Genomic DNA, 57671 nt, shown 5'->3' on the forward strand with positions numbered 1-57671 from the left:
AAATCATATTAATTCTTTGCGCAAGCTCATCTAAGCATCGGATGACTGACCACTTCATTTCAACACAGTACTTTAACATAGCCTAAATATTAAGTTTTTTCTTAATAAAACTACATTTAGTAAGGTATTATATGATATTCTACTTCTCTTGAATATTTGAGAAGCTTGCTTATCGTTGATCCTCTAAGGATAGTCTGTAGCTTTGTTCTTTTACTTTTTCCTATAATAACCTGAGTTGCCTCAATTGATTTAATAAACTTGCTTAATTCCTTGGAAACGCTATTGCCTTTAAGCATTTTAAAACTTCCTCCAACAGAAATGGCTAACCTTCTGTATTTCTCCAGCATATCCCTGTCTTTTTCTCTAATCTCTGGAGCAAACCTATGAGTGCATTCTACTGCTACTACTACAAAATCACATTCTAGAGCCTTAGAGATCCTTGCTCCTCTTCTTATTAAATTGATAGCTTTAGGATTGGAGCTTACGCATACCACTACCTTATCTCTTCTAATTACTTTTTCTCCAAAGCACTCACTAATACTTCCATTAAGATATTTACTTGTCCCCATAGAAGCCTCAATTAATGCCATTTCTCTAAGAGCAGTAAGATTGCCTTTTCTAAAAAAATTACTTAAGGCTCTACCGATTATTTCAATATTATATATTTTCCCTCTAGCTAATCTATTTATTAATGCATCAGGAGTTAAATCTACAAATACTATTTCATCAGCAGAGTTTAATACATAATCAGGTATTGTTTCCTTAATACTTATTTCAGTTATTCTTTCAACTACATCATTCAAGCTCTCTAAATGCTGGATGTTTAAAGTGGATATTACGTTTATTCCGTACTCTAATATCTCTTCAATATCTTCATATCTTTTAATATTTTTACTATTGGGCACATTGGTATGAGCAAGCTCGTCTATTAACACATATCTAGGATTGATTTCTATAATCTTATCTTTATCCAGTTCTTCAAATATCTTATCCTTATACTCTATCTTTTTCCTTGGCACTATAAGCAAGTCTTTTATTTGTTCTTCTGTATCAATCCTTCCATGAGTTTCTAAATATCCAATAACAATATCTTCCCCTGCCTGAAGCATTTCATTAGCATCCTTTAGCATGGTATAGGTTTTTCCTACTCCTGGCGCATAGCCAAGATATATCTTAAATTTTCCTCTTTTAATACTATTGCTCATATATACCTCTAACCATAGGAAATTTATTTAAATAGCTTATATATATTATTAAACCTTATAGCTTCTTCCAAATTACCTATTCCTTCATTAACCTTACTAATAAGTTCATATATTTCTTTACTATAGGGATTTATAGATAAAGCTTTTTTTAAATTAGTAAAGGCTTCAGCATAACTACCAATATCTACTTGTTCTCTAGCAGCTGTTATATATATTTCTTCAATATTACCTGTCTCTTGGCAATTTATATCTTCTTCATTAGCCTTGTTATTGCATTCGAATTCATCTATTACAGAATTAACTCTTTCTGGTGAAAAAGGCTTTTGAAGATAGGCAAAGGCTCCAAGTTTAGTGCAGTCTATGGCGTTTTTTACCGTTGCAAAAGCTGTCATTATTATAACAGCGCAGTTTATATTTTTATCTCTTAACTCTCTTAGAACTTCAGTACCACTGATTCCAGGCATCCTTATATCTAAAAAAATAAGGTCTATTGTATCGCCTTGACTTTCTATGATTTCTAAAGCTTTTACTCCATTTTCCGCTAATACTACCTGATAATCTCTTATTTCTAAGCAAGTTCTTAACATATTTCTTATATTTTTAGTATCATCAATAATTAGAACTCTTTTCATTATTTCTCCTTTACTAACATAAAAACTAGTTATTTATTTAGACAATAAGTATTTAACTCAATATAGAAGTTTAGTATTTAAAACTTCAGTATATTAAATATAGTATTGTACTACATATTGTTTTTAAACTATATCCTCTGTATCTCTTATGGGCAGACTGAATATAAACTTACTTCCATTATCAAGCTCACTTTCACACCATATATCCCCGCCATGAGCTTTTACAATATCCTTTGCAATGGCTAGACCTAAGCCTGTACTCTCTGGCATAACTTCAAACCCTTCCACCCTAACAAATTTCTCAAATATCTTTTCAATAAATTCCTTTGGTATACCTCTACCAGTATCCTTAACATATATAAATACATTATCATCGTCTTTATACGCTCCAACAGTTATAGCTCCTTTCTCGGTGTATCTTATTGCATTTGAAATTATATTATTAAGAACCCAGGATATTTTTTCACTATCACCAACTATATCTGGAAGCTTATCTTCTATTTCATAATAAATAGATATTTTTTTACCTTCTATAAGCTTTTTAAACTTACTTATAGATTTATAAATTATCTCTAAGATATTGCAAACTTCCATATCAAAAGCAGCCTTATCTGTTTCAAGCTTGGATATTTTTAAAAGATTCATTACAAGACCATTTAATTTTTCCACATCTTCTTTTAAAGTTTCCAATATTCTATGCTGCTTTTCATTTAAAGCACCTAACTTTTTATCATTTAAAAGTCCTACTCCCATCATAAGTGAGGTAAGGGGCGTTTTAAGCTCATGAGAAACAGTACCTATAAAATCCGTCTTAATCATTTCTAAATGCTTAAGTTCACTTACATCCTTAAAAAAGACAATGGCCCCGTCAATGCTCTGATCCTTATCCTTTATCACTCTAACTGTAATATTGAAGAAATAATTTCTTTTACCTTTGCTTATCTCGATAATCTCTCCATCCTCTTCAAGATCTTCTCTTAATATCTTGAATACATAATCATATACATCCACTCTTTTAACTACCTGTAAGAAATGGGTATTTATAACATCCTCTTCTTCCATTTCAAAAAAGTCTTCAAAGGCATTGTTTATAAATTTGATTTTAAAGCTTGAGTCTAAAACTATAAGCGGATCCGATATACTTTTCATCACTGTATTGGACCTATTTTTTTCTGCCAAAAGTGTACCTTTAGTACTCGTCTCAAAATCATATAGCCGCCTAGTCATATTATTAAACTCTCTAGCAAGTACCCCTACTTCATCATCATTAATTACTGGAGCCTGTTTGTCTAAATTGCCCTCCCGTAAAGATTTAACTGTAGCAATGAGCGCGTGTATAGGATTTAAATATTTATTGGTCATTATGACTGCTAGAAAGAGTCCAAAAATAGCAGCACTTACAAATATCACAAATACACTGTCTGTAGAATACTCGGCACTTTTACTAGTAGACCCTCTTTTTCTAAACATTGCCTCTTCATTCAATGTTGACAATTTATTTAAATCAGTCTTAATCTTTGATATTTGTGAATGCACACTGCTTTCATAAAAGTTCTTGGCCTCTGAGCTATTTTTTTGCTGAAGCTCAGAAAACATCTTAGTGAAATCAACATAACTACTATTTATATCTTCTACAATGTTTTCTTCTCCCTTTTCAGTTATATTGTATCTTTCACAGTAAAACCATTTATTAAATACTGCATTATTTTCATTGAACAAAACAGCAGCTTCCTGCTTATCTCCTATCAAATATTTAAGTGCAGCTTTATCCTGCTCATCAATAGCATTATTCATGTTATTAGCAGCATTTATGCTTTTATAGTTTTCAGTAATTAATCCATCTATGGATCTTCCTAAGGAATTAATATTCGCTACAGATATAGCCCCAACAATTATTATCATAATTACAAGAGCGCTATAAACTAACATCAATTTACTTTTAATAGTTTTCAATTTGTTCACCTCAAATAAATGTTTATAATCTAAAGCCTATTCACAACTTACTTTAGATTATAACACTTACTCATTCATGCAGTATAAAATCTATAATTAATAATCTTTATAATTTTCTTTGAGCCTTTAATATATCTGCTACTTCAAGATTAAGCATCAACACATTGACTTTTTTCTCTCCAAAAACTCCTAGAGCTCTTTCTTCAGTGTGTTTCTCAATTAAATCCTCTAACTTTTCCTTTGATATACCTGAAGCTTTAGAAACAGTATCCACTTGTATTTTTGCTGATTCAGGAGTTATATCTGGATCAAGTCCTGACCCTGAGCTTGTTAATAGATCCGTAGGTATATCTTCTTTTTTTAGGCTGCTGTGACTTTTCAAAAACTCCTCCATATCCTTGGAAACTCTTTCAGCTAAAGCTGGATTAGATGGTGCTAGATTCTGTGAGCCTGAAGCTACTCCACTATATGCAACCTTTCCATCTTTATCTGGCAGCTTATCTTCTTCTTTATAAGTGTTGTAATTAACTGCTGAAACCCTTCCTCTAAAGAATCTTTCATCTGTAAAGTTTTGTCCAATTAGCTTAGATCCTACAACTTGCCCATTAACCTTAACTAAACTTCCCTCAGCTTTACTGGCAAAGAACACCTTACCAATACCTGTCAATAATAAAGGATATGCAAGTCCACATAATATGATTAAAATCAAGGTTATTCTTAGTGAAGCTTTAATAATGTTTTTCATAGTAAACCCTCCAATATTTATAAACCTAATACTTTCAGAAGTGGTGATACTATTACGTCTATAACTTTTATACCTATAAATGGTACAATTATTCCACCAACTCCATATATCAATATATTTTTAAGCAGCATTTTTTCAGTTTTCATAGGCTTATATTTTACACCCTTCATGGCTATAGGAATCAAAAGCGGAATTATTATGGCATTGAATATTAAGGCTGATAGTACAGCACTTGTAGGAGTAGAAAGAGACATTACATTTATCTTGTTCATCTGAGGAATAGCTATAGCAAAGATAGCTGGAATGATAGCAAAATATTTTGCAACATCATTTGCTATACTGAAGGTAGTAAGGGCACCTCTTGTTATAAGAAGTTGTTTACCTATTTCAACTACCTCCAGAATCTTTGTAGGATCAGAATCTAAGTCTACCATATTAGCAGCTTCTTTAGCTGATTGAGTTCCGCTATTCATAGCAAGCCCTACATCTGCTTGAGCTAAAGCTGGCGCATCATTTGTCCCATCTCCAGTCATAGCTACTATCTTTCCTTCTGCTTGCTCTTTCTTTATTACAAAGATTTTATCCTCTGGTTTACATTCTGCTATAAAATCATCTACACCTGCTTCTTTTGCTATTGTAGCTGCAGTAAGGGGATTGTCTCCAGTACACATGACGGTTTTAATTCCCATCTGACGCAATCTCTCAAAACGCTCTACTAAACCTGGCTTCACAGTATCCTTTAGATATATAACTCCTACTATATATTTGTCTACTGCAACCACTAAAGGCGTACCACCTAGTTTAGATATCTTCTCTGTAACCTCATCTAAATCACTTGGAATCTCCCCACCTTCGTCTTTAGCAAAGGCTTTTATGGCATCCGTAGCACCTTTTCTTACCTTAATACCATTTTTTATATCAATACCACTCATCCTAGTTTGAGCTGTAAATTCAATAAACTCACTGTCTATATATTCTTTTTCATCTACTACCATATTATTTTTCTTAGCTAACTCAACAATGGATCTTCCTTCTGGAGTACCATCTTTTACTGAAGAAAGCGCAGCAAATCTAGTAACTTCATCTAAGGTGTGCTTTCCAATAGGAATAAACTCTGCAGCCATCCTGTTACCAAAGGTTATTGTTCCGGTTTTGTCTAGAATCATTGTATCTACATCTCCACAAGCTTCTACAGCTTTTCCAGACATCGCTATAACATTAAACCTTGTAACCCTGTCCATACCTGCTATACCAATTGCTGAAAGTAAACCTCCAATGGTGGTTGGTATCAAACAAACTAAAAGAGCAATTAGAGTAGATATAGGTATGTTAACCTTTGAATAATTAGCCATAGGGAAAAGTGCCACTATTACTATTAGGAATATTATAGTCAAACTAACCAGCAAAGTGCTCAATGCAATTTCATTAGGACTTTTTTGCCTTGAAGCTCCTTCTACTAGACTTATCATCTTATCTAAGAATGACTCTCCTGGGGCAGCAGATATTTTCACCTTTAACCAGTCACTAACTACTTTAGTTCCTCCTGTAACAGAACTAAAATCTCCGCCGGCTTCCTTAAGTACTGGAGCTGACTCACCAGTTATTGCTGATTCATCCACTGAAGCAAGCCCTTCTATGACCACACCATCATTGGGCACCAAATCACCATTTTCAACCAATACGATGTCACCTTTCTTTAATTCGCTTGCACTAATTTCTGTTATACCTCCATTTATATCCAAAAGCTTTGCCTTTGTGTCTTTCCTTGTCTTCTTTAAAGTTTCAGCCTGTGCCTTTCCTCTGCCTTCTGCCACAGCTTCAGCAAAATTTGCAAATAGAACAGTTATCAATAATACCAGTGAAACTATTCCATTATATAATCTTATATTTTGTCCATTATCACCAAAAATCTTAGGAAATATAGTTAAAAGCAATGTCAATATAAAACCTATTTCAACTATGAACATTACTGGATTTTTTGCCATGGTTTTAGGATTTAATTTTATAAATGAATCTTTAAAAGCAGTGACTGCTATTTCCTTATTTATAAACTTTTTACCGTTTTTACTCATATCAATTACTCCTTCTTAATTGTCTACCTTCCAATAGTTAGATGCTCAGATACTGGTCCAAGGGCTAACGCTGGTAAAAATGTTAATGCACCAATTATTAGAACTACTGCCACTAGGATAACTATAAACATCTTGTTATCAGTTTTAAAAGCCGCCTCGTTTTCTGGCAGTAATTGCTTCTCAGCCAAAGAACCACCTACAGCCAAAAGTAAAATCATTGACACATATCTACCTAAAAGCATCACTATACCTGTAGTAGTGTTCCAAAATCCAGTGTTATCTAATAATCCTTCAAAGCCCGATCCATTGTTGGCAGCTGAAGAGGCATATTGGTACAATACCTGTGATAAGCCGTGATAACCAGGATTGGTTATTCCTGCAAGTCCACTATTAAGAACTAAGGATAAAGCTGAAGGAAGTAATATAATTAATGGATGAATTATTATAGCCAGTGCAATAAGCTTCATCTCCTTACCCTCAATCTTCTTTCTTAAAAACTCAGGAGTTCTACCTATCATAAGTCCACACAAAAATACCGCTAAAATAGCATACATTAGCATGTTCATAAGCCCAACACCCTTACCGCCAAAAACCACATTCAACATCATATTCCACAATGCTACCATACCTCCAATAGGTGTAAGTGAGTCATGCATATTATTTACAGATCCAGTAGTAAAAGCAGTAGTTACAGTGGTAAATAAAGAGGACTGAGCTACTCCAAATCTAACTTCCTTTCCTTCCATATTACCTAAGCTTTGGGATAGTCCTGTACTAATCAGTCCAGGATTTCCTGCCCTCTCCGCAGTATAAGCTATTGGTAAAACCAATATAAACAGCAGTGCCATTGCGGCAAATATTGTCCAACCTTGCCTCTTATTCTTTATCATAAGTCCAAAGGTATAAACTAAAGCACCTGGTAGTAACATCATGGAGAGTATTTCCACTAAATTACTAATAGCAGTTGGATTTTCAAAAGGATGAGCTGAATTAGCTCCAAAGAATCCTCCCCCATTTGTTCCTATATGCTTTATAGCCTCTAAAGCCGCAACTGGTCCTAAAGCTATATCTTGAAGCTTTCCTTCTATTGTGTGTACAGTAATGTTTGGCGATAAAGTTTGAGGAACCCCTTGCCACATAAGTATTACTGCAACTATTATTGATAAAGGTATAAAAACTCTAGTTATTATTCTTACTATATCAATAAAAAAGTTACCTACTGTCTTTTTTTCTCCTGTTAGGGCTCTAATAAAAGCTAAGGCTGCTCCAAATCCACTAGCAGCTGAGGTAAACATCATAAAAATTATTACAATCATCTGACTAAAATAGGAAAGCGATGATTCACCACTATAATCTTGAAGATTGGTATTTGTCATAAAGCTTATAGCAGTATTAAAGCTTAAGCTCTGCTCCATACCACTTATATGATTAGGATTTAATAATCCAACCCACTGAATTCTTAAAATTATATATGCTACAATTGCCATAATAGAGTTACATATTAATAATGAAATAGCATACTTTTTCCAGCTCATTTCTTCTTTGTTGATGCCACCAAGCTTAAAAAGAAAGTTATCAACCTTATTGAAGATAGGATCAACAAAAGACTTCTCACCTGTAGCTACTTTATATAAATATTTTCCCATAGGTACTATTAGCAAAATAAATAAAATCAAAGTTATTACTATTTGTAAAATATCCATTTCTGTCCTCCACACTTTATCCTAAATTTCTCATTCTTAAAATTTCTCTGGATTAAATAACGCATACCCCAGATATACAAATAATGCCATAACTAAAATCGCTAAAAATAACATGAATATTACCTCTTTTCATTTAATCTTGTAATTTCATTTCTATTGAATTATCACAAAACACCACTAGAATATTGAATAAGAAATATAAACCAATCATAGCTCCAATAAAAATAATATCTTTTATCATATTAATTCCCCCTTTAATCTTTACCTTTCTTGTAGGCTCATTATATATCTCTAATTGTTTTCAGCTGAAATCCTTGGAAAAAGGCATATAGGACTTTTTGCTAGCATTACCGGCTAACTAGCTAAACTATCTTATCCTTTCAAAGCCTTAGTTCAAGATATTTAGTTTTTTATCGCTAAATAAAAAAAGCCTATTCTTACACTAGAATTAGGCATTTTTTCAATAGTTTTGTGTTCTCTGCAAAGAATTATATAAAATTAGAGTAAGTTTACAAGGATTTGTAACGATTACTTTCAATAATAAACAACTATTAAAATATCTTTTTTGCAGATCTAGAAAAATTTTTTTTAAAAAATAAATTAAAATTTTACTTTCATGCTAAATCAATTTTCAAAACTCCTCTCGATTATGAGATGAACTTTTAAAAAATAAGTTTTAGGTTCTGTTAAAATACCCTGTTAACAGTAAGCATTATGTATAATACTTAATACTACTATTATGTAATACTCTTACGAAGCTATCTATACATTGTCTTTTTACTTGGTATATAATTACAATGTACTATATTAATATTAATTTAAATATTAAAGCTGCGAGGTGTTCATATGTTTAACTTAAATACTCACGATATGAATTGGATTTTTAAGCCAAGAACCTTTGAGATAACTGAAGATAAGGTTATTATTAAAACAGAAGCAAATACAGATTTTTGGCAAAACACTTATTACAACTTTCAACATGACAATGCTCCTGCATTACTACAGTCAACTTCTGAAAAGTTCTTCTCCTTCACTGTAAAGACCACCTTTCATAGTAAGGCTGAATATGACCAATGTGGAGTTATAATATACCAAGATAGCAATAACTGGTTTAAGGCATCTATAGAATATGAGGATGAGCATTATCAAAGACTTGGAAGCGTAGTTACCAATCAAGGCTATTCAGATTGGGCAACAACAGATATTGACGCTAATGTAAAGTCTATGTATTATAGATTAAGCCGCCGTGGCAGCGACTTTTGCATTGAAAACTCCTATGACGGAGTAACCTTTTATCAGATGAGAATATTTCATCTTTTTAAGGCAGATGAACAAATTAACTTTGGAATCTACGCCTGCAGTCCAAGTGAAGCTTCCTTCGAAGCAATATTCACTGAAATGAAAGTAACAGAGTGTATGTGGAATTAAGGCAATTATATTTCGGCGACACTTAAACTATATGGAAGCTTAAGTTATACTTGTTCGATAATGTAGGCTTCTATGGATTATCAGGCATATATAAATTAATAGTTAAGTTATGAACGCTAAACCTATATTAAAACTTAATTTAAGATAATTAATACTCTTATCCTTAACTTAACAAAAATACGGTGCTGTGATAATCACAGCACCGTATTTTTTCTTAAATTCATCAATTATATGTATCTTAGTATATCCAATACATTTTTATCAAAGGATTCACACAACCCATAACACCTTAGTTATGTCCAAAAGAATCCTCCATATCCTTATCCTCTTTTCCTTTATCGTCATAAAACTTTATGGTCAAATCCTTACATTCCCCTCTGCCAAAGTTGTATACATCTGAGTTTTCAGCCAAATTTTCATTATATGGATGTGCCACTATGAAGAATTCCTTTGGTTTTAATTCTTCTTTAATTAATTTACCATTAAAATTTATCTCTATTGTCTTAGAATTCTTATTTTTACCGAAAGCCACCACTTGTGCTTTATGACCATTGTCACTATACAATATATCAATATAATAACCGTGATCTCTATTTCTCATATCCATCTGCATTGAAGGATCCCTAACATACCTATCCCCGATAGTTTTAGACATTTCCTCAAGTTCTAAGAAATCTTTATTATCTACAAGTAAAAGCTTTTTGTCCTTAAGTTCTTTACTGGCTACAAGCTCTCCACCAAATTGATTAAAAGCATGTACATATAAGTCCTTATCAGAAAGCTTGTTTGAAAAGGTGTTATTGTAAAAAGCAATCGCACATAATACTAAAGCAGCAGCTACCATTGATGATAAGGGCTTTATTGCAAGTCTTAAAAGTTTCTTATTTTCTTTATCAGTTATCTTTTCTACTAAATTAATCAATTTAATTGCCTTCAATATTTTGATGAAAACTCTATAGCACACTAGTCCTATAACTGCACCAAAGGTATTTAGTATAACATCATCAATATCTGTAGTATTATTTACTGTGAAGTACTGACAAAACTCTATAAATATTGAAGTAATTGCGCCATAAAAAGCAATCTTTGATATTTTATTTGTCTTCTCAAATAAAATTGGCAGCATAAAACCAAATGGGATTAGTACTAAACTGTTACCAACAACATTGTATATAGCTATTCTTAATGATCCACTACCATTGAACATACGAATAGTTTCAATAACAGGTACTATGTTTATAGTACGATTAAACCTAGAGGATATCATTAACTCTCCCATCTTAAACAATGTCAAACTGAGAACTATAAGTAAATATATAAAAAATATATTCATAAGAATTTCCCTAAGATAATTTATCTTTTTATTTTTTCTCCAAAGTATTAACCTATATATAACCCAAATAATATAAGATATAAAAATAATTATTGCAGCATTAACGCTCAACATACCCATTAAAAATCCCCCTACTCCAATATACTATTTCAAATTATAACATCTTACATTAACTTGATAAATTACATTTTTGTTACACGAAAGTTCTAATTACTAACTTATAATTTAAATTTAGGCCATGTTAAAGTACTGTGCTGAATAAATCATTCGATGCTTAGATGAGCTTGCGCAAAGAATTAATATTATTTTGTCATATTACATCGATGTATCACTTCATAATGATTTTATATTTTGAAATTCTCTGCTCAGATTCTAGCAGAGTTTTGAAAATAGTTTAATGATTGAAGTGATGCAACTTTGATTAAAACTGTAAACTAACTACGTTCGAACAGTACATTTTTTTAATTCTTTCTTCTATATATATTTAAGGCATCTACTCACAATTATAGACAACTTTATATTGACTATAAATCCCAAATAGCAGAAAACACACTGTTGAAAATATAAATACAACAGTGTGTTTTAAAAATGGCCAATTTCACTCATATTTGTTATCTTCTGTAGATAACTATATTAGAGAGTTCTTATAAATTGCTTTCAGATCCTACAGCTAAATTACAATTTTACTAATATCATAATACTTAACTAAAAGTAAAGCCCTCTCCAAGCACCTCATTCACTTCGTTTATGGTAATGAAAGCTCTATCGTCTATATCTGCTATAAATTGCTTCAGCTGCTGGAACTGCTTTCTGCTAAGAATAGTTGTAATTACTTCACTTTCGCTGTTATTATACGCTCCTTTAGCATAATAAATTGTAGCGCTCCTCTCGAGAACATCCATTATATATCTCTTTATTTCTTCCCCTTCAGAGCTTATTATGGCAACTTGCTTATAAGTGTTAAGCGTGTTTATAACCTTATCTATAAGTGTACAGTTAATTATTACTCCAAGTATTGAATAAATTCCCACATTTAGTCCAAATACTGAAGTAGCAGCTACTGTAACAATAATATCTGCTGCTAAAAGTGAATTACCTATAGAAATATTAAAATACTTATTAATAATCTTTGCTATTATATCTGTTCCTCCAGTTGATGCATTTTGATTAAACACAATGCCCATACCTACACCGCAAATTAAAACTCCAAATATAAGTTGTACCAAAATATCATTATTAATCGGTTGAACTTTTGGAAATAATTCTTCAAAAATCAGTATAAGCCCTGAGATAGAAAAGCTGCAAAAAATTGTTTTTCCTCCGAAAAATGGTCCTATTATTAGGATGCCAAGTATAAATAAAACTACTTCCATAGACATCATAAGTCCACCTATAGGAAGTTTAGGAATTAAATTATTGATGATTATTGCAGCACCACTTATACCTCCAGCTGCAATTTTATTTGGTGCTAGGAAAAAATATGTTCCAACTGCTACTAATACTGATCCAATAAATAATAATATAAAGTCCTTAATTTTGTTCTTCATGTTTCCCCCTCCTTTTGTAGAGAACCAACTTCAAATATTAATTTATACATGCCACAAAATCCCTAGAAGCCTAGATTTTATAACAAGTATAAATTAAGTTTTTATAAAGGTTCCCTATAGTTTAGAACGCTCTTAAAAGCTTAACTTATGCATTTTATCAAATAAATTTAAACTAGAATGTATAAGTTAGGCTTTTGAGTTTTTGTGAATCTGCCTTTTCTAACATATGAGCTAAACACAGTAGATGAATATTACTTTCTTACTGTATATAGCTGTCATAAAGGCTCAATGTCTCTAGCTTTAGCTAGGAGAAGTTTTTTTTACTTATATGAATAGTAAAATTTTCACACTGACATTTACAGTAAAAAAAGAGCATATAAATCAAAATATAAAGGACTAGGTCCATAAATACTTTATGATTTATATGCTCTCATTACACAGAAACACACTATCTGCGAACGTCTTTTAGATATAATATAATAATATCCAAAACTTCAATTTCTGTCAATTATTAAAATTATTTTCATGCATTTAACTAGTAGCTAATCAAGCACTAACTTTATCATTTAAGTTATCATGAGGTTTTATGTTTGTTCAAAGAAAAAACTTTGAAAACTTAAAGATTAAAATTATTCTTATTTATCAACTACAGTTATTTCTCTTTTTAAACCTTCTAAGAACTGCTGTAAGATCAAAGATCTTTCTTCTGCTAATATCCTACCGGTTTCTGTATTCATAGTATCCTTAATCTTTAACAATCTAGAATAGAATAAATCCAAGGCATACTGTTTCCCATCTGGTACTCTTTCTTTGCAAAAGGGATCATTAACATTGTAAAGACTTGACTTCATGAGTCCAGCAGAACAAAAGGTTCGCATTATAGATATAGCTCCAGTTGCTTCTAATCTGTCTGCATCCTGCACAATCTTCCCTTCCAGAAATCTTGGTGTAATTCCTTTAGAAAAGGAGCATTTTTCGATAGCCTCATGTACCATTGCTATTTTTAAAGAATTATACCCTTGAAAGTTCTTCAATATACCAACGGTGAAATCAGCACTTTCTTTTGAGGATAGCGTTGATTTTCTACTATTCTTTGGATAACAGATAACATCATGAAATAAAGCCGCAGGTATAACTATATCCATATCCCCTCCTTCTTTATTACATATAATCTCAGCATTATTTAAAACTCTTAACGCATGATATATATCGTGAGAAGGATCACTGGAATCTATCTTATCTTTTGCTATAGTTATCAATGAATTCTTTATAAAATTATTCAATTTTTAATACCTCTAAATCTAATTCAATGCTTTTTCTAAAAAGCTATAAATATCAGCTTCTACTTCTATCAATTTTGATATAGGCTTACCTTGTCCATGTCCAGCGTTCTTTTCTACCTTCAATAGTATAGGGTTTACTCCAGAGGCTACTTCTTCAAGGGTAGCTACATATTTATAGGAGTGACAAGGTAAAACTCTATCATCATTATCTCCTGTAGGAACAAATACTGGTGGATAAACTATACCACTTCTTATGTTGTGAAGTGGTGAATACTTTATCATGAACTTGAAGTGTTCAGGATTATTCTCAGCATCGCCATACTCCGGAATCCAAAACCTGCCTATGGTATACTTATGATATCTTAGCATATCAAGTACTCCAACCTGGGTAATTACAGCTCCATAAAGCTCAGGTCTCTGAACCATACAAGCCCCTGTCAACAGTCCTCCATTACTACGGCCTCTTATTGCAAGCTTCTTACTGCTGGTATACTTTTCTTCAATAAGATATTCCCCACAACTGATAAAATCATCAAAACAGTTTTGTTTATTCTCTAACATACCAGCTTTATGCCACTGCTCACCGTATTCATTACCACCTCTGATATTGGCTACAGCGTATATTCCGCCTCTTTCCATCCATACTACTTCAGGTACTCTAAACTCTGGAATTCTGTTAAGATTAAAGCCACCATAAGCATAAAGTACGGTTTTATTTTCTCCATTTAGCTTAATGCCCTTTTTATAATTTAAAAACATAGGTATTCTTGTACCATCCTTTGACTTAACAAACACTTGCTTTGTTTCATAATTAGAAAAGTCCAAAGGTATTCTTGGCTCAAGAACTTTTTCCATAGTTTTATGTTCTAGGTTTACTTTGTATATTGTATTAGGTATAAAATAAGAAGCAAATAAAAAGAAAATTTCTTTTCCTTTTTCACCACAAGATATTTCAGAAATAGCTCCCATAACACCTATTTCTAAGTAAGTAGCTTCCTTGCTTTCTAAGTTAATAAGCACCGCCTTATGATAAGCATCATGCATAACTGACATAAATATATATCCATCATTATATATAGCATCTGTTATTGTATCCGTAGCGTATTCTGGCACTATTTCTATCCAATTTTCTTCTTTATAGTTTCTTATATCAATCTCAACAATTCTATTTTTAGGTGCATTATAATTAGTTAGGAAGTAAAACTTAAAACTTTTATTTCCCAGAAAATACCAAAAACCATTTTTACCTTCTACTGGACTAAAAAACTCATTTGCATCGTCTATTTCTTTCAAATAAACTAGGTTTTCTGTAGAAGTTCCTATACTCTTTTCAAGTAAAATATATTTTTTATCATATGATAAACTTACATAATTTGAATAAGGTGATCTATCACTTCCATCTATTAGCACTTCATCTTCATCTTGACTAGTTCCTAATCTATGGATACATACCATGTTATGATATGATAATTCTTCATCCTCCATAGATCCTTGCTGAGGATATCTGGAATATATAAATCTTTCATTATCCTCTAGCCAAGTTATAGATGTAAATCTGCACCATTGTATCTCTTCTTTGAGAGTAGTCATTGTACTCATATCAAGCATTTTTATTACCTGCCAGTCACTACCCTTTTGAGATATGGAATAAGCAAGTATATCTTTTTTCTCATTTACTGCAATAGCCCCAATTGAGGAAGTACTATCCTCAGAATATTCACTTGGATCTACTAAGAGAAACTTCTCTCCTTTTATATCCTTTGCTCTGTATAATCCTGGCTGATTACTATTTCCGTCATTATAGAAAAAGTAGTAATACTGACCTTTTTTTAAAGGTGCAGAGTAAGACTCATACCTCCAAAGCTCAGCTATTCTATCCTTTATAGCCTCATATCCCTCATAGGATTTAATATATTCTTCTGATTTAATGTTATGCTCATCTACAAAGGCTTTAACTTCGTCACTATGGATGTCTTCCATCCATCTATATGGATCATATATTTTCGTTCCGTGATAATTATCTACTACGCTTACCTTCTTAACCAAACTTATCGCCCCCATCTAACTGGCATGTTTTCGCTAATTCTTTTCTTCTAGTTTTTCTAAGATCTTATCGACTTTTTCTTCTATTCTCTTGGTAGAATTCAAATAGTAGCTTACTTTCTTAAATAACATTATTACAAGAAAAATTATAGCTACTAGCACTACTAGATTTATTATGGCAAATGCAACATGTGTATAATCTACCTCTAACATAATTTATCCCCCTTCAAAACTATTACATACAATATTATCATTATTATACTTCCAATACAATATAACCCAAGTATTAACCTTGAAAACCTGCTATATTTTAACACTTATTATATTATTATTAAAAAAATTGCAAAATAAATAGAATATTATTCATATAAAGTTAAGTTTTTTCTATATATACCGATAATAAAATTGAACCACTTGTTAATAGCTTTTTATTTTCATTAGAATCCCCTAAGGTTTATTGAAAGTTTAGAAGAGAGTGGTTCTCTTTTTAAGAATATATAACTATAAAAACAAATGGATAAAGGGAGAGGATACTATGGATATGATTACAGACATAGCTAATCTATCAATAACCATGAAGCAAGAAAACTTATCTCAGGAAGTTGGTACTGCACTAACAAAGAAAACAATTGACACCTCAAAGGATGACGCCCAAGCTCTCATAAAGATGATGGAGCTGAGTGCAAACCCAAATGTAGGTATTAAATTAGATGTTAAAGCATAAAAGGCTGGATTTATATCCAACCTTTTTTATTGGTGAAACTATATTATTTCAACTTAAATCAGCAATGTCATTGGCTAGGACAGCTACTCAGAGCCAACATCGAAAAAATTTATGTCGCCTACCAGAATTTCTTTACAGCCCTTTTATAATTAATTAACCTTAATTTTGAACTTCAAGTCTTCTCTTACATCAAATAGCTGTCCAAAATTGGTTGTTTTTATAGTGTAATTTTGATTCTCTTTTAGCTTTGGTAGTTCCACCACATAATGATCATCACCTAGGTCTTTAGCATCTATGCCCATCTTACCATAGTTCACATAAACCTTACTGTCTTTACCTATTACCTCAAACTGAAATACATCAAGTCCTTTAATATAACCTTCTTTTTTATAGTAAAGTAAAGTGCTGTTATCTTTTTGTTCAACCTTTTCTATGGTCATTACTCCCATCTTTTTAAAGTCCAAAATAGTTTTACCTGAGAAATTCAAAGGTTCTATGGTATCTCCAACCTCTACCCCATTATCCTTATTTAATATATAGGGGATAAAAGTCAACTCCTTTGCATCAGTATTTACATTCTTAAAATCCACTCCATAATCGAAGGTACCATCCTTATTTCCGTCGCCTCCCATACCTGAACCAAAAGCAAATCTTCCTTTATCATCATACGCAAAGATACCTAAATCTATATTATTACTTTTCACACCGCCAGTAAGGCTAAGTTCCGTATTTAGTGGAGATATAGTAAGTGAGTGTACTTTCAGATCATTAGCTAAGCTTGATAAATCTACCTCTGTATTAATTTCTTTTCTTTGCTTTAATATACTTGCTAGGCTGCCTTTAAAATTAAATTCCCAATCTCCCTTTATATTATCATCAACATTACAATACTTTAATTGTACCGTAAATTCCTTTTTATCATCTTTACTATCAATTATTTTCTTTACCTCTGAGATATTTTTTTTATCAAACCCATAGTGAATCACGCCTTTATAGGTATTTTTATCAATAGCTTTACCATTCAATCCAGCACTATTTAAAGCAGTATTATTGAATTTGGCACTGCTATTCATTATTAAGTTCATACCATCTTTTATATCTTTTTTACTTTCTATAGTATAGCCTATAGCTAACTCTAATCCATCACAGGCAACATCATTTATTGTAATGGTTACTCCATTTGATTTACTGCTTAGCTCCATATTACTTCCATACTGAGCATATATAGGTTCTATCATGTTATCTTTACTAAAAAGCTTAAATACTGAATTAACCCCAGGTATATTTTTTGCGTAAGCTGGAAAAGCCATTGTGGTTAAAGTTAGTATAGCTAGCATAAAAGTAGCAGCTAAAGCTAGCTTTTTAGGAATGCTTACTTTCTTCTTGACCTTTTTAGGTAGCTGCTGTAAGGTGTCCCCTATTATGTTATCAACCTGTACTGGAATAAAACTTTTTTCTAATTTAGCTTTTTCACTAATCATTTCATCTATAAAATTATTATTCATATTATCACCTCTACTATTTTAATAACTCATAAAGCTTACTTCTTGCTCTGGACAACCTTGATCTAACAGTGCCTTCCGGAATTGATAATATCTTAGCAATGTCCTTTTGAGCCATGTCTTCAAAGTAAAACAAAGTGGTAACAATTCTTAAATCACTATCTAATTGCTTTATAGCACTCATAAGCTCTAGTTTTGTAAGGTCATCGGTAAATCCCTCATTTATACTTACTTCTTCTATGGATATTAGTCTTTTATTTTTCTTTAATATATCCTTACACTGATTTATCACTATCCTTATAATCCAGGTTTTAAAGTACTCATCTTTCCTTAACTTACCTATACCTTCATATGCCTTTATAATTGATGCTTGAATAGCATCTTCCACATCATGGCTATTAGAAAGAAAACTAACAGCTACTCTGTAAAGACTTTGCTTATTGTTTTGTATCATTCTTATAAAGGCATCTTTGTCACCTTTCTTGGCAAGTACTATATCTGAACAATCAGAATCAACTTTTTCTATATTTGATGTGAGCTCCATTTTACGTCCTCCTGTGATTTACATTTCAATTATATACTCTTAGCTAAGCCTAGATGTACCACTTCATAACAAAACTTATATTTTCAAACTCCTCTCTGGCCACAGAGAAGCTTTGAAAATAGATTTCGGATTGAAGTGTTGCATCTTTGTATACTCATTAGACATATGAGTTACTAAAAACGTTCACGCACTTCAAAACTTTTCGTATAATTTTTTTAAAAAAGAGCATTATAATACTGTAACTAACCTATGATATACTCCTTTCAATGTTTAAAATATATCCTCAGTTTTAAACTATTACAGGACTATATCTTAATTACTCACTGTGGTCAATGCTAAAACAAAAATAATCCAAACGCTAAATTGTTATTTAGAGTTTGGATTATTTTCATTATGCAATATTATATATCTATAATACTACAAAATATGTTAAAGTAATATTCTACTTACACTTTATATCAAAGTTTCCAACGAAGTTTTCATATTTCACAGAAAAGTCATACTCTCCATCATTATCTAAACTGATTTGTTCTTTATAATCCTTGTTAGTCTGAAAATTCTTAACTACTTTACCAGTAGAATCTTCCAACACTATAGCTAAAGTGCCTTGTTTAACAGTAGAGCTACAGAAAAAATCAACTTTTTCTCCTTTTTTACCTTTGAAAGATCCTCCAGAACCACTACTACTAGCAGTAGTAATATTTCCTTTGGTAGTCACAAGATAAGAGTAATCAGAGAAAAATTCGAAATAACATACTATTAAATAGCTGCTATACATACTGTGATAATTGCCAATTTACTTCTCATTTATAATTCCTTTCACATGCTTATTGTTGTATAGATAATATGCATTTAAGATTATTTATCTAACAATATCTATATTATATTTCAATTATATTCCAAAAATCAACGTATTAATCATTTAAAATAGGATAAAACAGCACTGATACTATATATCAGTGCTGTTTTATGAAAAGTTTATATCTTATTCTTCATTAGCATGTATGTAGCCACACCAACACCAGTGGCAGTTCCCAAAAATCCTATAGTCTTAGCAGGGAATGTTCTTTTTTGCTTCTTCTCATTACTTAACATATTAATAAGAGTTGAAACTCCTACAATTTCACGTATCATTTACATTACCTCCATAAATAAAATATAGATAGATTAACCTATGGTTCATCTATCTATATTTTATCTTCAAGCAACATAAATTATCCTTTTTTAAGAAAGGAAGTGTTTATACTTATAAGTAAAATCTTCTATCAGTAACTTTATCTTCTAATATTAATGTAAATACTGTGCTGCAAGAATATTTTCTCTTTTAAAATATCTTTTTTGTCTTCTTAGGTAACAAAAGGCTTCAACCTTTTCACCTTTTATACCTAGCACTTGTATGTTTCTTCTCGTAATCTTTTTGTCTTTATCCATGTAGATAATCGTAACAGGTCTATGAAATTCTAATGCACTTTTTAATATATCCATTACTAATCACCTCAATAACATTATACTATATATGAACCGCCAATGCAAACATAAGTTCGCACAAACTTATGTTTTGTATATCATTATTAGTCATCTATTAATATTTAATTTTATCGGTGATATAAACTAAGATAAGATTAAAAGGCTTAGAAGATTGTGCTCCTAAGCCCTTTGCTTTTACCTGTTTATTACTCCTGACTTGGTCCATAGTCCCTTGTCTGTACTATATACAACATTCAACCTATTATTTCCTAAGTCCTCAAGAACAATTACATTTTCATTATTTACACTACCTATTCTATTTCCTGAGAATCTATCGTAAACATCCCTGTAACCATTTATTCTAATAGGTGCATTCAAATACCCAATATTTGAAACCACATTTCTTATATAAGTTTGTCTTGTTCCTCCAGGAACTGGGTATTCAACAAGATCTAGCTGTCTACTATAAGATACATCAATAACTTTAATCCTATCACCAACATCTACTCTTCTTCCAGTATCTATATCTCCAGTTGAAGTTCTTCCATAAAACCAATCATTCTGCACAACTGCATTAGCTCCATTTACTTGGCCCATAGGTGGGATAGGATCTACTGGAGGATTTGATCTATCAACTAATAAATCTTCTTTATACTGATCCATGTCTACATTGCCAAAGATTCCATTGACATTTCCAGAGTCACTATACTGCCATCCACTCCAGGTATCCCAGATTTCTGTATTCCAACTAGGAGTTCCTGTGGTGTAGTGTGCCAACCAAAGCTGAGTACCCTTAAGCACAGTTGTAAGATTATTCTTAGAAAAATAGCTTCCTGTATACACAATACAGTCTATTCCTGTCAGTTCCTTTACCCTATCAATAAAAGTTTTTACACAACTACTTAATAGATCTTTTCCAAGTCCTTCAGTAGTCTCTACATCACAGGCATATTTTAGGTCTACAGCATATCCTCTTGTGTTTTCAACAAAAAAGTTTGCTTGATCAATTGCATTTTCAACACTTCTAGCTCTAAAAAAGTGATAAAAACCAACTAAAACCCCTTGTGCCTTAAACCCATTGTAATGAGTAGTCATCATTACATCTCTGTAGGTAGTTCCTTCGGAAGCTTTAAGATACGCTGCTTGAATACCACTATATTTAACTCTTGAATAATCTACATTAGTCTGATAATTAGATATATCTATACCTTGATACATAATATCCCTCCTCACTAACTATATATGTGAAAAAACACTATTTTGGTCCAAAATTGCGTCATTAAGTCAATTATTTTATGTATAATATTATTTAATTAGTGAGAAAACATTATATAAATGATAAAATAGAATTTCTTAACTATTGCTTCAAATTAATATTGAGCGATATATACTCAGGAACAAGCCTAAGCTTCTTCACTTTAGTTAAATACTACTTTACATATTTCACTGTAAAAACTAGTTAACATCAATATTAGCTAGCTATTTTTGTTGTTATAATTTAATTTCACTTCGTAGAAGCCTATAATATTCAAAGGCAGTCTTTATTTCAAAGCCACAATTTTTATATAAATTGAAAGCAATTATATTGTTACTATCTACTTCTAATCGTAGGTTTCTATTCTTTTCATTAACTACAAGATTTATTATTTTTCTAAGTGCTGCCTTTCCAAGTTTTTTTCCTTGATATTCTTTTTTTATACCAAAGCCAAATAAAAACACATCCTCCTCCGAATAATTCAACGAACACATTCCTATAATCTTGTCTTTATAATTTACTAAATACATATCTCTATCTTTTGAATCAATTGTATTAGTAGCATAATTTTTAGCATCTTCATAGCCTTCTCCAAATGCATCCATTGAAGCTTCAATTATAGCATCTAAGTGTTCAAACTTTGCTTTTTCTAGAGTTATATCACTGTGTGCATCTTCTTTGTCTGATTTCTTATTATATTTTAGGAGATATTCCGTAAAATCGTACTTAGCCTCTAAAGCCTTTAAAGTTAGCTTTCCATCCTTAGCCTCACTTTCGCATACAAATAGAAAATCCTTTACATCATATTTCTCTATTTCTTTTGTAGCCTCATTTAAAAGTGTTTTAAAATAGCCTTTCTTTCTATACTCAGGATGAGTATATGCTGAAACCTCAGCCTCTGCCTTAGTTGGCATAAATAAATATATTACACTTACTAATTTTTCTCCCTCATAGACCATAAATAAATTATTTATATCTTTATTAAAATTTAAAGAGTTATCAAGAAAAATATCTCCTTTTAAGTTATCCTGTTTCTTGCAGACTGCCTCTAGCTCCTTAATTTCTTTTACCAGTTGGTCGTTTAAGTTGTTATAAGATTTAATTATCAATTCTATTCCTCCACATTTACGGATATATAACTTCGTAAAGCTAATTATTTTTAGTTCAGAATCTATATATTTATTAATATTATTTAAAGCTATTTAATCTTAGAGAGTTTTTTTACTTTAGGCCTAATGCATCACATTTCTATAGTACTTCTCTTAAATATTCTATAAAGTTCTTAATACTCGACTCTACTTCAAAGCTTGCTTGTGCTCTCTTGTCATTACCTCCGCCTTTTCCACCAAAATCCTTTAACTTTTCCTTGAATAAGTTTCCGCATTTAAAGTTAAAACTTCCATTGTGAGCTAATATAAGTTTTTTATCCTTTAGGGAGCCTAATATTAATATATACCCTTTATCTTTTAATTCATCATATAGCTTCTCTAGAAACTCAAAGCCTTCTTCCTCATATGTAGCAGTAATAAATCTTGATTCACTATTACTTAAAAGTTTATCAGCTTCTCTTTTAGCAAGATTACCATACAAGTCTGATAGCTTTCTCTTAAGCTCTGATATCTCATTCCTTTGATTATTTATCACATTACTTATCCCTGAAGCTTCCACTGAAAGACTTCTAGTAAGATTGGTGATACAAGCCTGCTTCTCTTGATAATCCTTTAAAGCCCTAAGTCCACATTTAAAATAGATCCTAGTCATTCCCTTATAGTTCTCATACTTGATTATCTTTACTATCCCTACCTCGCCAGTTCTGACAACGTGAGTTCCGCAGCAAGCACTAAAATCGGTAGTTTCTCCCATTTGAACAATTCTTATCTTTCCTTCAGCCTTTATACCTTTTCTAAGAGGTAATTTCAAAGCCTCCTCTTTAGTAAGGAAATAAGTTGATATAGGTTCATTTCTATAGATATATTTATTCACCTCATTCTCTATTTCCCTTATCATCTCTTCTGTCATATCTTTAAATAACATATCTATAGTTACGTAATCTTCTCCTAAGTGAAATCCTGCATTAACAATTTTAAAAAGTTTAAAAAATGCAGCTGATAGCAAATGTTCTCCCGAATGCTGTTGTATATGGTCAAGTCTTCTATCATAATCGACTTTACACATAACAAACTTTCCCTCTGGTTTCTCTTTAAGGACGTGGTAGATGATGTCATCTTCTTCATAGACATACTCAACTTTTATATTATCTATAGTACCTAAATCACAGGTCTGACCTCCACCTTCCGGATAAAAGGGTGTGCTCTTAAGAATTACTTCATAGCTGTCACCTTTTTCAATTATATTCTCTACTTCACATTCTGCCTCACATATATATGAATTTTTATAAAATAACTTTTCTGTCATATGATCACTCCTCGGTTTGATTGTATATTGACTTATTGCATATTCAATTTACTAAAATTATAACACAGGTTAACCAATTTACTAATTAATAACAATATATTTTACATAATTTAAATACTGTTAAAGTACAGGGTTAAAATATATCAGTTTAATACTCTTAATTAAAGATGTAATTTGATTTATACTAAATATTTTACATGCTCTTGAACATAATAAGGTTGGAGGTGTTATTATGAAAAAAACAAGAGAACCTAAAAATGATAAATTAGTGACTTCACCATCAACTTCTGGTTCCTATGGTATATCTACTTCTTCAAATTTAACTGTAGAATCCTCTGATATAGAAGGCGATGATAGCGATTCCCTAATCCCTGATTTCCATGAAGATAAAGCTTGGTCTTCCAAGACTACTTCCACAGTTTATAATGATGACCATAAATAAAGCACATAGCATTGAAGACTCCTATGTGCTTTATTTTTATAATGTCTATGCTTGATAACAATTTTGTTAAAAAGCCACTGAAGGGACCTTCTTCAGTGGGCTTTTCTTGTCCATCTGCCTTTCCAAATACATATGTAAAAAATCTAGCAAGCCCCATAATTTTATTACTTACTTCTTAACAAAAATAGCTGCCCTAAGCCTTGAATTCACTATATTTAGTTGGCACTTTTTATATAACTGTTCTTAATAGTAAAAAAGTATCTTATAAAGAATAGCTAAAAAACACTGATTCTTTATAAGATACTCTATGTACAAAGCTTTATACTTTTATTAACTATATTTACGTAGAAACTTTTTAGCAATATTTATTATTATATCAAACTTATCTGTGTTATTTACTATATGTTCAAGTAGTTCTTCATGACTTGGTTCCTTGTATCTATGAGATATTCTATTTCTAACAAGCCTTGATTTTTCTAAGAAAAGGTAGGTTCTCTCGTCTATAACATCACTTTTTCTTAAGAGTTTAAAACTATCACTTAAAGAAATACCTATCTTAAACCTTCTTATCTCTCTTAAGGCTATAGAGCAAAAGTCTTCCAATATTGTATGGAATCCAACGAAAAGCTGCCTTAAGCTTGACTTTGCAAGCTTAGTTATAAGCTGATCTTCCTTATATTTTTCTAAAACCTCTAAGCACTCATTTATATCTGCCTTACATTCTTCCAAATCTTCTATTATTTTTATTAGTCTCTCATCATTCATGATAATACATCAATTCTCCTAAAGTACATAAAATTTTCATTCTCCCGATAGGTCCTATCTACTTCATCACAAATTATGTCAAACATCTTATTATTGTCCTTTGAAAACAACACTTTTCCATTATTCAAAATATTTATCTTCACAAACAGATCTAACTTTTCACTTCTTAAATCAACAACATCAATAGGTCTATTAAGCAAATTTTCTAAAAACAGCTCTAATTCTAAAATAGTATCTAAGGATATTTTTTCCTCATTTAAAAGAGCAATATCCACATCAGATATTTCATTAAATTCGCCATGATTTAAGCTTCCGAACAGTATCAGGTTAGATATGTTATATTCATTGATAAAATTTAGTACTTCTTCAGAATTAAGCTTGTCAAGAGCATACTTTCTTTCTTCTTCACTATCCAATTTAACACCAACCTTCGGATAAACTAAATATAAAGGTATGTTGATATTATATCCCAAAGTTATATAAAATAAAAGCTAATGCAACACTTAATAATCATTAAATCAATAACATAAGCATTAACCCAGTATATTTTTATTTATTACTTCATTATAAAATATCCCCATCTTCTCTCAAAAAAACTCTTACGAAAAACAGTAGTAAGAAGGACAATAAATACAGTATCGCCGCAAAGGAAGTAGCCATTTTTATATCAGTCTGCATATATGTATATATCTGTAGTGGTATAGTTCTGGTTTTATTAACAACATTGCCAGCAAACATTAAAGTGGCGCCAAACTCTCCTATAGATCTTATATAACTAAGTATAAGTCCAGAGATTATAGCTCGTTTCAGCATAGGAATTATAATTTTATAAATTGTTTCAACCTTTCCTGCACCTAATACATAAGTTGCTTCAAAAATTTCCTTTGGAACATCGTTTATTGAATTACTAAGTACTTTCACATAGAAAGCCGAGGATACAAAAAACTGAGCAATAATTACAGCAGCTGGAGTAAACACTAAGCTAATTCCATAGCTATCTAACATCCTGCCTATAATGCCATTACTACCAAAGGTAAGTAAAAGAGCTATACCAACTGCTGCAGGTGGTAAAACTATAGGTAACTCTATCAGTATACTTAGAACCTTAGCCAAGGCTTTGTTCTTTACAAACCTCAAATAGAAAGCCATGCAAGTACCAAAGATAAAAGTTAGTATTAAAGCTATGGTAGAAGTCTCTAAGGTCAGCAGCACACTAGAAATGTTCTCTTTTATATATAATGTAGAAATTATATTATGTACGCCTGAATAATTTATCATAGTAAGTATTGGAAGAACAATAATAACTATATATACGCTTATGGCTATCACTAAGGGTATTACTAAAAGCTTATTAATGTAATTTTTTCTACTCCCCCTTTTATTGAGAGTATTTAAGTATTTTTCATCTTCTTTTACATCATATATCTTATCTTGAATCATACTTCTCCTATATAAAAATCAAATTATATTGATATACTAATACATATTAAACTTATATTTTCAAAAACTTTTCTCAGAAATCAGAGGAACTTTTAATATAGGTTTCGGTACTAATTAGTACATCTTTATTTAATATCAAATCCATATTTCTTTAATATTTCTTTTCCCTTACCTTCAACAATATAGTCAACAAATTCCTTTGCAGCATCCTTATTTTTAGAAGCCTTTAATAAAGCTATTGGATATTGAACTTTAAGTTCATTAAAGGCAGCATCTTCTATCATGTCTACCTTTTCTTTATTAGCCTCATTAACATCTGTTTTGTATACTACCCCTGCATTGGCTTCATTTAGTACAACCTTTGCAAGCACATCCTTTACATTTAGTTCACTGCTTTTTATATTATTCAATATAGCTTTATAGGTATTATCATCAATTATATTTTTATTCTTCTGACTTTCTAAAGCCTTATAAAAATAGCTTCCTATAGGTACAGTTTTCTCTCCCACTACTAGCTTTAAATTTGTTTGTGCCAAATCCTTAAAATTTTTTATACTTTTCTTACTACTTTTACTTGTGCAAATTATTAGCTTATTTTCAGCAAATATTTTACTTTCCTCTACCTTACCATCTTTTTTCAATTGATCTACATAATTTGTATTGGCCGAAGCAAATACATCTGCACCATTACTTTGATTAATTTCTTGGACCAAAGCTTGACTACCTGCATAGTTGAAGGTTACATCAATTCCTTTATCCTTCTTAATCTGATTTCCTATCTCATTAAAGCTTTCTGTTAGACTAGCAGCTGCAAATACCATTATCTTTTTTGAACTACCATCTTCGGCTTTTTTTGTAGTTTTAGTACATGCCATAAGCCCTGATGACAAAACTACTGCTAGTATTAAGATACTAGTCTTAAATTTCACTTTCATTACTTCTTCCCCTTTGCTCATAAGTACATGATTCCTTAAACCCATTTTAGAATTACTTAAGATTTATACTTATCCAACTTAATACTAAAACTTTTATTATCAAATTATCTCATCATATTCAGAGGAGCTTTTTTAATAGATTTTGGATTGAAGTGGTATATATCTATAAAACCTCTATAATATCTCCGGCTTTTATTACTCCACCTTTTATTATCTTTGTAAATATGCCCTCCGTCGGCATTATGCACTTACCAACCTTATTTTTTATAGCACAGCCCTTATGACATTCCTTACCAATTTGGGTTACTTCCTGTATAGTATCACCTATCTTCAGTCTAGTGCCTATAGGTAATTCATATAGAACTATTCCTTCAGTAGTTATGTTTTCAGCGAATTTTCCCGGTGTCAAATCAGGAACCCCAAACTTTATCATCTTCTCTATACTTTCGCTTGCAAGAAGACTCACTTGTCTATGCCAATTTCCAGCATGTCCATCACCTACAAGACCATGGTCTTCTTTAAAAACACCTTCTGCTATAGGAGTTTTTATAACACCTTTTATTTCACTTATATTAATTGATATAACTTTAGCCATACGCTCACCATTCCTGTTTTATATATTTTCTATTCCCTTACATACTCTCCACTCTTGCCACCAGTTTTCTTAATTAGCCTTACATCTGTTATTACCATATCCTTATCAACGGCCTTGCACATATCATATATAGTAAGTGCAGCAATATTTACAGCAGTTAAAGCCTCCATCTCTACACCAGTCTTACCGATAGTGGTTACTGTAGCTTCTATCTCTATTTCCTCTTCCTTCACCTCAAAACTTATATCTGAGCCAGTTAAAAGTATGTTGTGGCACATTGGTATAAGCTCCCAGGTTTTCTTTGCCCCCATTATTCCTCCAACTTGAGAGACTGAAAGCACATCCCCCTTTTTAATAAGTCCTTCTTTTATGAGTCTTATGGTTTCTTTTTTCATTTTGATCGTACCTCTTGCCACTGCAACTCTTTTTGTGTCTATCTTATCCGACACATTCACCATATGAGCTCTTCCTTCTTCATTAAAATGTGAAAACTCCATTATTATCCTCCTATAGCAGTCATTTCTCTTTCTATGTATTTACCATCTTCAAGATCATGTTCCTTTGGTTTATTCTTTACAATATCACAGAGTACTTTGGTTATGTCTTTTCCATTTCTTACTAAAGCTTTTATGTCTATTTCCTCGTCTGAATGTAAGCAAGGTTTTATCTTTCCATCTGCAGTAAGTCTTACTCTATTGCAACTGCTGCAAAACTTGCAAGAAATAGGATTGATAAGACCTACATTTCCTTTTCCATTGGGAAACTTATAGTACTTAGCTGGAGAAGAAATATCCTTTGCTTCAATCTCAACAAGTTCCGGAACCTTATTAAGTACGATTTCATTACTTAAGTATTTGTTAAGAGACCAGTTTTTCACTTGCCCTATAGGCATAAGTTCTATAAATCTCACATCAATTTCTTCATCTGTTGTAAGTTCAACAAAATCCTTTATTTCATCTTCATTAAAGCCTTTTATCAAAACAACATTAATTTTTATAGGAGTAAGCTTAGCTTTTTTTGCCTCAGCTATTCCTTCAAGCACAGCATTAAGCTCTCCTCCCTTAGTTATATCTCTATACTTATCCGAATCTAAGGTATCTAGACTTATATTTACTCTTGAAAGTCCTGCTTTCTTTAAAGCTCTTGCATATTCTTTTAAGAGAATTCCATTGGTGGTCATAGCTATTTCATCTATTCCTTTAATGGTAGATATTCCTTCTATGAGTTTTAATATATCCTTCCTCACTAGAGGCTCCCCACCAGTTATCCTCACCTTGGTCACACCTAGTTCTGCAAACTTTTCTGTAATATGCTGAATTTCTTCAAAGCTTAATATTTCATCATGACAAGCCTTTGTTATTCCTTTTTCCGGCATACAATACTTACATCTCAAATTACATAAATCTGTTACTGAAATTCTTAAATAATTTATATTACGACCAAACGAATCTAACATTTCTATCGCCTCCGGGACATGGGACGGTTCTAATGTCCCAACTAAAGTATAGTGTTTAATTTAATTATCCGCTATCTAATAACAATATAAAACCTCTCAAAAACTTCCTCTTCCTGAAATTTTTTGAGAGGTTAAATATCTTTAAAATTTCAATATAAGTATTACTTAGTGATACTTCCAAATTAAAAATATATGTGCTGTATTACTTTCTACTAAGGCTACCATCTCTAAATATATTTTTTAACAAGCTCATTGAAGCATGGAACTCATGTCCATTTAAAATGAAGTATATTCAAAGATAATTACACTAAATTTCTCTTACAAACTTTCTGATATACTTTTCCAATTCTTCTTTGGTATTAAGATTTATAAACATATCAAAATCAGGATCAAAGCTTATAACACTTTCTTCCTCTATATACAATGGATCTGATGATAGTACCAATTCCTTTAAGGCACGCCTGTCCTCTTCTAAAAGTTCAAAAGCCTTGTTTAACATGGCTTTTGAATAAAAGGCATTAAAAGGCTCAAGATACTTTTGTCTTTTAACTAAACAGCACTGTTTAGGACTTTCCATCAGTTTTTCCTTCATAAATTTAATAAAGTCGTTTCTAACAATTGGCATATCACAAGCAATAAAGTAAACATACTCACTGTTAGAGGCCTTAAGTCCCTCATAAATACCTGAGATTGGACCTCTTTCTTTATATTCATCAGAAACAAGCTTATATGAAGTATTTTTATACAATTCAGGTTTATTAGTTACTATTATTATTTCTTCAAAGCTCTTTTTTAATTTTTCAGCAATAAGTTCTATTAGATTTTCCTCTTTCAATCTTAAAAACTGTTTATCAAAACCCATTCTAGAACTTTTTCCCCCTGCAAGAATAACCGCAGTAGAGAATTTGTCCAATTTTGTTATTTTATCATAACACATAATTTTTTTCTATCCTAAACCATCGTAACTAAAGTTTTTACGCTATTTTTTCTCTTCTCTTGTATCTCTTTATCTAGATTTTCATGCTTCACAAGTTTCAGCGCAGCGGTTGGACAAGCATCTATACATGCAGGTCCATTTTCTCTACCTACACACAAATCACACTTATTAGCCACAATCTTTTCCTTTAGCTGAAAACTTCCACTAAAGTCTGTTTTAAGGCCTGACTGAAGAATGCTTTCTCCATTTTTAGACGCTGCAATCATATCAATAGCTCCAAATGGACATACTATTAAGCAGCTCTTGCATCCAATACAAGTATCCTTGTTTATAATTACTGCATTATCCTTGTTTACTATAGAACCATTAGGGCACGCATTAGCACAAGGAGCATTTTCACAATGCCTACATTGCACTGGTGCACTTACTTCTGCAGTTTTGATAACCTTCAAGCAGGGATTAAAATTAATATCATCTTTTTTTACTGTAAATATATTATTATCTGAATGTGCAACTACACAAGCTACCTCACAAGTTCTGCAACCTATACATCTTTGTGGATTTGCCATAACAAAATTATTCATAATTATTACTCCTCTCTTTTTCTTGATGAGTATTTTGTATGTAACAAATAATGAGACTTTTCTCCAAGAGGTTCTTTTAAAAACTCTTTATATAACTTCTTTATATATGGATTTTCATGGGACTTTCTTATACCTGATTCTGAGTCATGTTTATACAAAGCCTTTTTTCTAGCCTCAATTCCGTTTTTCTTTAATCTATCCAGTAAGATTTTAGGCTGACCACCACCACTAACACAACCTTCTGGACAAGTCATTACCTCTACAAAATGATAATCACATTGGCCTTTTTTTACCGCCTGAAGCAGTTCTTTGACATTGTTAAGACCAGATACCACTGCCACCTTTAGATCTAGTTGTCCAACCTTTACCTTAGCTTCTCTAATGCCTTCTCCACCTCTTATAAAATCCATCTCAAGCTTTGGAACTGAAGTATTAGTTAGAAGCTCATAACCTGTTCTTAGCGCTGCCTCCATCACTCCACCGGTGACTCCAAATATATTGCCTGCACCACTATAAACACCTAACGGTGCATCAAAGGTTTCCTCTTCCAAGCTAGCAAAGTTTATATTTTCTTCCTTTATCAGCTGAGCTAACTCTCTAGTGGTTATAACCATATCTACATCCTTGTAACCGCTATCTTTCATTTCCTCTCTATCACACTCAAACTGCTTACAGGTGCAAGGCATAACAGCTACACTTAATATGTTGCTTGGGTCAACATTGTCTACCTGAGCTCCATAGGTTTTAAATATAGTTCCAGCCATCTGTTGAGGTGACTTGCAGGTAGAAAGATGCTTTAATAGTTCTGGATATTTTACCCAAGCTGGACAGCATGAAGTAAACATAGGAAGGTTCTTATTCTCCGTTATCCTTTTTATAAGTTCACTTCCTTCTTCCATTATGGTAAGGTCTGCACCAAAATTAGTGTCATATACTCTATTAAAATTCAACAGTCTAAGAGAAGCTGCAAGCTTTCCTGGCGTTAAACTCCCAAATTCAAAACCAAACTCCTCTGCTATTGCCACTCTAACTGCAGGAGCACACTGAACAACTTTAAAGATACTTTCATCTCTTAACAATTCTCTAAGCTTTTTAACTTGTCCCATATTATATGCTGCGAATAATGGCTCCTTTATGCTACTAAGCAAATTTCTAGCTTTCTTTTTCTCTTCTATATTTTCTTCTCCTAATGTAAATGCCGAAGCGTAGGAACTACATATTTGTACACATTGACCACAACTTACACAGAGCTTTTCATCTATAGTTTGTATACTTCCTAACTTACCTTTTATGGCATCCACAGGGCATATCTCTGCACAACGTCTGCAACCTGTACATAACTCCTCGTCAATATTAATCATTGCCATGCGTAAATTTCCTTTCCAAAAACTAATTTAATTTCTTTTATAATGTAAAACTGTCAATACTGTATTAGTTTCGTAAAATAACTAACATTTAATTTTAACATTATATTTTAATGACACTTTAACTTTATAGCTTTATCCAAAGTTCTAAAGGCTTAACACTGAAGCTATATTTCTCTCTTTTCTTTCACTTTCAGCATGAAAAACCTTTAATGCATTTTTAGGGCAAGCATCCACACAAGCAGGTTTGTCACTTCCATTGCACAAATCGCACTTATACGCTGTTGAAACCGCTTTGTAAGCTTCTTTAACTTCCCCAGACTTTTTAATTTTCGTAAAAAGTTTTTCTCCATTTTCATACCTTGGCAATATATCTATTGCGCCAAAAGGACATGCCACTGCACAGGTTTTACAACCAATACATTTATTTTCATCTATTATTATTTTGTCCCCTTGCTCAGTTATTGCACCAATGGGGCATACATTAGCGCAAGGTGCATCTTCACATTGTCTGCACTGAACTGGAACCTTATAACTTCCGTTATCTACCACATGAAGTCTTGCAATAATAGGCATTTCAATATTTCCAGCTGTCACAGTAAGGTTTTCCTTATCATTATGTGCCACATAACAAGCAACTTCACAGGCCTTACAACCTATACACTTTTTGCTGTCTGCCACAACAAAAGCATTAATCTTTGAATTCATATACTTACTACCTTTCCTCATAACTTTCATGCTACATTTCTATTTATTTTAAATAAAGCTTCTAACTTACTTATATTACCTTGCAATGCCTTAGTTATTTAGAACTTTATACACTAAAATGACAAAATCATATTATTAGCTCATCTAAGCTACAGATGCCTAACCAGTTAATTTTATCACGGTGCTTTAAAAGACTTTTATGTATTCTTTACTAACTATTTAAATATGAATCTTCCTTGTAGTACTTCTCCTGCTTTCATATAAGTATAATCCTCTGGAACAACTAGTACTCCATTTGCTTTACTTATAGTTGTTAGCTTATTTGAACTTTGAGAGCCTACCTTATAAGCATAATAGGCATTTTCTTCTTTAACTAATTTTACATAAATAAGCTTTACTCTTCCTTTTCTAACCTTAAAATCCTCTGCTAATACTACAGGAAATTCTTCCTTCATATATTGCTCTTTACCGATTATTTTTTTACAAGCAGGTTCTATAAACTGCTCGAAGGTAGTTATAGCTGAAAGTGGATTTCCCGGAAGACTAAAGAATAGTCTATCCTTATAAGTGGCGAAACTTATTGGCTTTCCTGGCTTTATAGCAACAGAATTAAATTTAATATCAGCACCTATTTCTATTAATATATCTTCAACAAAATCGTAGTCTCCTGCTGAGGCTCCTCCCGAAGTTATAACAACATCAGTTGTTTCTAAAGCTTCTTTTATAACTTTTGTAAGTAAAGCTTTATCATCTTTTACAATACCAAAGGATATAACCTTAATCCCCATGGTTGTAAGCATAGAGGTTATTGCATATTCGTTGCTGTTTCTTATCTTTCCTTGACCTATAGGTTCTTCTATTGAAACAAGCTCATCTCCGGTTATAATAAGCCCTACCACTGGTCTCTTATATACCTCTACCTCTTTATAGCCTAATGATGCAAAAAGTCCAATTTCTGCCGGTCTTATTTCACTCCCCTTGTGAAGCACCAAGTTCCCTGGCTGTAACTCTTCACCAAACTTTATAACATGGTTGTCTTCTTTCACTTCATTATATAAGTATACCTTGTCACCTTCTGTAGTTACCTTCTCTACTTCTATAACGCAATCCGCTTCTAATGGTATGGGTGCTCCAGTCATTATTTTATAAGCTTCGCCTTCTTTTATACTTTCAGTACACCACTGTCCAGCTTTTATAACACCTTTCACCTTAAAGCCTTTAGGATTTTCATCACTTATACCTAAGGTATCACAACTTCTTAGGGCATATCCATCCATTGCAGATTTATCAAAGGGAGGTAAGTAATCCTTAGACAATATGTCTTCTGCCAAAACTAGTCCATTACATGACAATATATCTAGCCTTTCCTTACCTATAATTTTAGCTTCCTCAGAAATTATTCTCAATGCATCATTTACACTAATCATCTTAACTATCCTTTCATTATTAACTCTTGAATACTAACATCTTCTCTCTTAAAGCATTGTATTCATCTATCAAATTCTTTTCAGCTTGTTTTTGATCTTCTATTTTATCCACTTTTATTGCACAATATTTAAACTCTGGAGTCTTAGAGATAGGATCTAAAGCATCTATGGTAAGCTCATTACAAGCACCTATCCACCATTGATAAGTCATAAAGGTTGCTCCCTTTTTAACCCTTTCAGTAACATCTGCTCTAGACATTACTGAGCCTCTTCTAGAAGTTACCTTAACTAAATCTCCATTGTTTATTCCTAGCTCTTTAGCATCTTCTACGCTAATTTGTATAAATCCAGGCTCATCAGCTAGATTTTGAAGAGCACGACAATTTCCAGTCATTGTTCTTACGGAATAGTGTCCAACTTCTCTTACTGTTGAAAGTGTAAGTGGATATTCCTTATCAGTCTTTTCTAATGGAGCTCTCCAAGCACAAGCAAACAATTTACCTTTCCCATTTGCAGTTGAGAAAACATTATTTTCATATAAGTAAGAAGTTCCTTTATGATCTTCTGTAGTGCATGGCCATCTTACTATACCTTGCTCTTCCATCTTTTTATAGCTAGCTCCAGCAAACTTAGGACATAAAGACCTCATTTCATCCCAAATCTCTTCAGTATTATTATAACTCATTGGATATCCCATAGCTGTAGATATCATAGATATTATCTGCCAATCAGTCTTCACATCCCCTTTTGGCTCTATAGCTTTTCTTATTCTCTGGAAGCCACGGTCAGCTGAGGAGTAAACTCCATCATGCTCTCCCCATGAAGTTGCAGGAAGTACAACATCTGCATGTAAAGCAGTTTTATTCATAAATATATCCTGTACTATAACAAATTCTATCTTGTCTAAAGCTTCTCTTAGTTCTGAAGCATTAGGATCACTTTGCACTGGATCTTCTCCAAATATATAATAGGCTTTTACTTTATCCTCCTGCAACACTAAATGAGGTATCTCTGTCAAATGATATCCAACTTCCTTTGGAAGACTTACTCCCCAGGCTTTTTCAAACTTGTCTCTAACCTTCTTATCAGTAACTTCTTGATACCCTGGAAAAACATTAGGAAGCACACCCATATCACAGGTTCCTTGAACATTATTTTGTCCTCTAACTGGTCCAATCCCAACGCTAGGTCTAGCAAAATTTCCAGTTAATAGTGCCAACGAAGCTAAGCCCTTTACCACATCTACCGCCTGGGAAAATTGGCAGACTCCCATACCATAAAGAATTGTTGCATTCTTAGCCTTTGCATACTCTCTCATAGCTTTTCTTATATGATCAGCTTTTACACCAGTTATTGTTTCGGCGTATTCTGGTGTATATTTTTCTACAGAAGCCTTATATTCCTTAAAACCTTCAACATATCTTTCAACATATTCCTTATTGTATAAATTCTCACTTATAAGTACATTTCCAAAGGCATTTACTAAGGCCATATTTGTGCCACCTTTAATAGGAAGCCACAAGTCAGAGATTCTTGCCACCTCTGTCTTCCTTGGATCTGTTACTATGATCTTTGCTCCTTTTTCTTTGGCTTTAATAATTCTTCTAGCCACTATAGGATGAGTTTCAGCAGGATTATATCCAAATATGAATACTACATCTGTATTCTCAATCTCAGGAATTGAGTTGGACATGGCTCCATCTCCTAATGAATATCTAAGTCCAGCTACAGATGGTCCGTGACAAACTCTTGCACAGTGGTCAATGTTATTAGTGCCAACTGCTGCTCTCATGAACTTCTGCATTACATAATTAGCTTCATTTCCTGGACCTCTTGCAGAACCAGTACCCATTATTGCATCTGGCCCATACTTTTCCTTAATTCTCATAAGATTATCAGCAGTAAATCTTATAGCTTCATCCCAAGAAACCTCTTCTAATATTCCATCTTTTCTGATCATAGGCTTATTTAATCTTGAAGTTAATAGCTTTGGATCATTTAAGAAATCCCATCCATAAAGTCCCTTTAAACATAAATTACCTTCATTATTGTCTCCATTAGCAGCTTCGGCTCTAACTATTTCCCCATCTTTAACAACTAAATATAGTTGACAGCCACTGCCACAATACGGGCATACCGTTAAAACTTTCTCTTCCATAGTAATCTACACTCCTCTTAATATTTATTTAAAAATTCTCTGAAGCGACCTTCTTCAGTGATTTTTAAAGGCATTCCATCTGAAAAAATCATTTAATTCTAACTGCTCGCTCATATAGCATCTCCTTCATGACCACTTAATTTCAACAATATTATTAAACATAGCCAAAAATAAAAACCAGTACAAGACCTGAAGCTAGTAGCCACAAGTTAGTACTGGTTTATCTAAAAGCTAAGATGAGTTTTACCAAAGTCAAAATATCTTTCTTTCTAATCTAACCATGTTATATCAAATTTATTGTTATTACTACAGTCCTATTTTCATTCTCTAGGTTAAGCACTTTCCAGCTATAGTTAAAATCTCTTTTAAATAGCTCTCTAGCTTCATCTATAAAGCTTTTTTCCAAATGAGGCTTCATTATCTCCCAATAGCTTTTAACTAAATTTATGGCTCCCTCATTAACTAAAATCTCAGATAAATTAGATAATATCCCTTTTATGTCTACCACTATCGTATCGGTATCAAGAATTCTTACCTTCACATACTCTGGTCCTTTTCCTCTATAATGCTTTATAATCTTTACAGCTAATTTTTTAACATCTTCTTGTAAACCCACATTAGTGGCACACATTTAAGCACCTCTATCTATATCAATTGATAATATTCATACAAAGATAATTTTACTACCTTTATAAATTCCAGTCAACTTGTCCCCCTTCACATAATACTGCTTCTGTAATTATTTCGTCCAAAATAATCACAATATGTCGAAAGAGATATGCTATTCTTCTTGTTGCTTTATATCCTTTATTTTTTCATATTAATCATTGTAAGTTTTGTAAAAACAGTTTATTATCAAAACTATCTATTTCGAAACATAATTATACTTAAAGGAAATATATAAAATCTTTAGTTTACTTTAAAAATTTTAAGAATTGAACTATTGAATAATCCAGTTTTAAATATAGACAACTTAATACCCCAGTTCCTCCAGAAGTTTCACAGCATTTCTCACATTGTCTTCACAGATATTTTTAAAAAGCTCTTCCTTCTCAGCCTTTTCTCTACCTTCTTTGGTTGATAAATCACACCCTAATAATTCTCTGCATTGGATTCCATTATATCTTTCTCGAAAAATTCTAATAAACTCTTCAGTTTTCATATAGCAGTTGTGCTTAGACTCCATATCTAAACTATTACTTTGCCCATACCTTAGTCCAATGACAAGTACTGCTCCTGATACAGCACCACATATCTCACCGGATCTAAAACCTGCACCTAATCCACTTGAAATCTTAAGAGCAGTTTCTTTATCCATATGATATTTCTCTGAAAAAGCAACAAGTACCGCTTGTGCACAATTAAAGTTACTTCTAAAATATTCTATGGCATTATCCTCATAAAAGCTCATTCTATCTATAAATCTCCTTCTTAAAAATATATTTTATACAATACTCTAAACCATTATCCATATTATACCATGCCAAACTACCTACATATACACCTACACTTAAACATCTTTACAAAAACAATCAATGTAGTATAATTTAAGGAGTTTTAAAGGAGTGAACGAAAATGATAAAAACAGCTATATTAACCATAAGTGATAAAGGCTCAAGAAATGAAAGAATAGATACCACTGGTCAAGCCATAAAAGCCTTGCTTGATGAAAATACATATTCTATAGAATACTACAAGGTAATACCAGATGAAATTGAAATAATAAAAAAAGAGCTTATTTATTTAAGTGATGAAATGAACATAAATTTTATTTTAACTAATGGTGGAACTGGATTTTCCCAGAGAGATGTTACCCCAGAAGCTACCTTACAAGTTATAGAGAAGCAAGTTCCAGGGATAGCTGAGGCAATGAGAGCAGCTTCTTTAAAAATAACTTCCAAGGCAATGCTTTCTAGGGCTGTGTGCGGAATAAGAAAGTACTCGCTAATTGTTAATTTGCCTGGAAGCCCAAAAGGTGCTGTAGAAAATTTAGAAGTTATACTTCCTGCAGTTCCTCATGGAATTCAAATTCTTACTGGTGAAGCTTCTGAATGCGCAAGATAAACTTATACTATTTTACCTATGTTAAAGCACTATATCGAAATTATCCTTTCATTCAGCAGATACTTTAAAGACATTTATCCAACTAAACTATTAATTTATAACAGATGATCCCCAGAAGCCGGGATCATCCTATCCCCAAAAACCGGGATCATCTAATCTTCAGAAGCCTGTATTATCGGATATGTATAAAATAAGTTTTCATAAAAGATACCTAGAGCTATACTTCTTAGTAAAACTTTATTTTCAAATTCTCCTCTCAGAACTCAAAGGAATTTTTACGATAAATTATATAAATAAATATTCAATTTTTATATGTAAACTTCCTAGTTATTTTTTAAGATTCTCATGAAAACCCGCATAAACACTATATATTTATATGATTTTATAAATATATGTTTATAACTTCTTAAGAAGATAAGAAGTTATATTTTTTTCTTTCTTCCCTGTAGGAATCCATCATCAAAGCTAATGTAGCGGTTGCTTAACTAATTAATTACGAAAAGCACCATGATTTATACTTTTTATTATATCTAAGTATATAAGTACAATATATAACTAAAGCCATGTTCTCTTCTTTCATATACTTTAAAACCAGCTTTTTCAAACATTTTCTTGGAGCTAGTATTATAGCTATAGATTTCATTGACCTGTAAGCTAGTAAACTCTAAGTATCTAGCTCTTTCAATCAAGGCTTTTATCACTTTTAGCCCTATACCCTTTCCTCTATAGCTCTTATCACCAATCACTATGGGCATATCCTTGCTAGAAAAAGTAACATCTCCTATAGGAAGGAATTTATCTTCCACCTTCGCCTCAATAAAATATAATTCTCCTTTATTATTTAGAAATGTATACATCCTTTTCAATTTTTCCAAGTCATAAATACTAGAGTTTTTACCATCTACCATATCTAAGGTTTCTCTATCCATATACCATTCCAAAGCAAAATCATAGATCCAATCAAATTTTCTAAGTCTTAGCTCTTTATCTATGAGTAATATATCCGGTTGCTTTTCAGAACTAATATCCATGTTCATCACCTCATTAACTAAATATAGACGTGCCACTTCATACTAAAATTTATATTTTAAAGTAATCCTCTCATAACCTAGAAGATTTTTAAAAATAGAATCCTGCCAGAAAGATTAATCTCTAGCTAAAAATCTGTATAAATAAATATTACCATAATAATGCAACTAGTACACTATCATGGTAATATTTGAATCTGTCGCTTGACAATAACTTATATTTTTAAGTTCTTCCTTCACAAAATAAATTAAAACTAAAAACAGATATCTCATAAAAGGTATAAGTGTTTTTATGAATAGGTTATTCATATTTTCTTCCCATTAACTCAAGCATATCTTCCGTATTTGATGAGAACTTATCCGCACCAGTAGTCTTCCATAACTCAGGATTATTCTTGAAAGCCCCGCCTCCTATGACTATCTTTGGAGGATTTTCTTTAAAGTTTTCTTTTATGGCTTCTATCATATATTTAGCTGAGTCAATATGGTAATCCATTGTAACTGATATTGCTACAAGATCAGGTTTTTCTGTAGCCACAGCTTTTACTAAACTTTGAACTGGTACATTAGATCCCAGATAAACTGTATTCCATCCTTCCATCTCTAGCATGTCTAAAACCATTTTAAGACCAATATTGTGCAGTTCCGGTCCTGCAGTTACCCCTATCACTGAGCATACTCTATTCTTCTTTCTTTTTTCTCTTGCCTTTATTTCTCTCATGGAGTCCATAGTTACTTCAGATATGAAGTGTTCTTGCCATATATCTATTTTTCCAGCTTCCCATAGATTGCCTACTTCCTTTAGAGCCTTTTCAAAGATACCAAAATATATAAATCCCATAGGAAGTCCTTTTTCATATATATTAATAATTAAATCTCTAGCTGCTTTACTGTTTCCCTCTAATAAATAATTAAGATAGATCATAAATAACTTTTCTTTATCTTCAAATAATTCTTCATCATCAATTGTACTTTCAGCTTCCTCTAAAGTATCAAAGTCTTTATCTCCTCTTCCAAGCAAATAATCTAAGCTTACTTTAAACACCTCTGCTAGTTTCTGAAGCATCTCAGCGTCTGGCACTCTAATTGCATTTTCATAATTAGCTATGGTAGTTTGCGCTACCCCCAAAAGTTCTGAAAGCTGTTTTTGAGTAAATTTATCTCTTTTTCTTAAGTTCTTTATATTTACCGAAATAGTTTTATCCATAATCTTCACCTCTTAAAGAAATTTTAACACACTTTGTGATATTTTTATATATTCTATATTGATTTATTTCATTTTGTGGTATATGATTATATTATAAATTAATTAATAGTTATTATCAAGTAATACAAGTTATATAATAAAAATAGTAATGGAGGTAATTTAAGGTGAAATTATCATTTAAAATCGCAGCGAGATTTTTAAAATCTACCAAAGGGCAAACTGCTTTAATAGCATTAGGAATTGCAGTTGGTGTATCAGTTCAAATATTTATAGGTTCATTAATACAAGGATTACAAAAAAGTTTGGTAAACAAGACAATAGGAAGCTCTTCACAGATAACTGTGAGCTCAACCTCTTCTGACAAACTTATAGATAACTACAGTGAAATATTAGATAAAGTAAAAAATTCCGATGAGAGAATAAAAAACGTTTCTATGGTCTCAGACGGACCTGCACTAATAAAGAATGACAGCAAAACCTATTCTGTATTACTAAGAGGTATGAATATACAGGATTCAGATAAGATTTATAACTTAAAAAGTAGTATATATGAAGGCAAAGCCCCTGAAAATAAATTTGAAACCCTTATGGGAAAGGACTTAAAAGAAGAACTTAACTTAAAATTAAATGACAAAATAGATATAATAACAAACTCTGGTAAAATTCAAAGTCTAACTATAACTGGATTTTATGATTTAAAGGTGGCTACTATTAATAAATCTTGGTTAGTAACTGATTTTGACACAGTTAAAGAACTTTTTTCAACAGGAGATAAGATAACTGGCATAGAAATGCAAGTAACTGACGTATTCAAGGCTGACGAAATTGCTTCAAAAGTTTCTGCAAATATCAATAGCGATGCTGTAAAAGTAGATAACTGGAAAGCTCAAAATGCTTCCTTGCTTAGTGGATTAAACGGTCAAAGTGCTTCAAGTTACATGATTCAAGTATTTGTAATGATATCAGTAGTTTTAGGTATAGCTAGTGTACTGATGGTTACAGTTGTACAAAAATCTAAGCAAATAGGAATTCTTAAGGCTATGGGAATAAAGGATAGACAATCTAGCTTGATCTTCTTGTTTGAAGGTTTCTTACTTGGAATCATGGGAACAGTAATCGGAGTAGCTTTAGGACTTGGACTTAGTTTCTCCTTCTCAACTTTCGTGAAGAACCCAGATGGAACTCCTTTAGTTGATCTTTATATAAACTATAAATTTATAGGTCTATCAGCCTTAGTAGCACTTTTAGCTTCTACAATAGCTGCGCTAATACCAGCTAGAGGTTCATCAAAATTAAATCCAATAGAGGTGATAAGAAATGCATAATGTAATAGAATTAAAAAATATTGATAAAGTGTATGGTTCAGTAATTAAAACTCAAGTTTTAAATGATATCAGTCTCTCCTTTGAAGAAGGTACCTTCAATTCCATAATTGGTGCTTCTGGCAGTGGTAAGAGTACTTTACTAAATATAATGGGAACTTTAGATAAACCATCAAGCGGTGAGATTTATATAAATGGAATTAGAACTGATAAGATGAAAAAGAATCAGCTTGCAGAGCTTCGCAATCAGACTATAGGCTTCATATTCCAATTTCATTACCTACTTCCTGAATTTACAGCATTAGAAAATGTGCTAATGCCTTATATGATAGGCAATTCTAAACCATCTAAGGAAATAATCAAAAGAGCTGATGAACTATTAGACTTAGTTGGTTTAACCAAAGTGAAAAATAACTTAGCCACTAATATGTCTGGTGGTCAACAGCAAAGAACTGCTATTGCAAGAGCTTTAATCAACAATCCAAAGATAATTTTAGCTGACGAGCCTACTGGTAACTTAGATTCGGAATCTACTGAAAATATTTATAAACTTTTAAGAGACATAAATGAAAAAATGAAAACCACTTTTATAGTTATTACTCACGATAACAGAATTGCTGAAAAGGCAGATAGAATTATTGAAATTAAAGACGGAAAAATCACCATGGATACATCAAAGGAAAATCTTGCAATTGGCCTTTAAAGTATACTAGTAAAGTAAATTTTTCTAAATTTGCTAAGGGACGATATCAGCAAGCCTCTTGTTTAGCTTACTTAGTTATACATTATACAAAAATATAAAAACCAATTAAATGCTGGTATCTCCTTCATCGATCATAAAAGCAATTTAATCAGGAGATATAATATGGACTCTAATGTAATAGATGGAAATAAACTTTACTTTGCCTTCTTGTCAGGTGCAAATGAAGTATCAAAAGAAAAAGATAATTTAAATAAAATCAATGTATTCCCAGTTGCAGATGGAGATACCGGAACCAACTTAAAAAATACTCTAGATTATATGGTAAGGTACTCTACTCCATCAGCTTCTGCCTCAGAAACCTTAAGATCACTTGCTGATGGTGCTATAAGCGGTGCAAGAGGAAATTCCGGTTCAATTTTTGCTCAATATATATGTGGGATGGCAGACTCAGTAGGAAATGTTGATATTCTATCCTCTAAAACATTGTCCCAATGTGCTAATTCTGCTGTGATATATGCTTATAAATCAGTTATGGAACCTGTGGAAGGAACTATATTATCAGTTATGAAAGCATGGTCCACTGCTTTAAAAGAAACAGAATCGTTATATACTAGTCTTGAAGATATATTATATAAATCTCTTCAAATAGCAAAGACTGCATTGACTAATACAAATAGCCAGTTATCGGCACTTAGAGATACATCTTTAGTAGATTCTGGGGCTAAAGGCTTTCTTCACTTTATCGAAGGTTTTTCTAAATATATAGTAAACGAAGAGATAGAAGATTATGAAATTGCTAAGGAGGAAATTACTGCTACAGATGAGTTGTCATCTACTCATCATACGCTTCAGGATATAAAGCATAGGTATTGCACCGAGGCTATACTAAAGCCTTCAGATATAGATATAAACTCTATGAAGAATGATTTGACCTCTTTTGGTGATTCACTTATAGTTGCAGGTAACCCTAATAAAATTAAGATTCATATTCATACAAATAAGCCTGCAGAGCTTTTTCTTAAACTAAGGGATTATGGAAAGATATTAGAGCAAAAAATAGATGATATGCAACAGCAAAATAATATATTAGCTAATAAAAAATATAACATTGCATTAGTCACTGATTCTATAGCTGATATCCCAAAGAATCTAATTGATAAATATCAGATAACTGTTATTCCTATAAGCATTTTATTTGAGGATAGTATTTATTTAGATAGATTAACCATTGATTCAGATAGTTTTTTCAAAATTGAGGAAACCTTAAAAGAATACCCTACTTCTTCTCAACCTTCAATTAAGAATGTAGAAGCCACTCTTTCCTTTCTCTCCACCCACTATGACTCAATAATAGCCATAATGGTATCAAAAGAGCTTAGCGGAACTTTTAATGTAGTAAATAAGGCTGCAGAAGCTTTAAGTAAACAAGGTAAAAAAATATCTGTAATAAACTCCAGGCTTAACTCTGGTGCCCAAGGTTTATTAGTTCTAAAAGCAGCAGAGGAAATTGCTTTAAGCAAATCTCATGAACAAGTTGTAGAAGCAATAAATTCATACATTTACAAAACTAAAATATACGTAAATGTGAACACCCTCAAATACATGGTAAGAGGAGGAAGAGTGAAGCCCTTAGCTGGATGGTTAAGCAAAATAGTTAATATAAAGCCAATTGTTTCACTTGATAATAGTGGAAAAGGCATTGCCTTTGGACAGTCCTTCAGCTCTAAGGGAAGCAAGAAGAAACTGTTAGCCCTAATAAAAGAGCAACTTGCAAAAAGTAAAATAGAAGACTATGTCATTGTCCATGGAGATGCTATAGATAAAGCACTTGAGCTAAAAGAAAATCTAAAGACCTTAATAGGTAAAGATCCACTATTTATAATGCCAGTTTCTACAGTAGTTGCTATGAGTGCAGGACGAGGGTCTGTAGCAATAGCATTTATAAGTAAATAAAAATTTTAATAACTAATAAAGGAGGATACTATGGATTCAATATATATTTTTAGTGCATTAATACTACTATGTTATTTTGTCATATTCTTTGTTATAGGACAAATTGTAAACAATAACTCAATAGTTGACATAGCCTGGGGACTTGGTTTTGTTATAGTAGCTATATCAACTTACTTTATTAAAAGCGATATGTCATTAAGAAGCACTTTACTAACCTGTCTCATTACAATATGGGGTGTTAGACTTTCCTTATATATAGGTAAAAGAAATATAGGGAAAGGTGAAGATTATAGATATGTAAATATGAGAAAAAGATGGGGAACTACCCTTCCAAGACTAAAAGCCTTTTTAAATGTATATGTATTACAGGGCGTACTTCTATATATAATAGCTCAGCCAATATTACTAGTTAACGGTAATGTAAATACAGAGTTAAAACTACTAGATTATTTAGGTTTAGCAGTTTGGATTATTGGTTTCTTATTCGAAGCACTAGGTGACTATCAACTTAGAAAATTCAAATCAGATCCAAAAAACAAAGGAAAAATAATGAAGTATGGTTTATGGAAATATACAAGACATCCAAACTACTTTGGAGAAGCAACCATGTGGTGGGGAATATTATTAATAGCTCTTTCAAGTAGTTTAAATCTGTTAATTATTATAAGCCCTACAATTATGACTTTGCTTTTGTTATTTGTATCTGGAGTACCACTTCTTGAGAAGAAATATAAGGATAATAGAGAATTTATTGAATATGCTAAAATAACCAACAAGTTTATACCAGGTTTGCCTAAGAAGAAATAACTTCAAATATAGAAGTACCACTTCATACTAAAAGCTTCATTTTTCAACTCTCCACTGAGAATCCAGAGTAGTTTTGAAAATAGCTTTCAGATTGAAGTGGTACTTATTTACATTATCAAAATAAAATCTATCTATAGCCAATCATTCTCCTCTAAATTGTGCTAAAATGATATAGACATTATAAAGAAGGAGTGGTTTCTTAGTGGATTCACGAAAAAACAGCATAATAGTAGCGCTAATGGTAGCAATGTTTTTAGGAGCTGTAGAAGGAACAGTGGTAACTACTGCAGTTCCATCAATAGTAAAAAGCTTAAATGGCTTTGAACTTATAAGTTGGGTATTTTCTGCTTATATGCTTACTTCAGCTATCTCAACGCCTATTTACGGTAAATTGTCAGACTTATATGGAAGAAAGCTTATGCTTTCAATAGCCATAACTATATTTTTAATTGGGAGCTTCTTATGTGGATTTTCTCATAACATGTACGAGCTTATATTCTTTAGAGCACTTCAAGGACTTGGTGCTGGAGGGATATTTACCATAAGCTACACTATAGTAGGTGATGTATTTACATTAGCAGAAAGAGCTAAGGTGCAAGGTTGGCTTAGTTCAGTTTGGGGAATTGCAAGTTTAGTTGGTCCTTTTCTTGGTGGTTTTTTTATAGATTATTTAAGTTGGAATTGGATATTCTTTATAAATCTACCCTTTGGAATACTGTGCATAATATTACTTCAAAAGAATCTTAAGGAAGCTTTTGAGAAGACAAAGCATAAGATAGATTTTCTGGGTACTATGCTTCTTTCAGTAGCAATATTATTCATATTACTTAGCATCATGGCAGCAGAAAGAACTAGTAGTTTCCTTTCTACAAGTGTTGTTATTTTCTTCATACTTTCAATTGTTATGTTCTTTGCATTTTATAAGGTTGAACAGAAGGCACAAGAACCTATTATACCTTTTGAGATATTTACAAAGACAAACACTATTACTAATCTCATAGGTTTCTTAGCTTCAGCTGTACTTATAGGTTCAGATGTATATATGCCAATATATATTCAGAACATATTAGGCAAAAGTGCTACTATATCTGGTTTATCTTTAGCGCCGATGTCTATCTCTTGGCTTATAGCAGCTGTAATCTTGGGTAAAGCATTGACTAAGTATGGTGAAAGAAATGTTACTATCTTTTCATTTATTATTTTAATAGTAGGAACTATATTGTTAGCGACCCTAGGCATAAATTCACCATTAGTTTTGTCTATGCTTTATACTTTTATTTTAGGTATTGGTTTTGGAGGTATCTTCACTATTATTACCATCATAATTCAAAGCTCTGTAGATTTTAATATGCGTGGTGCCGCAACTGCATCAAATACTTTACTCCGTACTTTAGGTCAGACAATAGGAGTAAGTATCTTTGGAAGTATGTTTAACTTAAGCATAATAAATTATTTTAACAAGATAGGAGTACAAAATATAGATCCAAATAATTTGTATTCTAAAGCTGAAGCAGGTTTAAAATTTACTATATCAAATATAAAAAACTCTCAAATATCTGGTATAAGAAATATATTTATTGTATTGATAGTTCTTTCAGTAGCTTGCCTACTACTATCCTTTGCTCTTCCAAACAAACTAAAAGAAAATTAAACTTTAATTTTTCTTATTAACTAAAAACTTTTAAAATAGAACCCATGAATATATTATTGGCAACTTAGATATATTCATGGGTTCTAAACTATATTAAGTTAAGTTTACCAAGCACTTAATTTCAATATGGTAACTTAATAGTAAATTACATTAAGACATAATCCTCAGTACTTTCTTTTGCTTTTATACTGCTATTATTCTTAAATGTATATTCCTTATGAAGTACCCAGGTATTATTTTCCCACTTATAAATACAAACATTATCAAAGGAACTCCTAAACTCACAAGGAATCTTCGATACATGCTCCCATATATACTGGTATATAGGCTTTATGTCTTTAGAAGCAACAGTTATGTGGAAAGCCTTTTCTTTACCCTCATTTTCTTTGAAGGTTATGTAGTTGAAGGACTCTAAGATATCTATTATGTTATCATGCACTTCCTTACCTTCCTCAGTTAGCTTCATACTCATATATACTACTCTGTTATCGAAATGATCAAATCCATCAATATTGAGTGGAGTTACCTTTTGCTCCTTGCAAAAATCATAAAGCTTCTCTTCAAGCTCAGCAATACTACCCTCGTATTCAAAAGGTGCTTTTATTGTGAAGTGAGCTGGTAGTTTTGATGACTTTGATTTAAACTTACTATATAATTCCTGTCTTAAATTATTATTAAATGCCCCTGCTTCACCCTTAATTACAGATACAATAACATATCTCATAGTAACATCTCCTTCATATTAACATTATAAAAAGTTACTTAGCTAATCTTCTTTAATAACTTAATCATTTATCTTCTACAGTTTAAATAAGAGTATATGGTCTAATTTATATGTAAAAAGATGCATACTCTAATTAACAACATTATTCAAATACAACATAAGCATTGAAATAATAAAATTAGAATACACACCTTAGTATTAAACTTTAATAAATATTTATTTATAATATAACTAATTAGCTTCTTGCTTTTCTCTTAGCTCTTCAACATACTTTTTCCATTGATAAATGAATTCCGACTTGTTTTTCTTAAACATCTTATTCAAATCATTAGTGTACCCAACAAAGGTTCCTAGATTAAGCTGTGCTATAAAGTTTAGTGTTTCATCTATTCTTTTAGCCTTTCTAGTAACAGAAACGCTGTAGGCTTCTCCGTCAGAAAATACAAAGTTTATAAAGTTATTTTTCCCTGCTGGAATAAATCCATAGACTTTATTTTGAATTGTCTTTTTATAGGTCCACATAAGCTCTTTTATAGGCATAGCAAAGACAATCTGCTGACTATCCACAATTATATAATTCCTTGTAATTGTTACAGGACCGTTTTTATAAACATTAGGTTCCTTAACTTCTTCATCCACTTCTTTAAGCAACTGATCTAAATTACCATTTGCATAAACCTTCATACTTTTCATTGCTTTCTTATTTTTCACTACTACTGGAATATAAATAACACATAAAGCAAATACTAGAATTGCAACTCCTATAAGTGGAGCAGTTACCTCTTCTAAAGGTGTAGCATCCTTAAGGTAAGCTCCATAAATTGCACCTTCTGCTTTACTAGCTGAAACGCCTTCCTTAATCAATTGACTTTTCATAAAGCTGTATTCATTATCTTTAAAATTCTCTAACTTTCCATGAAAACTATAGACATCGCTTTCCTTCTTAGCTAATTTATCATATTCATCATTTGATATACTTATACATAACAATTTATTACTTACACTCACTGCTATAATATGTTCACTAACACTTTCACTAGTTTTTATACCATATCTACTTCTAGTAACCTTTATAACTGTATTCATATCATAAACATCATTAGAATTTATCTTTACATATTTTCCTGTTGCAGCAGCAATATTATAATCTTCAACAGTTTTTATTACTATTGCCTTATTAGAATAATCCTTATATTGAAAGACAGCAGTAGCAATTAATAATGCTATAATTAATACAAAAAAGATTACACCAATTGATCTTATTCTCCATCTTTTTTTATTGATTTTACTAAAGTATGAGTTTTCCATAAATACCTCCAATTTGTAATATATCCCCATTATATACAACCGCACTAATAGTGTCAAATCAGGTATTATTTTGTCACATGAAATTGTTATCATTGTATTGTTTTCATATATATTCATATCCTTTGATATCAATCTGTTAAAAAACTCCAAATAGCTTTTCCTTATATTTTACCTATAGAGTTCCATTACTAAAACTTAGATTTTACTTATTCGATAATCGCAGCTTTTGGGAATTATCGGGCGCTTATAACTAACTTAATCTATACAGGTTTGAAAATCATATACCTATTAACTTTAGTTATTCATAGCTTAGTAGCTAAAGTCAAAATCTTAATACATATGGAATATTTAAAAATTAATATTTTAACAACTTTTCCCTAATAACATAAATAGCTTATCTTCTTTGCAATATCTTAACAGGCATACTTTAAGCAAATAATCAAAGAATAAAAAAGGAGGTGATTTTAATATGGGAAAGATAAATGATAAAAATAAATTAGGCGATAAAAAAGCTTACCTAAACAAATACAAGAATTCAGAACCTAATCCAGTAGATACAAATGGAGATAAAGATATGAGAGAACCTGTACGCGGATTACCTCAAAGATAGACTTTATAAAAAATTTAGTTTTCAAAGAATTTACATACCACATTTAAAGTAAAGCAATGGAGGTGTTTTAAGCAATGAGAAAAGCAAGAAACTTGAATGCATTTAAAAAAGAACACCACTCAAAAGATAAAGATTTTAACCCAGAGCCAGTAAAAATAGTTTGGAATAAAGATTCAAAAAAGCCAACAATCAAAGAACCAGAAGAATGTTTATAATAATATAAAGATTTTAAAGGAAAGGATGTAAACCAAAACTCTTTATAGAGTTTTATAAGTTTTACATAGGGTATACTATTATGACACAAAAACTAGGAAAAAATAATAGAACCGGTGAAAAATCTTATTATAGAAATAAAAATAATAAATCTGCAGCTAATCCAGTGAATGCAGAAGATAATAAAAACACTAGTATGCCAGTAAGACATCTTCCAGAACATTAAAAGCTAATATATTAATTTACACTAATGCAATTATAAAGACAGCTATGACAATATAGCTGTCTTTATAATTGCATTTAATCCTCATATATTAATCTCCCTAGGTTACCAATTTAATTCAGGTTCTAAAATACTAAATTTTACATCTATATTTAATATTGGTATAATTCTTATATAATTGTGTAGTTAAATTTTATTTTTCCTTTGGAGGTATTATGAGTAAAATATATTTTGTGAGACACGCAGAACCAGATTATTCAATCAAAGACGACAGATTAAGACCACTTACTGAGGATGGTCTTAAAGCTAGTATTAAAGTTAGTGATTTCTTAAGTGATAAAAATATAACTAAAATATTTAGTAGTCCATATAAGCGATCTGTAGATACAATATTAGATTTTTCCAAAAAATCAGCTTTAGAAATAACCAAAATAGAGGACTTTAAGGAAAGAAAAATCGAAGATGTATGGATTGAGGATTTTGATAACTTTTTTAAAACCCAATGGCAAGACTTCAACTATAAACTGTCTAGTGGAGAATGTTTAAACGAAGTACAAGCTAGAAACATTGCAGCATTACATAGCTTATTAAATGAGTATCCTGAAGATACAATTGTAATAGGAACTCATGGTACTGCACTTTCTACTATTATAAATTATTATGATAAAAACTTTGATGGAAAAGAGTTTGCTAGAATTAGAGGAATCATGCCTTTTATAGTTTATATGGAATTTGAAGGTACCAAACTTGTTAATATAAAAGAATATTTAATATAACCTTCCATATAGCATTACGAAAGTGTAAGTTATCCATGTTCGAAAATATAATTTTTATTACGAAGTGGTACATCTATAGGAACTTCATAATAATAAAGTAACTTTTCTATAGATACAACACTTCACCAAAAAATGAGAAGCCCACAGAGAAATCGCAAAACTCTGTAGGCTTCAATATTTATATGGATTAAAGCAAAACGCTTTAATGAGGGCAATATTGAGGATTAGTTAATAATAAGTCAGACACTATGCTGAGTTATTAGATATTATATAGTGTAGAACTTATATTTAGTCCAACGACTATATTTTTCGCCAGTATTTAATAAGGATTGCTCTTTGTTACAGCCATCAAAACCTATTGGAGCATTTTGTGTCTCTAGACAAACAGCCATTCTCTTTTCTGGCAAGTTACCATTGTAAAGTTTTCTGTCAACAGGGTAATTTGTAGTATATATAACTACATACGGATTGTTTGTAGTTACTGTCATAGCACGACCTGACTCTTCATCTTTCAATTCTGCAAGGCCGATTTCATTATCAAACTTAAATGGGTGATCATATCCACCACCAGCTTTAATTTGATAATCATCTGCTAATACTTCTTTTCCTATTTCCTTTTCAACTCTAAAATCGAAAGGTGTACCTGCTACTTCTATCTCTTTACCAGTAGCTCCAAAATCTTCAGATAGTTCTAGATAATTGCTAGCTTCTATCTTAAGTTTGTGCTTTAATGCGTTTCTTTCAGCATTTCCACTAAGGTTGAAGTAGCTGTGGTTTGTGATATTAAGCACAGTAGCTTTGTTAGTTTCACCTTCTATAGTAAAGAAAAACTCATTTTCATCATTTAAGATGTATTTTACAGTTAACTTTACTTCTCCAGGAAAACCAGCTTCTCCATCTACAGAAGTATACTCTAAGGCAAGACCAACCTGGTCCTTGTCTTCAAAACCGCATACGTTCCATAGTTTTGTATGATAACCATAGCTTCCGCCATGTAGGTTATTTACACCTAAGTGGTTTGTTTCAAGCTCATAATTCTTACCATCTATTTCAATCTTACCAGTATAAATTCTACCTGCAAAACGGCCTATTACTGCTCCATAATATGCTTCATTATCAAAGTAATCATTAATATTTTCATAGCCTAGAACTATATTCTTAAATTCACCATTTTTATCTGGGGTAAATATACCAGTAATTATTCCACCTAAGTTTAGAACTGAAACTCTTACACCATTTCTATTTTCTATGCTATATTCGATTAAATCCTTACCTTCGTAGGAGCCTATAGTCTTAAAGCTGTATCCCATCATCCTACCTCTTTTCTTAAAGTTCTTTAGCAGTGTTTACTACGTTATCAACTGTAAAGCCAAATTCCTTGAATAGTATCTCCCCAGGTGCAGATGCTCCGAAAGTATCTATAGAAATAACTTTACCATCTAAACCAGTATATTTATGCCATCCAAAAGATGAAGCTGCTTCAACTGCAATTCTCTTCCTAACTGCCTTTGGCATTAATTTTTCTTTATATTCCTCACCTTGAGCTTCAAATACTTCAAGTGATGGTATTGAAATTACTCTTGCGTCAATGCCTTCTTCTTTAAGTTTTGTTTGAGCTTCATATATTAGTTCTACTTCTGAACCAGTTGCCATAAGCAACATATCTGGAATTTCTTTTTCACTATCCTTCAATATATAAGCTCCCTTTAATGCTTCAGTTGAGCTTTCATTGTATAAAGGAAGATTTTGTCTTGATAGTACTATTGAAGTAGGCCCATCTTTTCTCTTTAAAGCATGTAACCAAGCAGCAGCAGTTTCCTTTGAATCCGCTGGTCTAAATACATGCATATTTGGTATACTTCTAAGTGCTGCTAACTGCTCTATTGGTTCATGAGTTGGTCCATCTTCACCTACTCCGATACTATCATGAGTTAGTACGTAAACAACTGGAATCTTCATAAGAGCAGATAATCTCATTGAAGCCTTCATATAATCACTAAATACAAAGAAAGTTGAAACGTAAGGTACAAGTCCTCCATGAACAGCAATACCGTTAGCTATAGCTGCCATACCATGCTCTCTAACACCGAAGTGAAGATTTCTACCACTTCTATCTTCCTTAGAGAAATCGCCCTTCCCCTTCATATAAGTCTTAGTTGAAGGAGCAAGATCTGCAGATCCTCCTATTAAGTTAGGTACCAAATCCATAAGTCTATTTATAACTTTTTCAGATGAAACTCTTGTAGCAAGCTTACCTTCAAAGTTCCAGTACTCTTCGTTTGAAAGTAAATCTGCCTTAACTTCTCCACTGTTCCAAAGCTCCCATTCACTAGCTAGTTCAGGGTATTCTTTCTTGTAATCTTCAAAAAGTTTGTTCCATTGTTCTTCAGCTTTAGCTCCCTTAGCTATTGTTTCACATAAGTGATCTCTAACTTCTTGAGGAACATGGAATTCTTCTTCATAGCTCCAGCCTAGGAATTCCTTAGCCTTCTTTATATTTTCAGCTCCTAAAGGTTCTCCATGAACTGAAGAAGTACCTGCTTTTGGTGATCCATATCCTATTACAGTCTTAACTATAACCAAGGATGGCTTTTCAGTTTCCTTCTTAGCCTCTTCTAAAGCCTTTGTTATAGCATCAACATCATTACCATCTTCTACAGTTAATACTTGCCATCCGTAAGCAGCATATCTAGCGCCTACATCTTCTCTAAATGCTATGCTAGTATCTCCTTCTATAGAGATGTTGTTTGAATCATATAATACTATTAGCTTTCCTAAACCTAATGTACCAGCAAGTGAAGCACCTTCAGAAGTAATACCTTCCATCATGTCTCCATCTCCTGATATAGCGTAAGTATAATGATTTACTATTTCATAACCAGGTTTATTGAACTTTTTAGCAAGGTAGCTTTCAGCCAAAGCCATACCAACAGCATTTGCTTGACCTTGACCTAAAGGTCCAGTGGTTATCTCAACACCTACTGTATGACCATACTCAGGATGTCCTGGTGTCTTACTATCCTTTTGTCTAAAGTTCTTTAGGTCATCTACTGTAAGACCATATCCATATAAATGTAATAGTGAGTATAAAAGCATTGATCCATGACCAGCTGATAATACAAATCTGTCTCTATCAAACCACTTAGGATTCTTAGGACTGTGCTTTAAAACCTTATCAAAGATTGCATAAGCCATTGGAGCTGCTCCCATCGGTAAACCTGGGTGTCCAGAATTAGCTTTTTGTACAGCTTCAGCTGAAAGTAGTCTTATTGAGTCTACGGTTAACTTGTCAATATTTTTACTCATTATATCTCCTCCGTTTTTAGCCAAATATAGCTTTCCAGTCTTTCATGAATTTCTCTATACCGCTATCTGTTAATGGATGTTTAACCATTTGAGCTATAACATTAAAAGGCACTGTAGCTATATGAGCTCCTGCTTTTGCAGAATCAATTATGTGTGTAGGATTTCTTATGCTTGCAGCAATTATTTCTGTCTTTATATTATGCACATTAAATATTGTAGTTATAGATTCAATTAACTCCATTGGATTTGTAGTTATATCATCTAATCTTCCTAAAAATGGACTTACATAAGTAGCTCCTGCTCTAGCAGCTAGTAGCGCTTGACCTGGAGTGAATATTAAAGTTACATTTGTTTTTATACCTTCGCTAGATAATACCTTAGTTGCTTTTAATCCTTCTGCAGTCATAGGTATTTTAACTATCATATTTGGATGGATTTTAGCTATTTCTCTACCTTCTTTAACCATACCATCTTTTTCAAGGCTTATAACTTCACCACTTATTGGTCCGTCTACTATTGAAGTTATTTCTTTTATAACTTCATTAAAGTCTCTACCTTCCTTTGCAATTAAGCTTGGGTTAGTAGTTACACCACAAATAACTCCCATTTCATTAGCTTCTTTAATCTCATCAACATTAGCAGTATCAATAAATAATTTCATGATTATCCTCCTCATTATTATACAATAAAATTCAATTTTTAACTTTACAAATTTACAAATTTGGCTAAGAAAACGTTATTTTTGACCATAGTAAGCATTCTTACCATGTTTTCTATAATAATGCTTGTCTAACAAATATTGATCCAAGCTTTCTATTCCTTTATTTAAAGTAACAGTATGATAAGCCATGTTACAAGTTTCTTCAAGAACTACAGAATTTACAACTGCATCCTTAGGATTTTTTCCCCAAGTAAATGGTGCATGGCAGCTTACAAGTATTCCAGGCACAGCCATTACTTCGCCATCCCCTAAAGTTTCTATTATTACCTTACCTGTATTCTTCTCATAATCACCTTCTATTTCTTCTTGCGTAAGTTTTCTTGTGCAAGGAATATTACCATAGAAATGATCTGCATGAGTTGTTCCAAGAGCTGGCATTTCCATACATGCTTGTGCCCATATAGTTGCCCAAGTAGAATGTGTATGAACTATACCACCCATATCTTTATATTTTTTATAAAGCTCTATATGTGTAGCTGTATCTGAAGAAGGTCTATAATCCCCTTCTACTATATTTCCATCAAAATCAACAACCACTAATTTTTCAATGGTCAGTTCTTCATATGGAACTCCACTTGGCTTTATTACTACTAAGTTTTTCTCTCTGTCAATTCCACTTACATTTCCCCATGTAAATTTTACAAGATTATACTTAGGAAGAAGTAGATTGGCCTCTAGTACTTGTTTTTTTAATTGTTCTAACATCTTTACCTCCTTAAGATAAATTAAATTAGATTATCTATAATTTATAAATAGAGGTCATGGTTATAGCTAGGTATCAATAGTGTATTAAACCATTACAGCTATTTATATTAACATGTTAAGCATTAGTTTATCCAAATCTTATTATTAGCAATTTAGATTAATATTTTCTCTTCAAAAGCTAAGTTTCAATTAACTTTCAATGCTGTTCTGATAATATTCAATAATCTTTTTTCTATACTTTCTGAAAAGTATGACCTTCACATTATTCATACAAATATCATTCATTGTACGTACAAATGATTTTAAAAAATATATGCAAAATATCATTAGCTTAGCCTAATTAGGCTAGCTAACTCTATTTTATTACTTCTAAAAACCTGTAGTTGATGCTCTTACTATAAGCTCAGGCTTATACATATAGGACCCATGGTTAGCTTTTCCTTCAATTGTATCCATCAACATTCTTGCAGCTTTTCTGCCTAAGTCTTCTTTTGGATGTCTAATTGTTGTGAGCTTAACTTCTGTAGCTGTTGCTATATAAGAATCATCATAGCCAACTAAAGCTATATCTTCTGGAACTCTAAGTCCCTCTTCTCTAATTGCTTGAAGTGCTTGAACTGCAATTTGATCATTATAGCAGAGTATTGCTGTCGGCCTATCTTTTCTTCTAAGTAGTCCATTTGTAAACTCTTGCGGAAAATATTCTTTTTCCTTGGTATTATATTTACCTATATTATGATTTGTAATGGATATGTTATTTTCTTTTAAAGCTTTTACATACCCTTGCTCTCTATTAAACCCTTGAAGGTCATCACTTTTAAATATACCAGCGATGTTCTTATGTCCGATTTGAAGCAAATACCTTGTTAATATATATGCTCCTTCTTCATCATCCATACCTATAAAGGGACCGTTAAGCTCTTTATATTTACTATTGATCATTATATAAGGAATATTTTTCTTTTCCAATTCTCTATAATAATCTATATTGATGTTATCTACAGCACTCATCGTTGGTTCAACAATAAGCCCAGAAACTCCATTTTCAATTATTTTTTCCAAACACTCTTTTTCTTTTTGCTTCTCATTATTAGTATTGTAGAGAAGCAAGTTGTAACCAGCAGAACTTAGAACCTCTTCTATTCCAGATATTATTGAAGGAAAGATATAGTTTGATATATAAGTAGTTAAAACAGCTATTGTCTTCTGTTCATTTGACTTATTTTTCTCACTGTAGCTACAGAATGTTCCTTTACCTTGTTCCCTTTTTATGTAGCCATTGTTTTCTAATTCCATAAAAGCCTGCCTTACCGTATGTCTACTAACAGAAAACTTATCAACGATTTCATTTTCAGTAAGTAGCTGATCACCGTAGGCAATTCTTCCTTCTTCCATTTCTTTCTTAAAAAAGGACGCTATCTGCATGTACTTTGGTACTTTTGTTTCTTCACGCATATAGTCATTATCTCCTCGAATTATTTGTACGTATGTCCTATAAGTCTATTTTATAACATTATTTACTTATGTCAATGCCTAATAAGCTTAAAACTCTAAAAAAAGGTAGATTTATTTTTTTAGAAATGTATTGAAATATAGAATAAAAAGGTTTACAATATACTCATTGGTACGTACAAATTATACTTTACATTATAAACTTGTACGTTTATACTTAAAATATAACTTAACTA

The 57671-nt window shown here is 31.8% G+C and carries 56 protein-coding genes; 13 read left to right on the top strand and 43 right to left on the bottom strand.

Going from position 1 to position 57671, the window contains the following annotated elements; genetic code table 11:
• Nucleotides 1-116 precede the first annotated feature (116 nt).
• The 6 genes from GXK57_RS03740 to kdpA all read right to left on the bottom strand — a co-directional run bounded on the left by GXK57_RS03740 (nt 117) and on the right by kdpA (nt 8310).
• Nucleotides 117-1205, bottom strand: coding sequence for a universal stress protein (locus tag GXK57_RS03740; RefSeq protein WP_160671639.1), 1089 nt, complete (start codon nt 1203-1205; stop codon nt 117-119).
• A 23-nt stretch (nt 1206-1228) separates the two neighbouring features.
• On the bottom strand, nt 1229-1837 hold the full coding sequence (locus GXK57_RS03745) for a response regulator (protein ID WP_160671642.1): 609 nt from the start codon (nt 1835-1837) through the stop codon (nt 1229-1231).
• A 123-nt stretch (nt 1838-1960) separates the two neighbouring features.
• The gene (locus tag GXK57_RS03750; RefSeq protein ID WP_160671645.1) at nt 1961-3790 is read right to left on the bottom strand and encodes an ATP-binding protein; all 1830 of its coding nucleotides are present in this window, start codon (nt 3788-3790) and stop codon (nt 1961-1963) included.
• Between the two features lie 106 nt (nt 3791-3896).
• On the bottom strand, nt 3897-4535 hold the full coding sequence (locus GXK57_RS03755) for a K(+)-transporting ATPase subunit C (protein WP_160671648.1): 639 nt from the start codon (nt 4533-4535) through the stop codon (nt 3897-3899).
• A gap of 17 nt (nt 4536-4552) precedes the next feature.
• Nucleotides 4553-6607 carry a potassium-transporting ATPase subunit KdpB gene (kdpB, locus tag GXK57_RS03760; RefSeq protein WP_160671651.1) on the bottom strand — a complete coding sequence of 685 codons (2055 nt, stop codon included), beginning with the start codon at nt 6605-6607 and terminating at the stop codon, nt 4553-4555.
• A 23-nt stretch (nt 6608-6630) separates the two neighbouring features.
• Nucleotides 6631-8310 carry a potassium-transporting ATPase subunit KdpA gene (gene kdpA, locus GXK57_RS03765; protein WP_160671654.1) on the bottom strand — a complete coding sequence of 560 codons (1680 nt, stop codon included), beginning with the start codon at nt 8308-8310 and terminating at the stop codon, nt 6631-6633.
• An 846-nt stretch (nt 8311-9156) separates the two neighbouring features.
• Here kdpA and GXK57_RS03775 point away from each other — a divergent pair.
• Nucleotides 9157-9738: a DUF1349 domain-containing protein gene (locus GXK57_RS03775; protein WP_160671657.1), complete on the top strand. Its 582-nt coding sequence runs from the start codon at nt 9157-9159 to the stop codon at nt 9736-9738.
• A gap of 289 nt (nt 9739-10027) precedes the next feature.
• Here the strand turns inward: GXK57_RS03775 and GXK57_RS03780 are convergent, their stop codons facing one another.
• The 5 genes from GXK57_RS03780 to GXK57_RS03800 all read right to left on the bottom strand — a co-directional run bounded on the left by GXK57_RS03780 (nt 10028) and on the right by GXK57_RS03800 (nt 16157).
• On the bottom strand, nt 10028-11191 hold the full coding sequence (locus GXK57_RS03780) for a VanZ family protein (RefSeq protein WP_160671660.1): 1164 nt from the start codon (nt 11189-11191) through the stop codon (nt 10028-10030).
• Nucleotides 11192-11772: 581 nt separating this feature from the next.
• Nucleotides 11773-12618 (bottom strand): YitT family protein, encoded by an 846-nt coding sequence (locus GXK57_RS03785; RefSeq protein WP_160671663.1) that lies wholly within the window; start codon nt 12616-12618, stop codon nt 11773-11775.
• A gap of 635 nt (nt 12619-13253) precedes the next feature.
• Complete coding sequence (locus tag GXK57_RS03790; RefSeq protein WP_160671666.1) at nt 13254-13901, bottom strand: HD domain-containing protein; 648 nt, start codon at nt 13899-13901, stop codon at nt 13254-13256.
• An 18-nt stretch (nt 13902-13919) separates the two neighbouring features.
• On the bottom strand, nt 13920-15947 hold the full coding sequence (locus GXK57_RS03795) for a prolyl oligopeptidase family serine peptidase (protein ID WP_160671669.1): 2028 nt from the start codon (nt 15945-15947) through the stop codon (nt 13920-13922).
• A gap of 33 nt (nt 15948-15980) precedes the next feature.
• The gene (locus GXK57_RS03800; protein WP_160671672.1) at nt 15981-16157 is read right to left on the bottom strand and encodes a hypothetical protein; all 177 of its coding nucleotides are present in this window, start codon (nt 16155-16157) and stop codon (nt 15981-15983) included.
• Between the two features lie 322 nt (nt 16158-16479).
• On the opposite strand from GXK57_RS03800, the gene GXK57_RS03805 reads away from it, so the two are divergent.
• Nucleotides 16480-16668: a YjfB family protein gene (locus GXK57_RS03805; RefSeq protein ID WP_243156361.1), complete on the top strand. Its 189-nt coding sequence runs from the start codon at nt 16480-16482 to the stop codon at nt 16666-16668.
• Nucleotides 16669-16817: 149 nt separating this feature from the next.
• Here the strand turns inward: GXK57_RS03805 and GXK57_RS03810 are convergent, their stop codons facing one another.
• From GXK57_RS03810 to GXK57_RS03845, 8 genes are all read right to left on the bottom strand, one after another.
• Nucleotides 16818-18173: a DUF4179 domain-containing protein gene (locus GXK57_RS03810; RefSeq protein WP_160671675.1), complete on the bottom strand. Its 1356-nt coding sequence runs from the start codon at nt 18171-18173 to the stop codon at nt 16818-16820.
• Nucleotides 18174-18186: 13 nt separating this feature from the next.
• A complete protein-coding gene (locus tag GXK57_RS03815; protein ID WP_160671678.1) occupies nt 18187-18714 on the bottom strand; it encodes a sigma-70 family RNA polymerase sigma factor in 528 nt (175 codons plus the stop codon).
• A gap of 442 nt (nt 18715-19156) precedes the next feature.
• Nucleotides 19157-19492, bottom strand: coding sequence for a hypothetical protein (locus GXK57_RS03820; protein ID WP_160671681.1), 336 nt, complete (start codon nt 19490-19492; stop codon nt 19157-19159).
• A gap of 200 nt (nt 19493-19692) precedes the next feature.
• Complete coding sequence (locus GXK57_RS03825; RefSeq protein ID WP_160671683.1) at nt 19693-19848, bottom strand: hypothetical protein; 156 nt, start codon at nt 19846-19848, stop codon at nt 19693-19695.
• A gap of 153 nt (nt 19849-20001) precedes the next feature.
• Nucleotides 20002-20199, bottom strand: a complete 198-nt coding sequence (locus tag GXK57_RS03830; protein ID WP_128214035.1) for a hypothetical protein — start codon at nt 20197-20199, stop codon at nt 20002-20004.
• Nucleotides 20200-20376: 177 nt separating this feature from the next.
• On the bottom strand, nt 20377-21399 hold the full coding sequence (locus tag GXK57_RS03835) for a GH25 family lysozyme (RefSeq protein WP_160671686.1): 1023 nt from the start codon (nt 21397-21399) through the stop codon (nt 20377-20379).
• Nucleotides 21400-21672: 273 nt separating this feature from the next.
• Nucleotides 21673-22545 (bottom strand): GNAT family N-acetyltransferase, encoded by an 873-nt coding sequence (locus GXK57_RS03840; protein WP_160671689.1) that lies wholly within the window; start codon nt 22543-22545, stop codon nt 21673-21675.
• A 139-nt stretch (nt 22546-22684) separates the two neighbouring features.
• On the bottom strand, nt 22685-23851 hold the full coding sequence (locus tag GXK57_RS03845; RefSeq protein WP_160671692.1) for an alanine--tRNA ligase-related protein: 1167 nt from the start codon (nt 23849-23851) through the stop codon (nt 22685-22687).
• A gap of 232 nt (nt 23852-24083) precedes the next feature.
• On the opposite strand from GXK57_RS03845, the gene GXK57_RS03850 reads away from it, so the two are divergent.
• A complete protein-coding gene (locus tag GXK57_RS03850; RefSeq protein ID WP_160671695.1) occupies nt 24084-24293 on the top strand; it encodes a hypothetical protein in 210 nt (69 codons plus the stop codon).
• 330 nt (nt 24294-24623) lie between these two features.
• Here GXK57_RS03850 and GXK57_RS03855 read toward each other — a convergent pair whose 3' ends face one another.
• From GXK57_RS03855 to GXK57_RS03925, 15 genes are all read right to left on the bottom strand, one after another.
• On the bottom strand, nt 24624-25058 hold the full coding sequence (locus GXK57_RS03855) for a HepT-like ribonuclease domain-containing protein (protein ID WP_160671698.1): 435 nt from the start codon (nt 25056-25058) through the stop codon (nt 24624-24626).
• Nucleotides 25055-25474, bottom strand: coding sequence for a nucleotidyltransferase domain-containing protein (locus tag GXK57_RS03860; protein WP_160671701.1), 420 nt, complete (start codon nt 25472-25474; stop codon nt 25055-25057). The genes GXK57_RS03855 and GXK57_RS03860 overlap by 4 nt, the downstream gene beginning before the upstream one ends.
• Before the next feature lie 148 nt (nt 25475-25622).
• Entirely contained in the window at nt 25623-26498 is an 876-nt protein-coding gene (locus tag GXK57_RS03865) for an ABC transporter permease (RefSeq protein WP_160671704.1), read from the bottom strand.
• Nucleotides 26499-26623: 125 nt separating this feature from the next.
• Nucleotides 26624-27433: a molybdate ABC transporter substrate-binding protein gene (gene modA, locus GXK57_RS03870; protein ID WP_160671707.1), complete on the bottom strand. Its 810-nt coding sequence runs from the start codon at nt 27431-27433 to the stop codon at nt 26624-26626.
• Between the two features lie 163 nt (nt 27434-27596).
• Nucleotides 27597-28028 carry an MOSC domain-containing protein gene (locus GXK57_RS03875; RefSeq protein ID WP_160671710.1) on the bottom strand — a complete coding sequence of 144 codons (432 nt, stop codon included), beginning with the start codon at nt 28026-28028 and terminating at the stop codon, nt 27597-27599.
• A gap of 29 nt (nt 28029-28057) precedes the next feature.
• Complete coding sequence (gene moaC, locus GXK57_RS03880) at nt 28058-28531, bottom strand: cyclic pyranopterin monophosphate synthase MoaC (protein WP_347709080.1); 474 nt, start codon at nt 28529-28531, stop codon at nt 28058-28060.
• Entirely contained in the window at nt 28528-29484 is a 957-nt protein-coding gene (gene moaA, locus GXK57_RS03885; RefSeq protein WP_160671716.1) for a GTP 3',8-cyclase MoaA, read from the bottom strand. The genes moaC and moaA overlap by 4 nt, the downstream gene beginning before the upstream one ends.
• 307 nt (nt 29485-29791) lie before the next feature.
• A complete protein-coding gene (locus tag GXK57_RS03890; protein ID WP_160671719.1) occupies nt 29792-30421 on the bottom strand; it encodes a molybdenum cofactor guanylyltransferase in 630 nt (209 codons plus the stop codon).
• A 14-nt stretch (nt 30422-30435) separates the two neighbouring features.
• Nucleotides 30436-31005 carry a 4Fe-4S dicluster domain-containing protein gene (locus GXK57_RS03895; protein WP_160671722.1) on the bottom strand — a complete coding sequence of 190 codons (570 nt, stop codon included), beginning with the start codon at nt 31003-31005 and terminating at the stop codon, nt 30436-30438.
• Between the two features lie 5 nt (nt 31006-31010).
• Nucleotides 31011-32366, bottom strand: a complete 1356-nt coding sequence (locus GXK57_RS03900; protein WP_160672671.1) for a [FeFe] hydrogenase, group A — start codon at nt 32364-32366, stop codon at nt 31011-31013.
• A gap of 150 nt (nt 32367-32516) precedes the next feature.
• The gene (locus tag GXK57_RS03905; protein WP_160671725.1) at nt 32517-33077 is read right to left on the bottom strand and encodes a 4Fe-4S dicluster domain-containing protein; all 561 of its coding nucleotides are present in this window, start codon (nt 33075-33077) and stop codon (nt 32517-32519) included.
• Between the two features lie 215 nt (nt 33078-33292).
• Nucleotides 33293-34504, bottom strand: coding sequence for a gephyrin-like molybdotransferase Glp (glp, locus tag GXK57_RS03910; RefSeq protein WP_160671728.1), 1212 nt, complete (start codon nt 34502-34504; stop codon nt 33293-33295).
• 19 nt (nt 34505-34523) lie between these two features.
• Nucleotides 34524-36662, bottom strand: a complete 2139-nt coding sequence (gene fdhF / locus GXK57_RS03915; protein WP_160671731.1) for a formate dehydrogenase subunit alpha — start codon at nt 36660-36662, stop codon at nt 34524-34526.
• Between the two features lie 283 nt (nt 36663-36945).
• Nucleotides 36946-37293 (bottom strand): Na-translocating system protein MpsC family protein, encoded by a 348-nt coding sequence (locus GXK57_RS03920; RefSeq protein ID WP_160671734.1) that lies wholly within the window; start codon nt 37291-37293, stop codon nt 36946-36948.
• A 342-nt stretch (nt 37294-37635) separates the two neighbouring features.
• Complete coding sequence (locus tag GXK57_RS03925) at nt 37636-38073, bottom strand: C-GCAxxG-C-C family protein (RefSeq protein WP_160671737.1); 438 nt, start codon at nt 38071-38073, stop codon at nt 37636-37638.
• A 164-nt stretch (nt 38074-38237) separates the two neighbouring features.
• On the opposite strand from GXK57_RS03925, the gene GXK57_RS03930 reads away from it, so the two are divergent.
• Nucleotides 38238-38726, top strand: coding sequence for a MogA/MoaB family molybdenum cofactor biosynthesis protein (locus GXK57_RS03930; protein WP_160671740.1), 489 nt, complete (start codon nt 38238-38240; stop codon nt 38724-38726).
• A 530-nt stretch (nt 38727-39256) separates the two neighbouring features.
• On the opposite strand, the gene GXK57_RS03935 is transcribed toward GXK57_RS03930, so the two are convergent.
• Both GXK57_RS03935 and GXK57_RS03940 read right to left on the bottom strand, forming a co-directional pair.
• Nucleotides 39257-39757, bottom strand: coding sequence for a GNAT family N-acetyltransferase (locus GXK57_RS03935; RefSeq protein ID WP_160671743.1), 501 nt, complete (start codon nt 39755-39757; stop codon nt 39257-39259).
• A 298-nt stretch (nt 39758-40055) separates the two neighbouring features.
• Nucleotides 40056-40961, bottom strand: coding sequence for a cobalamin-dependent protein (locus GXK57_RS03940; RefSeq protein WP_160671746.1), 906 nt, complete (start codon nt 40959-40961; stop codon nt 40056-40058).
• A 164-nt stretch (nt 40962-41125) separates the two neighbouring features.
• Between GXK57_RS03940 and GXK57_RS03945 the strand changes: the two genes are divergently transcribed.
• From GXK57_RS03945 to GXK57_RS03965, 5 genes are all read left to right on the top strand, one after another.
• A complete protein-coding gene (locus tag GXK57_RS03945; protein ID WP_160671749.1) occupies nt 41126-42286 on the top strand; it encodes an ABC transporter permease in 1161 nt (386 codons plus the stop codon).
• Nucleotides 42279-42986: an ABC transporter ATP-binding protein gene (locus tag GXK57_RS03950; RefSeq protein WP_160671751.1), complete on the top strand. Its 708-nt coding sequence runs from the start codon at nt 42279-42281 to the stop codon at nt 42984-42986. Before GXK57_RS03945 ends, GXK57_RS03950 begins: the two co-directional genes overlap by 8 nt.
• Before the next feature lie 162 nt (nt 42987-43148).
• Nucleotides 43149-44939: a DegV family protein gene (locus tag GXK57_RS03955; RefSeq protein WP_160671754.1), complete on the top strand. Its 1791-nt coding sequence runs from the start codon at nt 43149-43151 to the stop codon at nt 44937-44939.
• A 30-nt stretch (nt 44940-44969) separates the two neighbouring features.
• Entirely contained in the window at nt 44970-45746 is a 777-nt protein-coding gene (locus GXK57_RS03960; protein WP_160671757.1) for a DUF1295 domain-containing protein, read from the top strand.
• A 202-nt stretch (nt 45747-45948) separates the two neighbouring features.
• Nucleotides 45949-47397 (top strand): MDR family MFS transporter, encoded by a 1449-nt coding sequence (locus GXK57_RS03965; protein WP_160671760.1) that lies wholly within the window; start codon nt 45949-45951, stop codon nt 47395-47397.
• A gap of 145 nt (nt 47398-47542) precedes the next feature.
• On the opposite strand, the gene GXK57_RS03970 is transcribed toward GXK57_RS03965, so the two are convergent.
• On the bottom strand, nt 47543-48121 hold the full coding sequence (locus GXK57_RS03970; RefSeq protein WP_160671796.1) for a 2'-5' RNA ligase family protein: 579 nt from the start codon (nt 48119-48121) through the stop codon (nt 47543-47545).
• Nucleotides 48122-48352: 231 nt separating this feature from the next.
• The gene (locus GXK57_RS03975; RefSeq protein WP_160671799.1) at nt 48353-49429 is read right to left on the bottom strand and encodes a hypothetical protein; all 1077 of its coding nucleotides are present in this window, start codon (nt 49427-49429) and stop codon (nt 48353-48355) included.
• A gap of 469 nt (nt 49430-49898) precedes the next feature.
• Between GXK57_RS03975 and GXK57_RS26325 the strand changes: the two genes are divergently transcribed.
• The 4 genes from GXK57_RS26325 (at nt 49899) to GXK57_RS03990 (ending at nt 51251) form a co-directional block, all read left to right on the top strand.
• Nucleotides 49899-50039, top strand: a complete 141-nt coding sequence (locus GXK57_RS26325) for a hypothetical protein (RefSeq protein WP_164880573.1) — start codon at nt 49899-49901, stop codon at nt 50037-50039.
• A gap of 74 nt (nt 50040-50113) precedes the next feature.
• Entirely contained in the window at nt 50114-50254 is a 141-nt protein-coding gene (locus GXK57_RS03980; protein WP_160671802.1) for a hypothetical protein, read from the top strand.
• Between the two features lie 80 nt (nt 50255-50334).
• The gene (locus GXK57_RS03985; RefSeq protein WP_160671805.1) at nt 50335-50478 is read left to right on the top strand and encodes a hypothetical protein; all 144 of its coding nucleotides are present in this window, start codon (nt 50335-50337) and stop codon (nt 50476-50478) included.
• A 212-nt stretch (nt 50479-50690) separates the two neighbouring features.
• Nucleotides 50691-51251 (top strand): histidine phosphatase family protein, encoded by a 561-nt coding sequence (locus tag GXK57_RS03990; RefSeq protein ID WP_160671808.1) that lies wholly within the window; start codon nt 50691-50693, stop codon nt 51249-51251.
• A 266-nt stretch (nt 51252-51517) separates the two neighbouring features.
• On the opposite strand, the gene GXK57_RS03995 is transcribed toward GXK57_RS03990, so the two are convergent.
• From GXK57_RS03995 to GXK57_RS04015, 5 genes are all read right to left on the bottom strand, one after another.
• Complete coding sequence (locus GXK57_RS03995; RefSeq protein WP_160671810.1) at nt 51518-52561, bottom strand: aldose epimerase family protein; 1044 nt, start codon at nt 52559-52561, stop codon at nt 51518-51520.
• Nucleotides 52562-52577: 16 nt separating this feature from the next.
• Complete coding sequence (gene tkt / locus GXK57_RS04000; RefSeq protein WP_160671813.1) at nt 52578-54557, bottom strand: transketolase; 1980 nt, start codon at nt 54555-54557, stop codon at nt 52578-52580.
• 16 nt (nt 54558-54573) lie between these two features.
• The gene (gene fsa, locus GXK57_RS04005) at nt 54574-55218 is read right to left on the bottom strand and encodes a fructose-6-phosphate aldolase (RefSeq protein WP_128214064.1); all 645 of its coding nucleotides are present in this window, start codon (nt 55216-55218) and stop codon (nt 54574-54576) included.
• A 75-nt stretch (nt 55219-55293) separates the two neighbouring features.
• Nucleotides 55294-55983, bottom strand: a complete 690-nt coding sequence (locus GXK57_RS04010) for an L-ribulose-5-phosphate 4-epimerase (RefSeq protein WP_160671816.1) — start codon at nt 55981-55983, stop codon at nt 55294-55296.
• Between the two features lie 369 nt (nt 55984-56352).
• The gene (locus tag GXK57_RS04015) at nt 56353-57438 is read right to left on the bottom strand and encodes a GntR family transcriptional regulator (protein WP_279285475.1); all 1086 of its coding nucleotides are present in this window, start codon (nt 57436-57438) and stop codon (nt 56353-56355) included.
• Between the last annotated feature and the right edge of the window lie 233 nt (nt 57439-57671).

Source organism: Clostridium sp. C8-1-8, assembly GCF_009928445.1.
Classification (GTDB): Bacteria; Bacillota; Clostridia; order Clostridiales; family Clostridiaceae; genus Clostridium_AR.

What these genes read in the sequence shown, in the direction of transcription:
- GXK57_RS03995 (WP_160671810.1), bottom strand. Translation starts at nt 52,561, where the DNA reads ATGGGATACAGCTTTAAGACTATAGGCTCCTACGAAGGTAAGGATTTA.
- GXK57_RS03895 (WP_160671722.1), bottom strand. Translation starts at nt 31,005, where the DNA reads ATGAATAATTTTGTTATGGCAAATCCACAAAGATGTATAGGTTGCAGA.
- GXK57_RS03955 (WP_160671754.1), top strand. Translation starts at nt 43,149, where the DNA reads ATGGACTCTAATGTAATAGATGGAAATAAACTTTACTTTGCCTTCTTG.
- GXK57_RS03865 (WP_160671704.1), bottom strand. Translation starts at nt 26,498, where the DNA reads ATGATTCAAGATAAGATATATGATGTAAAAGAAGATGAAAAATACTTA.
- GXK57_RS03950 (WP_160671751.1), top strand. Translation starts at nt 42,279, where the DNA reads ATGCATAATGTAATAGAATTAAAAAATATTGATAAAGTGTATGGTTCA.
- GXK57_RS03960 (WP_160671757.1), top strand. Translation starts at nt 44,970, where the DNA reads ATGGATTCAATATATATTTTTAGTGCATTAATACTACTATGTTATTTT.
- GXK57_RS03805 (WP_243156361.1), top strand. Translation starts at nt 16,480, where the DNA reads ATGGATATGATTACAGACATAGCTAATCTATCAATAACCATGAAGCAA.
- GXK57_RS03850 (WP_160671695.1), top strand. Translation starts at nt 24,084, where the DNA reads ATGAAAAAAACAAGAGAACCTAAAAATGATAAATTAGTGACTTCACCA.
- fsa (WP_128214064.1), bottom strand. Translation starts at nt 55,218, where the DNA reads ATGAAATTATTTATTGATACTGCTAATGTTGATGAGATTAAAGAAGCT.
- GXK57_RS03985 (WP_160671805.1), top strand. Translation starts at nt 50,335, where the DNA reads ATGACACAAAAACTAGGAAAAAATAATAGAACCGGTGAAAAATCTTAT.
- GXK57_RS03980 (WP_160671802.1), top strand. Translation starts at nt 50,114, where the DNA reads ATGAGAAAAGCAAGAAACTTGAATGCATTTAAAAAAGAACACCACTCA.
- GXK57_RS03925 (WP_160671737.1), bottom strand. Translation starts at nt 38,073, where the DNA reads ATGAGCTTTTATGAGGATAATGCCATAGAATATTTTAGAAGTAACTTT.
- tkt (WP_160671813.1), bottom strand. Translation starts at nt 54,557, where the DNA reads ATGAGTAAAAATATTGACAAGTTAACCGTAGACTCAATAAGACTACTT.
- GXK57_RS03800 (WP_160671672.1), bottom strand. Translation starts at nt 16,157, where the DNA reads ATGTTAGAGGTAGATTATACACATGTTGCATTTGCCATAATAAATCTA.
- GXK57_RS03820 (WP_160671681.1), bottom strand. Translation starts at nt 19,492, where the DNA reads ATGTATAGCAGCTATTTAATAGTATGTTATTTCGAATTTTTCTCTGAT.
- GXK57_RS03875 (WP_160671710.1), bottom strand. Translation starts at nt 28,028, where the DNA reads ATGGCTAAAGTTATATCAATTAATATAAGTGAAATAAAAGGTGTTATA.
- GXK57_RS03785 (WP_160671663.1), bottom strand. Translation starts at nt 12,618, where the DNA reads ATGAAGAACAAAATTAAGGACTTTATATTATTATTTATTGGATCAGTA.
- GXK57_RS04015 (WP_279285475.1), bottom strand. Translation starts at nt 57,438, where the DNA reads ATGCGTGAAGAAACAAAAGTACCAAAGTACATGCAGATAGCGTCCTTT.
- GXK57_RS03815 (WP_160671678.1), bottom strand. Translation starts at nt 18,714, where the DNA reads ATGGAGCTCACATCAAATATAGAAAAAGTTGATTCTGATTGTTCAGAT.
- GXK57_RS03920 (WP_160671734.1), bottom strand. Translation starts at nt 37,293, where the DNA reads ATGTGTGCCACTAATGTGGGTTTACAAGAAGATGTTAAAAAATTAGCT.
- GXK57_RS03755 (WP_160671648.1), bottom strand. Translation starts at nt 4,535, where the DNA reads ATGAAAAACATTATTAAAGCTTCACTAAGAATAACCTTGATTTTAATC.
- kdpB (WP_160671651.1), bottom strand. Translation starts at nt 6,607, where the DNA reads ATGAGTAAAAACGGTAAAAAGTTTATAAATAAGGAAATAGCAGTCACT.
- GXK57_RS03970 (WP_160671796.1), bottom strand. Translation starts at nt 48,121, where the DNA reads ATGAGATATGTTATTGTATCTGTAATTAAGGGTGAAGCAGGGGCATTT.
- GXK57_RS03935 (WP_160671743.1), bottom strand. Translation starts at nt 39,757, where the DNA reads ATGGATATTAGTTCTGAAAAGCAACCGGATATATTACTCATAGATAAA.
- GXK57_RS03855 (WP_160671698.1), bottom strand. Translation starts at nt 25,058, where the DNA reads ATGAATGATGAGAGACTAATAAAAATAATAGAAGATTTGGAAGAATGT.
- GXK57_RS03940 (WP_160671746.1), bottom strand. Translation starts at nt 40,961, where the DNA reads ATGGATAAAACTATTTCGGTAAATATAAAGAACTTAAGAAAAAGAGAT.
- GXK57_RS03975 (WP_160671799.1), bottom strand. Translation starts at nt 49,429, where the DNA reads ATGGAAAACTCATACTTTAGTAAAATCAATAAAAAAAGATGGAGAATA.
- moaA (WP_160671716.1), bottom strand. Translation starts at nt 29,484, where the DNA reads ATGTTAGATTCGTTTGGTCGTAATATAAATTATTTAAGAATTTCAGTA.
- GXK57_RS03890 (WP_160671719.1), bottom strand. Translation starts at nt 30,421, where the DNA reads ATGTGTTATGATAAAATAACAAAATTGGACAAATTCTCTACTGCGGTT.
- GXK57_RS03825 (WP_160671683.1), bottom strand. Translation starts at nt 19,848, where the DNA reads ATGATACGTGAAATTGTAGGAGTTTCAACTCTTATTAATATGTTAAGT.
- glp (WP_160671728.1), bottom strand. Translation starts at nt 34,504, where the DNA reads ATGATTAGTGTAAATGATGCATTGAGAATAATTTCTGAGGAAGCTAAA.
- GXK57_RS03745 (WP_160671642.1), bottom strand. Translation starts at nt 1,837, where the DNA reads ATGAAAAGAGTTCTAATTATTGATGATACTAAAAATATAAGAAATATG.
- GXK57_RS03845 (WP_160671692.1), bottom strand. Translation starts at nt 23,851, where the DNA reads ATGACAGAAAAGTTATTTTATAAAAATTCATATATATGTGAGGCAGAA.
- GXK57_RS03990 (WP_160671808.1), top strand. Translation starts at nt 50,691, where the DNA reads ATGAGTAAAATATATTTTGTGAGACACGCAGAACCAGATTATTCAATC.
- GXK57_RS04010 (WP_160671816.1), bottom strand. Translation starts at nt 55,983, where the DNA reads ATGTTAGAACAATTAAAAAAACAAGTACTAGAGGCCAATCTACTTCTT.
- GXK57_RS03740 (WP_160671639.1), bottom strand. Translation starts at nt 1,205, where the DNA reads ATGAGCAATAGTATTAAAAGAGGAAAATTTAAGATATATCTTGGCTAT.
- GXK57_RS03930 (WP_160671740.1), top strand. Translation starts at nt 38,238, where the DNA reads ATGATAAAAACAGCTATATTAACCATAAGTGATAAAGGCTCAAGAAAT.
- GXK57_RS03830 (WP_128214035.1), bottom strand. Translation starts at nt 20,199, where the DNA reads ATGGATATATTAAAAAGTGCATTAGAATTTCATAGACCTGTTACGATT.
- GXK57_RS03810 (WP_160671675.1), bottom strand. Translation starts at nt 18,173, where the DNA reads ATGAATAATAATTTTATAGATGAAATGATTAGTGAAAAAGCTAAATTA.
- GXK57_RS03775 (WP_160671657.1), top strand. Translation starts at nt 9,157, where the DNA reads ATGTTTAACTTAAATACTCACGATATGAATTGGATTTTTAAGCCAAGA.
- modA (WP_160671707.1), bottom strand. Translation starts at nt 27,433, where the DNA reads ATGAAAGTGAAATTTAAGACTAGTATCTTAATACTAGCAGTAGTTTTG.
- kdpA (WP_160671654.1), bottom strand. Translation starts at nt 8,310, where the DNA reads ATGGATATTTTACAAATAGTAATAACTTTGATTTTATTTATTTTGCTA.
- fdhF (WP_160671731.1), bottom strand. Translation starts at nt 36,662, where the DNA reads ATGGAAGAGAAAGTTTTAACGGTATGCCCGTATTGTGGCAGTGGCTGT.
- GXK57_RS26325 (WP_164880573.1), top strand. Translation starts at nt 49,899, where the DNA reads ATGGGAAAGATAAATGATAAAAATAAATTAGGCGATAAAAAAGCTTAC.
- GXK57_RS03900 (WP_160672671.1), bottom strand. Translation starts at nt 32,366, where the DNA reads ATGATTAATATTGACGAGGAGTTATGTACAGGTTGCAGACGTTGTGCA.
- GXK57_RS03780 (WP_160671660.1), bottom strand. Translation starts at nt 11,191, where the DNA reads ATGGGTATGTTGAGCGTTAATGCTGCAATAATTATTTTTATATCTTAT.
- GXK57_RS03905 (WP_160671725.1), bottom strand. Translation starts at nt 33,077, where the DNA reads ATGAATTCAAAGATTAATGCTTTTGTTGTGGCAGACAGCAAAAAGTGT.
- GXK57_RS03835 (WP_160671686.1), bottom strand. Translation starts at nt 21,399, where the DNA reads ATGTATCAAGGTATAGATATATCTAATTATCAGACTAATGTAGATTAT.